This is a genomic window from Oceanobacillus arenosus (assembly GCF_003369575.1).
GTDB classification, from domain to species: domain Bacteria; phylum Bacillota; class Bacilli; order Bacillales; family Amphibacillaceae; genus Oceanobacillus; species Oceanobacillus arenosus.
Window position 1 is genome coordinate 57,672 of sequence record NZ_PIOC01000004.1, and the last position, 44,268, is coordinate 101,939.

51 protein-coding genes are annotated in these 44,268 nt (G+C 37.8%); 24 read left to right on the top strand and 27 right to left on the bottom strand.

Going from position 1 to position 44,268, the window contains the following annotated elements:
• Nucleotides 1–21 precede the first annotated feature (21 nt).
• Nucleotides 22–699 carry an LbetaH domain-containing protein gene (locus tag CWR48_RS03890; RefSeq protein ID WP_245976714.1) on the top strand — a complete coding sequence of 226 codons (678 nt, stop codon included), beginning with the start codon at nt 22–24 and terminating at the stop codon, nt 697–699.
• Between the two features lie 165 nt (nt 700–864).
• Here the strand turns inward: CWR48_RS03890 and CWR48_RS03895 are convergent, their stop codons facing one another.
• The 3 genes from CWR48_RS03895 to CWR48_RS03905 all read right to left on the bottom strand — a co-directional run bounded on the left by CWR48_RS03895 (nt 865) and on the right by CWR48_RS03905 (nt 3,186).
• Nucleotides 865–1,893, bottom strand: coding sequence for an ABC transporter permease (locus tag CWR48_RS03895; protein WP_115771733.1), 1,029 nt, complete (start codon nt 1,891–1,893; stop codon nt 865–867).
• A 1-nt stretch (nt 1,894) separates the two neighbouring features.
• Nucleotides 1,895–2,620, bottom strand: coding sequence for an ABC transporter ATP-binding protein (locus tag CWR48_RS03900; protein WP_115771734.1), 726 nt, complete (start codon nt 2,618–2,620; stop codon nt 1,895–1,897).
• Between the two features lie 221 nt (nt 2,621–2,841).
• Complete coding sequence (locus CWR48_RS03905; RefSeq protein WP_115771735.1) at nt 2,842–3,186, bottom strand: SRPBCC family protein; 345 nt, start codon at nt 3,184–3,186, stop codon at nt 2,842–2,844.
• A gap of 205 nt (nt 3,187–3,391) precedes the next feature.
• Between CWR48_RS03905 and CWR48_RS03910 the strand changes: the two genes are divergently transcribed.
• The gene (locus CWR48_RS03910; RefSeq protein ID WP_115771736.1) at nt 3,392–4,153 is read left to right on the top strand and encodes a MerR family transcriptional regulator; all 762 of its coding nucleotides are present in this window, start codon (nt 3,392–3,394) and stop codon (nt 4,151–4,153) included.
• Between the two features lie 105 nt (nt 4,154–4,258).
• Here the strand turns inward: CWR48_RS03910 and CWR48_RS03915 are convergent, their stop codons facing one another.
• From CWR48_RS03915 to CWR48_RS03930, 4 genes are all read right to left on the bottom strand, one after another.
• Nucleotides 4,259–4,897 (bottom strand): hypothetical protein, encoded by a 639-nt coding sequence (locus CWR48_RS03915; RefSeq protein WP_115771737.1) that lies wholly within the window; start codon nt 4,895–4,897, stop codon nt 4,259–4,261.
• Nucleotides 4,898–4,908: 11 nt separating this feature from the next.
• Nucleotides 4,909–5,307, bottom strand: a complete 399-nt coding sequence (locus CWR48_RS03920) for a permease prefix domain 1-containing protein (RefSeq protein ID WP_115771738.1) — start codon at nt 5,305–5,307, stop codon at nt 4,909–4,911.
• The gene (locus CWR48_RS03925) at nt 5,304–5,633 is read right to left on the bottom strand and encodes a PadR family transcriptional regulator (protein WP_115771739.1); all 330 of its coding nucleotides are present in this window, start codon (nt 5,631–5,633) and stop codon (nt 5,304–5,306) included. Before CWR48_RS03925 ends, CWR48_RS03920 begins: the two co-directional genes overlap by 4 nt.
• 156 nt (nt 5,634–5,789) lie before the next feature.
• Complete coding sequence (locus tag CWR48_RS03930) at nt 5,790–7,271, bottom strand: MDR family MFS transporter (protein ID WP_115771740.1); 1,482 nt, start codon at nt 7,269–7,271, stop codon at nt 5,790–5,792.
• A gap of 253 nt (nt 7,272–7,524) precedes the next feature.
• Here CWR48_RS03930 and CWR48_RS03935 point away from each other — a divergent pair, with 253 nt between their 5' ends.
• A complete protein-coding gene (locus CWR48_RS03935; protein WP_425453870.1) occupies nt 7,525–8,205 on the top strand; it encodes a hypothetical protein in 681 nt (226 codons plus the stop codon).
• A gap of 72 nt (nt 8,206–8,277) precedes the next feature.
• Entirely contained in the window at nt 8,278–8,481 is a 204-nt protein-coding gene (locus tag CWR48_RS03940) for a hypothetical protein (protein ID WP_115771741.1), read from the top strand.
• A 42-nt stretch (nt 8,482–8,523) separates the two neighbouring features.
• Here CWR48_RS03940 and CWR48_RS03945 read toward each other — a convergent pair whose 3' ends face one another.
• Complete coding sequence (locus tag CWR48_RS03945) at nt 8,524–10,080, bottom strand: BCCT family transporter (protein WP_115771742.1); 1,557 nt, start codon at nt 10,078–10,080, stop codon at nt 8,524–8,526.
• A 487-nt stretch (nt 10,081–10,567) separates the two neighbouring features.
• Nucleotides 10,568–11,386 (bottom strand): squalene/phytoene synthase family protein, encoded by an 819-nt coding sequence (locus CWR48_RS03950; RefSeq protein ID WP_115771743.1) that lies wholly within the window; start codon nt 11,384–11,386, stop codon nt 10,568–10,570.
• A 323-nt stretch (nt 11,387–11,709) separates the two neighbouring features.
• Between CWR48_RS03950 and CWR48_RS03955 the strand changes: the two genes are divergently transcribed.
• Complete coding sequence (locus CWR48_RS03955) at nt 11,710–12,873, top strand: MFS transporter (RefSeq protein WP_115771744.1); 1,164 nt, start codon at nt 11,710–11,712, stop codon at nt 12,871–12,873.
• A 47-nt stretch (nt 12,874–12,920) separates the two neighbouring features.
• Here the strand turns inward: CWR48_RS03955 and CWR48_RS03960 are convergent, their stop codons facing one another.
• Entirely contained in the window at nt 12,921–13,127 is a 207-nt protein-coding gene (locus CWR48_RS03960; RefSeq protein ID WP_245976715.1) for a DNA-directed RNA polymerase subunit alpha C-terminal domain-containing protein, read from the bottom strand.
• 188 nt (nt 13,128–13,315) lie between these two features.
• On the opposite strand from CWR48_RS03960, the gene CWR48_RS03965 reads away from it, so the two are divergent.
• The 3 genes from CWR48_RS03965 to CWR48_RS03975 are packed head-to-tail and all read left to right on the top strand — an operon-like array spanning nt 13,316 to nt 15,619.
• Nucleotides 13,316–13,666, top strand: a complete 351-nt coding sequence (locus CWR48_RS03965) for a PadR family transcriptional regulator (RefSeq protein ID WP_115771746.1) — start codon at nt 13,316–13,318, stop codon at nt 13,664–13,666.
• Nucleotides 13,647–14,426 carry a DUF1129 family protein gene (locus CWR48_RS03970; protein WP_170140692.1) on the top strand — a complete coding sequence of 260 codons (780 nt, stop codon included), beginning with the start codon at nt 13,647–13,649 and terminating at the stop codon, nt 14,424–14,426. Before CWR48_RS03965 ends, CWR48_RS03970 begins: the two co-directional genes overlap by 20 nt.
• A 26-nt stretch (nt 14,427–14,452) precedes the next feature.
• The gene (locus tag CWR48_RS03975) at nt 14,453–15,619 is read left to right on the top strand and encodes an alanyl-tRNA editing protein (RefSeq protein ID WP_115771748.1); all 1,167 of its coding nucleotides are present in this window, start codon (nt 14,453–14,455) and stop codon (nt 15,617–15,619) included.
• A gap of 165 nt (nt 15,620–15,784) precedes the next feature.
• On the opposite strand, the gene CWR48_RS03980 is transcribed toward CWR48_RS03975, so the two are convergent.
• From CWR48_RS03980 to CWR48_RS20305, 3 genes are all read right to left on the bottom strand, one after another.
• Nucleotides 15,785–16,069, bottom strand: coding sequence for a hypothetical protein (locus tag CWR48_RS03980; protein ID WP_115771749.1), 285 nt, complete (start codon nt 16,067–16,069; stop codon nt 15,785–15,787).
• 198 nt (nt 16,070–16,267) lie between these two features.
• A complete protein-coding gene (locus CWR48_RS03985; RefSeq protein ID WP_115771750.1) occupies nt 16,268–16,435 on the bottom strand; it encodes a ribbon-helix-helix domain-containing protein in 168 nt (55 codons plus the stop codon).
• A 279-nt stretch (nt 16,436–16,714) separates the two neighbouring features.
• Complete coding sequence (locus CWR48_RS20305) at nt 16,715–16,879, bottom strand: hypothetical protein (RefSeq protein WP_170140687.1); 165 nt, start codon at nt 16,877–16,879, stop codon at nt 16,715–16,717.
• 226 nt (nt 16,880–17,105) lie between these two features.
• Here CWR48_RS20305 and CWR48_RS03990 point away from each other — a divergent pair, with 226 nt between their 5' ends.
• From CWR48_RS03990 to thrB, 3 genes are read left to right on the top strand one after another with little or no spacing between them, the layout of a single operon-like run.
• Nucleotides 17,106–18,407: a homoserine dehydrogenase gene (locus CWR48_RS03990; RefSeq protein ID WP_115771751.1), complete on the top strand. Its 1,302-nt coding sequence runs from the start codon at nt 17,106–17,108 to the stop codon at nt 18,405–18,407.
• Nucleotides 18,404–19,465, top strand: a complete 1,062-nt coding sequence (gene thrC, locus CWR48_RS03995; RefSeq protein WP_115771752.1) for a threonine synthase — start codon at nt 18,404–18,406, stop codon at nt 19,463–19,465. The genes CWR48_RS03990 and thrC overlap by 4 nt, the downstream gene beginning before the upstream one ends.
• Nucleotides 19,462–20,352, top strand: coding sequence for a homoserine kinase (gene thrB, locus CWR48_RS04000; RefSeq protein ID WP_115771753.1), 891 nt, complete (start codon nt 19,462–19,464; stop codon nt 20,350–20,352). Before thrC ends, thrB begins: the two co-directional genes overlap by 4 nt.
• Nucleotides 20,353–20,716: 364 nt before the next feature.
• Here the strand turns inward: thrB and argF are convergent, their stop codons facing one another.
• Nucleotides 20,717–21,676, bottom strand: a complete 960-nt coding sequence (gene argF, locus CWR48_RS04005) for an ornithine carbamoyltransferase (protein WP_115771754.1) — start codon at nt 21,674–21,676, stop codon at nt 20,717–20,719.
• A 202-nt stretch (nt 21,677–21,878) separates the two neighbouring features.
• Between argF and CWR48_RS04010 the strand changes: the two genes are divergently transcribed.
• The 3 genes from CWR48_RS04010 to CWR48_RS04020 all read left to right on the top strand — a co-directional run bounded on the left by CWR48_RS04010 (nt 21,879) and on the right by CWR48_RS04020 (nt 24,967).
• A complete protein-coding gene (locus CWR48_RS04010) occupies nt 21,879–22,220 on the top strand; it encodes a winged helix-turn-helix transcriptional regulator (protein ID WP_115771755.1) in 342 nt (113 codons plus the stop codon).
• A gap of 22 nt (nt 22,221–22,242) precedes the next feature.
• On the top strand, nt 22,243–23,145 hold the full coding sequence (locus CWR48_RS04015; protein WP_245976718.1) for a DsbA family protein: 903 nt from the start codon (nt 22,243–22,245) through the stop codon (nt 23,143–23,145).
• A gap of 487 nt (nt 23,146–23,632) precedes the next feature.
• Nucleotides 23,633–24,967 carry an MATE family efflux transporter gene (locus CWR48_RS04020; RefSeq protein ID WP_115771757.1) on the top strand — a complete coding sequence of 445 codons (1,335 nt, stop codon included), beginning with the start codon at nt 23,633–23,635 and terminating at the stop codon, nt 24,965–24,967.
• 425 nt (nt 24,968–25,392) lie between these two features.
• On the opposite strand, the gene CWR48_RS04025 is transcribed toward CWR48_RS04020, so the two are convergent.
• The 5 genes from CWR48_RS04025 to CWR48_RS04045 form a co-directional block, all read right to left on the bottom strand.
• Complete coding sequence (locus CWR48_RS04025; RefSeq protein ID WP_115771758.1) at nt 25,393–26,589, bottom strand: class I SAM-dependent rRNA methyltransferase; 1,197 nt, start codon at nt 26,587–26,589, stop codon at nt 25,393–25,395.
• A 121-nt stretch (nt 26,590–26,710) separates the two neighbouring features.
• On the bottom strand, nt 26,711–27,103 hold the full coding sequence (locus CWR48_RS04030) for a VOC family protein (protein WP_115771759.1): 393 nt from the start codon (nt 27,101–27,103) through the stop codon (nt 26,711–26,713).
• A 118-nt stretch (nt 27,104–27,221) separates the two neighbouring features.
• Entirely contained in the window at nt 27,222–28,523 is a 1,302-nt protein-coding gene (locus CWR48_RS04035; RefSeq protein ID WP_115771760.1) for an aminotransferase class I/II-fold pyridoxal phosphate-dependent enzyme, read from the bottom strand.
• Between the two features lie 15 nt (nt 28,524–28,538).
• Nucleotides 28,539–29,642, bottom strand: a complete 1,104-nt coding sequence (gene hisC / locus CWR48_RS04040) for a histidinol-phosphate transaminase (protein WP_425453871.1) — start codon at nt 29,640–29,642, stop codon at nt 28,539–28,541.
• Nucleotides 29,643–29,742: 100 nt separating this feature from the next.
• Nucleotides 29,743–30,039 (bottom strand): DUF3219 family protein, encoded by a 297-nt coding sequence (locus CWR48_RS04045; protein WP_245976716.1) that lies wholly within the window; start codon nt 30,037–30,039, stop codon nt 29,743–29,745.
• Between the two features lie 244 nt (nt 30,040–30,283).
• On the opposite strand from CWR48_RS04045, the gene CWR48_RS04050 reads away from it, so the two are divergent.
• The 5 genes from CWR48_RS04050 (at nt 30,284) to CWR48_RS04070 (ending at nt 34,865) form a co-directional block, all read left to right on the top strand.
• On the top strand, nt 30,284–31,549 hold the full coding sequence (locus CWR48_RS04050; protein ID WP_115771762.1) for an ATP-binding protein: 1,266 nt from the start codon (nt 30,284–30,286) through the stop codon (nt 31,547–31,549).
• 161 nt (nt 31,550–31,710) lie between these two features.
• Nucleotides 31,711–32,487 carry a DUF2935 domain-containing protein gene (locus CWR48_RS04055; RefSeq protein WP_342772433.1) on the top strand — a complete coding sequence of 259 codons (777 nt, stop codon included), beginning with the start codon at nt 31,711–31,713 and terminating at the stop codon, nt 32,485–32,487.
• A gap of 59 nt (nt 32,488–32,546) precedes the next feature.
• A complete protein-coding gene (locus CWR48_RS04060; protein ID WP_115771764.1) occupies nt 32,547–32,867 on the top strand; it encodes a hypothetical protein in 321 nt (106 codons plus the stop codon).
• A 341-nt stretch (nt 32,868–33,208) separates the two neighbouring features.
• Entirely contained in the window at nt 33,209–34,231 is a 1,023-nt protein-coding gene (locus CWR48_RS04065) for a polysaccharide deacetylase family protein (protein WP_115771765.1), read from the top strand.
• A gap of 394 nt (nt 34,232–34,625) precedes the next feature.
• Nucleotides 34,626–34,865, top strand: coding sequence for a hypothetical protein (locus CWR48_RS04070; protein ID WP_115771766.1), 240 nt, complete (start codon nt 34,626–34,628; stop codon nt 34,863–34,865).
• A 497-nt stretch (nt 34,866–35,362) separates the two neighbouring features.
• Here CWR48_RS04070 and CWR48_RS04075 read toward each other — a convergent pair whose 3' ends face one another.
• The 5 genes from CWR48_RS04075 to CWR48_RS04095 form a co-directional block, all read right to left on the bottom strand.
• Nucleotides 35,363–36,058, bottom strand: coding sequence for a hypothetical protein (locus CWR48_RS04075; protein ID WP_115771767.1), 696 nt, complete (start codon nt 36,056–36,058; stop codon nt 35,363–35,365).
• Entirely contained in the window at nt 36,055–36,804 is a 750-nt protein-coding gene (locus tag CWR48_RS04080) for a hypothetical protein (protein WP_147294861.1), read from the bottom strand. The genes CWR48_RS04075 and CWR48_RS04080 overlap by 4 nt, the downstream gene beginning before the upstream one ends.
• Nucleotides 36,788–37,678, bottom strand: coding sequence for an ATP-binding cassette domain-containing protein (locus tag CWR48_RS04085; RefSeq protein WP_115771769.1), 891 nt, complete (start codon nt 37,676–37,678; stop codon nt 36,788–36,790). Before CWR48_RS04085 ends, CWR48_RS04080 begins: the two co-directional genes overlap by 17 nt.
• Nucleotides 37,678–38,061 (bottom strand): GntR family transcriptional regulator, encoded by a 384-nt coding sequence (locus tag CWR48_RS04090; RefSeq protein WP_115771770.1) that lies wholly within the window; start codon nt 38,059–38,061, stop codon nt 37,678–37,680. The genes CWR48_RS04085 and CWR48_RS04090 overlap by 1 nt, the downstream gene beginning before the upstream one ends.
• A 118-nt stretch (nt 38,062–38,179) precedes the next feature.
• Entirely contained in the window at nt 38,180–38,686 is a 507-nt protein-coding gene (locus tag CWR48_RS04095) for a GNAT family N-acetyltransferase (RefSeq protein ID WP_115771771.1), read from the bottom strand.
• A 329-nt stretch (nt 38,687–39,015) separates the two neighbouring features.
• Here CWR48_RS04095 and CWR48_RS04100 point away from each other — a divergent pair, with 329 nt between their 5' ends.
• From CWR48_RS04100 to CWR48_RS04110, 3 genes are all read left to right on the top strand, one after another.
• A complete protein-coding gene (locus CWR48_RS04100; RefSeq protein WP_115771786.1) occupies nt 39,016–39,360 on the top strand; it encodes a PadR family transcriptional regulator in 345 nt (114 codons plus the stop codon).
• On the top strand, nt 39,357–39,698 hold the full coding sequence (locus tag CWR48_RS04105) for a DUF1048 domain-containing protein (protein ID WP_115771772.1): 342 nt from the start codon (nt 39,357–39,359) through the stop codon (nt 39,696–39,698). The genes CWR48_RS04100 and CWR48_RS04105 overlap by 4 nt, the downstream gene beginning before the upstream one ends.
• Nucleotides 39,699–39,937: 239 nt before the next feature.
• On the top strand, nt 39,938–40,507 hold the full coding sequence (locus CWR48_RS04110) for a dihydrofolate reductase family protein (protein ID WP_115771773.1): 570 nt from the start codon (nt 39,938–39,940) through the stop codon (nt 40,505–40,507).
• 507 nt (nt 40,508–41,014) lie between these two features.
• Here the strand turns inward: CWR48_RS04110 and CWR48_RS04115 are convergent.
• Genes CWR48_RS04115 through CWR48_RS04125 form a run of 3 tightly spaced genes read right to left on the bottom strand, consistent with a single transcriptional unit; the run spans nt 41,015 to nt 42,567 of the window.
• Nucleotides 41,015–41,191, bottom strand: a complete 177-nt coding sequence (locus tag CWR48_RS04115) for a maltose acetyltransferase domain-containing protein (protein ID WP_115771774.1) — start codon at nt 41,189–41,191, stop codon at nt 41,015–41,017.
• 25 nt (nt 41,192–41,216) lie between these two features.
• Entirely contained in the window at nt 41,217–42,218 is a 1,002-nt protein-coding gene (locus CWR48_RS04120; protein WP_115771775.1) for an HAAS signaling domain-containing protein, read from the bottom strand.
• Nucleotides 42,205–42,567: a PadR family transcriptional regulator gene (locus CWR48_RS04125; RefSeq protein ID WP_115771776.1), complete on the bottom strand. Its 363-nt coding sequence runs from the start codon at nt 42,565–42,567 to the stop codon at nt 42,205–42,207. The genes CWR48_RS04120 and CWR48_RS04125 overlap by 14 nt, the downstream gene beginning before the upstream one ends.
• Nucleotides 42,568–42,723: 156 nt before the next feature.
• Here CWR48_RS04125 and CWR48_RS04130 point away from each other — a divergent pair, with 156 nt between their 5' ends.
• Together CWR48_RS04130 and CWR48_RS04135 are read left to right on the top strand one after the other, a co-directional pair.
• Nucleotides 42,724–43,176: a YaiI/YqxD family protein gene (locus CWR48_RS04130; RefSeq protein WP_115771777.1), complete on the top strand. Its 453-nt coding sequence runs from the start codon at nt 42,724–42,726 to the stop codon at nt 43,174–43,176.
• Nucleotides 43,177–43,233: 57 nt separating this feature from the next.
• Entirely contained in the window at nt 43,234–44,151 is a 918-nt protein-coding gene (locus CWR48_RS04135; RefSeq protein ID WP_115771778.1) for a carbohydrate kinase family protein, read from the top strand.
• Nucleotides 44,152–44,268 lie beyond the last annotated feature (117 nt).

Consider the following 44,268-nt stretch of genomic DNA (forward strand, 5'->3'; position numbering starts at 1 on the left):
AATTGTGAAGGAGGTGATTACTTGTCAGAAAAAAAAGGAATATACTCCTCTTCTCGTAGCCATTCGCACGCTTTTGAACCATTTATTAGCCCCAACCCTATAACCTCATTTAATCCTGTTCAACGTTATCCTAAAATAGACAAAACCGTATTTGTGAGTCAGTTTTCCAGTGTTATAGGTGATGTTACCATAAAAAACAATGTTTATGTAGCACCTAATGTTAGTATACGTGCGGATGAAGGAACTCCTTTTCACATCAGTTCTAATACAAATATCCAGGATGGCGTCATTTTACATGGTTTATTAAATCGAAGAATTTTAGTTGGAAGTAAAAGGTATTCTATATTCATTGGAAATCAAGTGTCCATCGCTCATGGCGCACTTGTACATGGTCCATGTTTTATCGGCGACAAAGTATTTGTTGGTTTTAACGCCATTGTTTATAATGCTATTGTTGGGGAAGGCTCATTTATTTCTTATAATGCAGTCGTAACAAATGGCGTTCGGATTCTACCCAACAGTTTCGTCCCACCTGGAGCTAATATTGATTCTCAAGAGAAAGCTAACGCACTTTCACGAGTACCAGAGGATAGTAAGGAATTTGCACGCGAAGTTCAGCGCGTCAATCAGGAATTCCCCGCATCCTATCAGTTGTTATTTGGGAAAAATCGTTGCTCCTGTGGAATTTCCTATGATTAACATTAAAATAGATGCGTTACTGTAATAATCATTTGAAATTAACCTCAATAAATAGCCTAGTTGAACTAGGCTATTTTAATAGACAAAAACATCATTGTGACATTTTACCAGACTGATACACATTCTTTATATAAGATTATCCCATCTTTTTCGATATAGCATTTCTCATATTTGCCGATATTTTCTAAGTGCAACGATGTTTAATATCATGAACAATACAGAAAAGCCAATTAGGGAGAGGATATTGATATAGATTTCACTCCAGCCATACCCTCTAACCATTACATCTCGTAATGCATCTGCAGCATAATACAGCGGAGTGAACGGTCCAACCCAACTTAACCAATTCGAAATCGTTTCTAAATTAAATAATCCCGAGAAGAAAATCTGCGGAATAACCACAATCGGAATGAATTGAATCATTTGTAACTCATTATTTGCAAAAGAGGAAATCAATATTCCTAGGGTCAACGCAGTCAGAGCAAGTGCCAGTGTGATGATGAGCACATAAATAAACGTTCCTTCCATCATCATATCCAGCACATAAATTGCATACCAAGCAATAATGGTGGATTGAATCATCGTGAAAATCCCAAAACCAAACACATAACCCATCACAATTTCCCATTTCCGTATTGGAGTTGATAGCAATCTTTCAAGTGTACCTGTTGTACGCTCTCTAATAAATGAAACCCCTGCGATTAGAAAGACAAAGAAAAAGACAAAAAATCCAAGTAATACCGGTCCAAAATAATCAAATGACCCCATATCGCTGGAACCATGTAAATAATCCACTTCAAGCGCACTTGTATTTCCATTTTGCTGGAGCTTCACAAATGCCGATTGGATCCATTTTAATGTTGCACCATTTACACTCGGATCACTACCTTCAAGGAAAACAGAAGGCACTTGCCTTTCTAACACAATATATCCATCTATATCTTGGTTTATCAGGTCTTTATTTGCTTCCCCTTCATTGCTGTACTCCGTTATTACTGCATCCTTCAATTCCATTTGTTCCGTGATCATTTCAGGGAGACCAACAAAGCCAATTTTGGGAACATAATCATCCCCGTTAAAAACTAAATGCAGCATTGTCAGTACCAGAATAGGTGCAAAAATGAGCAATGCTAATGTCCGCTTATCTCGAATAATTTGCCGTAGAATCCTGATTGTTAGCGCCATAGCCCTCATCTTAAGCACCTCCATAGATAAGAAAAGCGTCTTCAATTGTCTTGGCATTAGTTTCCTTCTTCAGTTCCTCGGGTGTGCCAACTGCAATCATCATTCCGTCACGCATCAACCCTAAGCGACCACACTTTTCCGCCTCATCCATTACATGTGTGGTGACAATAATCGTTGTTCCCTTATGATTTAATTCATAAAATGCTTCCCATATACTTTTCCTTAGTACCGGATCAATGCCAACAGTCGGTTCATCAAGTATCAACATTTCTGGTTCATGTAGAAGTGCAATCGCAAGCGACAGCCTCCGCTTCATCCCACCAGAATAATTCCTTACAGGCTTATGAAGATGCTCCCTTAAATTCACAATCTGCATCACTTCACTAATTCTCTGTTTCTGCTTTTTCCCTTTCAGCCCATAAAGACTAGCAAAAAACTGTAGATTTTCATTTGCGGTTAAATCCTCGTACAGGGCATCAGCTTGTGCCATATACCCTACTCTCTCCATTAGTTTCAACGATGGCATCTTCTCTTGGAAGAGATAATTTTCTCCAGAGGTTGGCACATCAAGTCCAGCCAATTCTTTTACCAATGTCGATTTCCCAGCACCTGAGGGTCCTAGAAGGCCAAATATTTCACCCTCGTTGATTTCTAAATTAATATTCTTTAATACTTCGTGTTTTCCAAATTGCTTTGACACCTGACGAATCGATATACAGGCATTTTCATTTTCCATCTGTATTCACCCTTTCTAAAGTAGTAAGTAATTACTTTTATTTTTTTATCCTCTAACAAAGGGGCTGAGTAAATGCCCTTGTCGAATATCATCGTGACATTTGTTTATATTAATGTTCAGCCCATTTATCTCGAATTAACTGGCTGTAAGACCCCCACTTAATGGGGCTTCACTTTATCAGTCCAGTCCCATATATCAGCCTTCTTTAACCACATTCAACTTTATGCATAAGGGATTTTTCTTCCTTCAATTAGTGCCTTTAAATTTGCCAAGGACTCATTAAACCCTGCTGAATTAATAGTTACGCTGATTCCATCCTTTTCAGAATGTAAATGAAAAGTAAGCAAAAACTGTTGTTCATCCAAATAAACAGAAAACTCCTTATACGGGGTGACAGCATGAATTGTCATCGACATTGGGTAGGACTCAGATAAATTATTATGAACACTAGGCATTAATGTGAATGTAATCTTCTCCCCTTCTTTAAGGTGGGGTATTTCCCATGGTGAACCTAGTGCATACCATTGTTGAAGTTTCTTCTCATTTGTAATGGCATCCCATATCATTTCAATCCCTCCATTAATAATGGGTTTCACTTTTATCTTCTGATGTCCTCATAATTTACCCTCCATTTTTATTTTATCTATATTTATTCTATACTAACTGCAGCGACTGTAGCTAAAATTATTACGTCAAAAATTATTTTGAAAACAATCCTTGACCTTGACGCAGCGTAAACCTTTATCATTATAATTGTCAGGAGGGGTACAAATGGAATATACGGTTAAAAAGCTAGCACAGCTATCGGGAATAAGTGGGAGAACGCTTCGTTACTATGATCAGATTGGATTATTGAAGCCGTCAAGAATTAATTCATCCGGTTATCGTATTTATGGGCAGAAAGAGGTTGATCTGCTGCAGCAGATTTTATTCTACCGTGAATTAGAAATAGGACTCGAAGAAATCATGAACATTATACAAGACCCGCATTTTAATCAAACCGAAGCATTGAAAGACCATTATAAGAAACTAATGCAGAAGAGAGCCCACCTTGACAATCTTATGGCTACTGTCGAAAAGACGATTGGAAGTTTTGAAGGAGGAATACCGATGCAGGATAAAGAAAAATTCGCAGCATTTAAAGAGAATATGATGGATGAGAATGAGAAAAAATATGGAATAGAAATTCGTGAAAAATACGGCGAAGATACTGTTAATGCAAGTAATGCTAAACTTCGCGGGATGTCTGAAGAGGATTTCGAAGCAATGAATAAATTAAGTGAGGAAATATTTTTATTGCTTGAGCAAGCATTTGCAACTGGGGATCCAGCTTCAGAGATAGCACAGGAGCTTGCAGCAAAGCATAAAGCGTGGTTAATGTTTTCATGGCCGAGTTATTCTAAAGAAGCACATGCTGGACTTGCAGAAATGTATGTTGCTGATGAACGCTTTACAGCTTATTATGACAAACAGGTTGCAGGAGGTACAAAGTTTCTGCGTGATGCAATATTGATTTATTTAGGTATAAAATAATATATCCAGTATGGACCTTCACTTAGTGATTGACAAATTATTGAGATCCAAATGAAATTAGGAATAGCAAGGATGATTAATTCATTTCCTGCTATTCCTATTATTTTATTCTTCTAACCTTCTTCTATAAACAAAATAATACATACTAAGCGGCCACCAGAGTACCGCAAAGATTGGATAGATCGCCCAAATCGTATGCTTTGTTGAGACAGCATTTACAGTGATAAAAAATATACTGACGAATAAACTGGCATGAATAGCATACTTAAAATAGCTTTTTCTCGACACATGATAAATCGTTAACGGCCACCATAATACAGCAAACGCGGGGAATATCACCCATGGATAGCCTGGTTCAAGGAAAATATTTAACATTAAATAATAGATAATAAAAATTGCACTTCCAATGAGTGAAATAGTAAAGTTACCTGCACGTTTCTCTAAAATCATTAAAATTGGCCACCATAGGATCAGAAATACTGCATATAAAGCCCATGGGTATTCTGGTGTCTCCAGATAATTTTCCATAACGAGAAAGATAATAATAATTGCACTGCATAATATAGAGAAGAGCTTGTGCAACTTGTTTTTCATACAGTATAACCCAACTGGCCATAGCAGCAGTCCAATGGAAGGATAAATAAACCAAATATGTTCTGGACTAGTTAATAGATTTACAATGATTAAAAAGGCAATCGTCATGAAACTACCTGCAACCGTAAAGCCAACACCATATTTTCTCATATCATCGCTCCTTAATTTGCTCGCTTCCAAATGAAATACATTGCTAACGGCCACCATAATACAGCAAATGTTGGATACACAAACCAGATGACATCAGGTGTGTAATAAAAGTTCATAAAGACAAATAATGCGATAGTGATTACACTCCCCCAGAGGGAAAATCCTAAATTTAATTTCGTCATATTTTTCTTAACTGGACGCTTTACGCCAAGTTCATTTTTCAAATCTAGAATATCACCGAACTCAACAATCGCTTTGTTAATCGCATCTTCCTCAGCTTTCCCTTGCTCCATGAGGTCCCACACTTTTTCCTCTAAATTTTCCAATACTTCCTCCATGATCGCGGTTTTCTGCTCGCTATCCGAAATTTCCTTAAATAGTTCATCAACATGGACCTTCAATTGTTTCAATCCAATCCCTCCATAAATAGATCAATAATATTCTTTGTTACTTTCCATTCCTCTATAGATTCCTTTAAATATGCTTTTCCAAGTGTTGTTATCCTGTAATACTTTCGTTTTCCACCTCTTGATACACTCCCAAAATAGGATTCAATTAATTCTTTTTTCTCAAGCCGTTGAAATACAGCATATAATGTTGCTTCTTTAATTTGGTAACGATCATCTGTACGTAAACTAATCTCCTTCGATATTTCATAGCCATATCGATCCTTCTCTAGGATGAGACGCAAAATAATCGCATCCAAATGCCCTCTAATAATATCGCTTCTTATCAAATTGACACGTCCTTATTTCATTAATACTCTATCTGTTAGAGTAATTATATTCTACATTACTCTACCTGTCAAAGTAATTTTTCACAAATAAAAACCAAATTCATTTCAACAAATTAATCTGAAATGAATTTGGTATGAATACTCAACTCTATTGCTTTATTCCTTCCCTTGTAAACCTTCCGAATCCGCAGGTTCAGCACGATAAACAAAGAAAGCTAAAATAACAGCTACAATCGATATAATAAACGAAACGAGATAAACAAGTTCAACACCAGAAACCATTGCCACGTTGATATTAGCAATATTTGTCGGGTCATCCGAAAGCTGCAAGATATTTCTTTGTCTTGCATTCATAATGCTAATGAATACCGAGACCCCAATCGCTCCTGCTACTGGCTGTAATGTTGACATGACCGCTGTTCCATGTGGATACAGTCGCTTCGGCAATTGATTCAATCCATTGGTCTCCGCTGGCATCATGATTGCAGAAACGGAAAGCATTAATAGAATATAGCCAACAATAACTACCCATAGTGGGGTTGCTAAGCTCAATCTACTCATCATAAACATTGTACCACTTAGAACAATCGTGGCAGGAATCATCAGTACTTTTGGTCCGTATTTATCAAAAAGCCCACCCATGAAAGGTGACATTATACCATTTAGAATGCTACCAGGTAATAGGACTAATCCTGCAGTGGCGGCAGCTAGTGCTAAAGGTCCTTGCATGTAAATAGGTAAAATAATTTCTGAAGCAAACATCGCCATGATAATAATTAAGAACATTAGCATACCATGGGTAAACATCGGATAGCGAAAGACGCGAAAATCCATAATCGGTTCATCCAATTTCAATTGTCTTATAACAAATAAAACAACACTAATGACACCGATAATAATAATGAAATATACTTTTGGACTAAGGAAACCTGCTTCACTTGCTCCCGCTGAGCTGAAGCCATAGACAATTGCTCCAAAACCAATCGATGAAAATACAAGCGACAATACATCGACCTTTGGCTTCGTCACCTCTGAAACATTCACTAAATATTTTAACGCAAATAGAATCGAGAACAACGCAAAAGGAATTACGATGATAAACAGATAACGCCATCCTAAATATTCTACAATTACACCAGATAATGTTGGCCCAATCGCAGGAGCGAACATAATTACAAGACCAACAAGGCCCATTATCTTCCCTCTTTTTCTTGGTGGGAAAATTAGTAAAAACACGTTAAAGATGATTGGCATAAGTACCCCTGTTCCCGCTGCTTGCATGAAACGACCGACAAGCAATATTGGGAAACTGGGTGCGATGGCACTTATTGTTGTACCAATCGCAAAGATAATCATTGTCGCTAAAAACAACTGCCTCGTTGTAAACCACTGCATTAATAATGCGGATGCAGGGATAACGATTCCCATTACTAACATAAATCCAGTCGCCATCCACTGTACAGTCGTAATCGAAACATTAAATTCTTCCATTAATGTTGTTAGCGCAATATTTAGCAACGTTTCATTTAATATCGCAAAGAATGCACCTATCATTAATGAAATCATAATCGGTGCAACTTTAACATTCGGATCATCAGCCAAGTATTCATATTTCTTAGGGTATTTCGTGCTACTCATAAAGGGAGAACTCCTCTCATGTTTAGAAAACGCATGATAATAATAGCATGGGCCTTATATGACAACAAGCGATTATAGTTAAATGAAATATTTTTTAAAATTTACTTGCAATAGCACGAAACTTCACTTTGAGCGGAGTTTCTATTAATAATGAATCCCCCACCATTTCGCCCATTCTTCAAAAATCAATCCCCATCTAGACCAATTTCCCATATATTGAATGGAACGATCTTGACAAAGGAGGAAATTATTAATGGATTATTATCAACCACCATATAGAGAAGAGGATGAGAGGTTTTATAACCTACCCGGTTTTCAAGGCGGATCTGGTCAAAGCATTCCCGGTCAGCCGAGTGATGGGTCTGGATTTCCCGGTGGAGATTTTCCGGGGCAACCTGGCGGAAGTCCTGGGGTACCAAGCGAAGGATTCTCTGGGCAATCTAGCGGGGATCCTAGATTTCCGGGCGGAGGATTCCCTGGGCAACCTGGCGGGGGGCCTGGATTTCCGGGCGGAGGATTCCCTGGGCAACCTGGCGGGGGGCCTGGATTTCCGGGCGGAGGATTCCCTGGGCAGCCTAGCGGGGGGCCTGGATTTCCGAGCGGAGGATTCCCTGGAGGACCCGGGGGGCAGTTTCCTGGTCAGCCTGATGGACCCGGAGGATTTCCCGGAGGGCAACAATCTGGTGGCGCGCCGACGACACCACCACCAAACTTCACCCCTCAACAATCACAATTTCAAACCTTTGCAGTAGATCCTGGTGCAATTCGCGGATGCTTATTTCGGTTCACCTATATTTGGTTAAGAAGAGATGCTTTCTGGTTCTATCCAACATTTGTTGGTAGAACATCCATTGCTGGTTTCAGATGGAACGGCTTTAGGTGGGTATTCTTTGGAATTGATTTGAATCAAATCCAATCATTTCAATGCTTCTAATGAAATGATGTAAGTCCATACAAACGACCTCCCTCCTTTCCTCATAATTTATTATGAAAGGAGGGATTACTTATGAATCAATTAGCATTACTCTATTTAGCAGCCGTTCTTGCCGGATTTGCGCTAATCGTTGTAACAAACGTCGCTGCAGCTTTCATCACTTCTGCAGCTGTTGTAAACTTTCTAACTGCTGTTGGAGCAGTTGCTGTCATTGTTTTTGCATTGGCAATTCTCTATCTCGCAGTCAAGGCTCTTTTCAATAAGATTGCAAAATAGCTTAAAAGGCTATCACCCGTTAGAATGGATGATAGCCTTATTTTAATCTATTACTTTTTCTGCCTTTTTCCTTGGCTCTCGTTTGCTGACGAGTCCCTGTTCCACCGCCATTACTTTTGCAATCTGTGGTGCATTCCACAATGGTGGCAATATTAAGAATGACACTGGAACTGCTGTGATAATGATTGAATTCTGGATTGAGGTAATGCTATCTTCTCCAATTGTCAGAATTGCTACAGTCGTAGCTCCAAAGATCACTGCCCAGAAAACGCGTACCCAGCGTTTTGGATTATCATTCCCTTCGATTGTAGCCGCAATCGAATATGCCATTGTATCCGTTGTGGTTGCAACGAATATAATCGAAACTAGTAAGAAGCCGAATCCCATTAACGTACCCATTGGTAATTGATCTGTAATCGCCATAACAGCTGCAGGCATCCCAGCCTCATTTAACGCAGTTGAGACAGAGCCTGGGTTTTCCACTTCGAAAAACACACCTGTACCACCAACAATGGAAAACCAGAAGTTCGTCACAATTGGTGCAACGATAGACACCGTAAGTACTAACTCACGAATCGTCCGCCCTCTAGAAATTCTACTAATAAATATAATTAACATTGGAGCATAACCGATAAACCAACCCCAGAAGAATATAGTCCAAGACGAGAGCCAACCTTCATCTCCACGATACATACTCATCTGGAAGAAGTTTTGCAGATGGAATCCTGTGCCACCGATAAATGCATCAATAATAAACATTGTCGGGCCAATAATCATCACAATAACGGCTAATAATATGGTAAATTGCACATTCCAATTACTTAAATGATAAATCCCACGATCCACTCCTGAAGCAGCTGAAATTCCAGCAATAATTACAAGTCCAACGACTACAATAATACTAACTGTCAGTGTGTTTGGAACATCGAATAAATGATTTAAACCATACGATATTTGTAATCCTAAGAAACCTAAAGGTCCTAATGTACCAGCAACCGTTGCAATAATTGAAAAAATATCCGCTAAAGAACCAATCACACTTTTCTGATATACTTTCTCACCGAAAATTGGATATAGTAATCCTCTCGGTTTCAATGGCAAGCCTTTATGATAATGAACGTACATCATAACAATAACGGCTAATGTCCCGAGTATTGCCCATGCTGTAAAGCCCCAGTGCATAAATGACTGTGCAAATGCCGCATTAATATTATTAAACTCACCACCACCGAATAATGGTGGGGTACTCATGAAGTGATACATCGGTTCCGCTGCAGCCCAGAACACACCACCACTAGCAAGCAATGTAACTAATATCATAGAAATCCAGCCAAAATAACTGTACTGTGGTTTATCTTGCTTCCCTAATTTTACCTTTCCGTATTTTGAAACTGCAAGCCCTAGTCCAATAAAGAAGTTCGCTAACAATAATATTTGCCAGTATGCTCCAAAGAAATCTGACGAATAAGCAAATAGGGTGTTAACTGCATTTCCTACCATTTCATTATCATAAAATGAAATTAATACAAAGAGAACCAAGAATCCTCCACTTACAATAAATACTGGCCAATCTAATTTCTTTCTTTTTTCAGAATCCACGTGTTTCCTCCTAATTTATTAGGAACAAGTGTCTAAAATGTAATTGTTGCGTTTTGTCATTAAAGACCGTTGGATGGACTTGATTACCCGATTTTTCACGAAAATAATCAACGACGAAAATCCACCAACTTGCTCAATTTTTTAACATAGTTTTCAATTATAGCGTTACTTGATAAAATAGTCAAAGCCTAATTCCCACTTAGCGAGAGTATATATTCACAAAATCCAGAAGTTCCCAAAACTATAAAGGGGGGATTATTTCGATTGCTTGGGGCAAATATTCTATTACCCATATCATTTTCAATTTATACCACTTTATTCAAAATACAGCCTTTTATCCCGTATTTACTGGCAGTAAAATCCTCCTTATAAAGACAAAAATAAATTTCTTCCTATTAATAATGTTTTTAAAATTAGTTTGTATAGACATTCACAATCTCTCTATTAAACAACCAACACGATTAGTATGACTAATCGTGTTGGTTGTTTAATTATTTAGAATCTTATCCACTGTTTCTTCCACTTCTGTACGAGTCATCTTCTCTTTGCCACTCTTTAATGTTTTTAAGGTTTTCTTTGCTAATGCGAGCGGTATTTTGCAAAATAAAAGAATGTTTTTCGTATCGATTGATTTTATGTATTCATCAGCCAAGTCTAAATTCATTGTAGCGTATTGAAACATATCATTTCTTGTCCAGCCATCAGGTAAAAATTGGACGCCACGTTCAGCATCTTCATCCTGATTACGTAACATATTTACTGCTTGCAATCCTCTACCATAGCCAATTGCCAATTCATAATTTGTCTCCGTGTTGTCATACCATTTCCATATATCAGATAACATAACACCTACTAAACCTGCTACATAATAGGTATATTCATCCAGATCCTCTTTTGTTTTAACTATCCAATTCTTTTCGACCCAGCTTGCCATTCCCTTTGCCATAATACTTGTCGACTCTTGAACCTTATCCTGAATCCCTTCTGGACAAACTGCTAACCAGTCACCGAGTCTTAATGTTACTTCTGGCAATAGCTCCTCATATGGTTTTAATAGCTGTACATATGCATCAACATCGAATGGCTTTTTCAAAAGTTCTGCCGTTGTAAGCAACAGACGTTGCTTAATAGTAGGATCCAATGTTTCATGATCTTCAATTTCATCGATTGCTCGCATACATAAATATGCTGAACCTACAGTGTTTTTCAAAGTAGGATTTAATATACTTATCGGAATGAAGAACGTTCTGCTTGTCTGCTTTAATACGCGCATTGCTTCCTTATGAAGTTTCGTATGGTTACTCACTTAGTTTCCCTCTTTCCAAAGTTCTTAAGGTAACCTAATTATAGCAAATTCGAACATTATTTTCCTCTTTGTAAAGTGGAATCCCATTCATTAAGCATCTTCCCCATTCGATTCGTAGTAAATAACATATTTATACTATATTATTATTTGATTTGAGCTCGGTTTATGTCTGTGCTCGCTCGATATTGCTGGCGAGTCGCTCGATTTCCCCCTGTGCTCGCTCGTATTTGATGGGTCGCTTGATTTTTGCTTGAATTCGAGATTGAATAAGCTTAATATGGTAAAGGTATTATAGGTATCTAAAAGAAGAAAGGCGTCATAATATGGATAAACGCGTATATTTATTAACAATTGTTTCCTTTGTAGTTGGAATGGTGGAATTGATTATTGGTGGGATCCTAGATTTAGTTGCGACTGATTTAGAGATTAGTTTAGGACAAGCTGGATTATTGATCACCATTTTTTCACTTACATTCGCTATATCAGCACCAATTTTGTCATTTTTAACGGCGAAGGTAGAAAGGAAAAAGTTAACATTAATCACTCTATTTGTCTTTTTCCTTGGTAATCTTGTCGCCGTCTTAAGCCCCTCCTACACAATTCTATTCATCTCTAGGATGATTTCAGCAGCAAGTAGCTCCTTGCTCATTGTCTTATGTGTTGTCATGGCTGCCAATATTGTCGAACACAAATATCGGGGACGCGCAATTGGAATTGTCAATATGGGGGTTAGTGGTTCGCTTGTCTTAGGTGTACCAATCGGGCTAATGCTTGGAAATACATTCGGTTGGCGCGCACCTTTTGCATTGATCGCAATCTTAAGCTTGTTTTCGATTACCGGAATATTCCTGTTTATGGGAAAAATAGCTCCGACCGAACAAATTTCGATTCGTAAACAACTCGGTTCGCTTAAGAATGTTGTCGTGCTATTTGCACATTCAACAACATTTATCGTGCTCGCTGGACATACAGTACTTTATGCTTATTTAACACCATTCGTAAAATCAACGATGGGACTTGATGGGACATGGGTAAGTATCATCTATTTTGTATTCGGAATCGCTGCAGTAAGTGGAGGACTTATTGGCGGAACGTTTTCCGACCGATTTGGCTCAAAGCCCACGATTCTCTCTGTTGTCTTACTATTTGGCATCGCGATTTTTGTAATTCCATACACAACATTTTCTATCCCATTATTTATCATAATCATGATTATTTGGGGGATGATGAGTTGGGCGCTTACGCCGCCGATGCAAAGCTATTTAATGCAAGCTGCACCCGAGACATCGAACATCCAAATAAGTTTAAGCAATTCAGCCGTACACCTAGGTATTGCCTTTGGTTCGTTAGTCGGCGGAATTGTAATTGAGCAGGCGTCGGTTGAACAAAATCCAACGGTTGGTGGACTTTTTGTTATCGTAGCATTAATCACTGCACTTATTTCTATCACGACTTATAATAAACGTGTACGAATTATGCTGAAGTAATTGAAGGCACAAGGTTAATCTTGTGCCTTTTCTATTACCTGTAACCTTCAAGATTCGTCAGCAAAGGATAACCCCCTCGCCTCTAGTGCAATCCGAATTTGTTCGATTCCTTTTCGACCCATCCCATGTAATTTCAATATCTCCGACTCACTATGCTTTGCTATTTGCTCCAGTTGTGAAATCGCAGCCCCTTCGAGTGCTCTTAGTGCTGGTTTAGATAACTTTTCCGGCAGGTTACTTTCTTTTTGTATCATTGTTTTCATCTCCCTTTTAACTAATTTGCTAGCTTATTTCAAATGGATTTCTATTGATATTCTTAATGTTTTCGATATCATCATATCAAATTAAGCTCTCTGAAAAAAATATTTTCACTATCTTGTAAAACACTATACTGTATTGTAAGATAGTATTATAAGAAATAATCTTGTTCGGGGTGATTAACTTGTCCACTTCTAGTCAAATGCTGAAAGGATTGCTCGATGGTAGTTTACTGGCATTGATTGCAAAGGGGGAAACCTATGGATACGAAATCATTGAAAAGTTGCAGGAGCATGAATTCGCCGTAGTTAGCGAGGGCAGTATCTATCCAGTATTAATGCGCCTGCAGAAAAACAAGCTTGTGGCAACAGAGCTAAGAAAATCTCCAAACGGACCGAAAAGGAAATATTATACGATCACTGCAGAGGGGGAAACGGAGCTCCGGCTTTTCAAGGAACAATGGCAGCAATTGTCTTTTGGAATGAATTCTATATTGGGTGGAGGAGATGAAGAAAATGCTAAGTCAAAAATCTGAGCAATTTATCATTGAATTACGTATGTATTTAATGTCCAAGGGGAAAAATGATCAGCAAATTAATGACATTATCGAGGAGCTTAGCGATCATTTGCTGGAAACTGAGGCTAAAGGAAAAAGCGTCCAAGATATAACAGGTGGTAGTCCAAGAGAATATATGAAAACGATTGGGAAGGAAATGAAATTTGATTTGCGTCAGTCTGCAGGTTTAGTACCGCTGATAACCTTCCTAATACTTTCATATTTCAGCTTTGGACCAGCTATTAGCGGGACAATTTCACTGTCAAAGACAGGATTATGGATTGGCCTAGGAATGGTGATTGTATCCTTTATCATTTACGGATTCTTTCTTGTTAATGTACTTCCCAGAATATTTCATTCGAAAAGCTTTTATATCGTTGGTGGTGCCCTCCAGCTAGTACTATCAGGTGTCTTTGTTGTCATTCTATTCTTAGAACAGAATCTAGATACAGAACCTTTCTTTGTTGCAACACCAATGCAAAATAATTACATATTAATTGCAGACATCATTATATTTATTGTTGCAGCTATTTATACAAAGACTTGGTTTACGATTTTTATACCATTTTTCCTTGCTTTAGGGCCTTTGGCAACACGCTTCATCCCTGAAAGCATCAATAAAAATCCGATTTATATTGATATCGCGATTACAATTGCATTATTAATTATCATTTCTATTGGGTTATTCGTATTTTTTATTCGAAAGAGAAAGAAAGATAATCAATCAACAATTAATTAAACATAATTGAACTGGAGGAAGCGATCATGACTAGAAAACTTTATTATGAATCGGCATATGAGAAAGTATGGAAAACAACAATCCATGATTCAATCGAAAGAGATGATAAACATTTCGTAACCCTTGAGGAAACTGCCTTCTACCCACATGGCGGCGGGCAGCCTTGTGACCTGGGAAGTATCGATGGAATCAAAGTTCTGGATGTTTTCTTAGAGGATGGTGAAGTTATACATCAAGTAGAAAGATTACCAGAATCAGCTGAAGTAATCTGTAAGCTTGATTGGGCGCGACGATTTGATCATATGCAGCATCATAGTGGCCAACATATATTATCCGCTGTCTTTCGAGATCTTCTACAAGCGCAAACGATTAGCTTCCATCTCGGAACAGAGGATGTAACAATTGACATTGACCAGTCCAAACTATCCGATGAACAGCTCCATATCGTTGAGCAGGAGGTAAATAAACGCATCTATCAAAATCTCGAGATTTCCAGTTATTTTGTTACCAATGAACAACTGGAGAATATTCCAGTCGTAAAAATGCCAAAGGTAAAGGAAAATATCCGCATTGTTGAAATTAAGGGTGTCGAATACAATGCATGTGCTGGCACACATGTGGAGCATTCTGGTCAAATTGGCATTATTAAATTTTTCAAGGCCGAGAGACTAAAAAATGCAACACGTGTTCATTTCAAATGTGGCAATCGGGCGTTGGCTGATTTTAATGCAAGCCTTGATATAATCAATGCTTTTTCAGAGAAATTCAATACCGGTCGAAAGGATATTCTTAATCGCTTTGAAAAGTGGGAGCAAGGACAGAAGCAAATTCAGACTGAACTTACAAGTATTAAAGAGCAGAATGAAGCTTATTTAGCGAAAGAGCTGATTTCAAATGTTGAAGGAAAACTTTTATCACATGTTTTTGCAGATAAATCACTAAAGGATATGCAACGATTAGCTGCTAAGATTGTTTCAGAGCACGCGATTATTGTATTATTTGCTAGTACAGCTGAAAATAAGGTGCTGCTTTATTATAATGGCTCTGAAAACCTCTCATGCGGAAAGTATTTCAAAGAGCATCTCCCAGCCTTTAATGGAAAAGGCGGAGGCAATGACCAATCTGCACAAGCTGGATTTGCCACGGGTTCAGATGCATTAGATTTTTATGAGTTTATTAGGGAACAAGTCTAGCATAATTACAGCAGGTGGTATAATTCCAGCCTGCTGTATTTTTTAAATAGAAGAATGATTAATGAGGATTTTCTGTGCCCCTCCCGCTATGCTTAAGTGGTTCTTAAGCATAGCGGGTTAATGGATGGTCGTGGAATCTACGAAGATATCAATTATAACCCGATCCTATGTTGTCGAGTCAATAACACGGAAGATATTATTTTCTTTCAGGATATCCTTCAGGCGAAACATGATCGTATTATATGCCTCATATTTGTAAACGGTTAAAATATGTTTATCCATTTTAATGCCTAGAAAGAAGCAATCTACTTTTTTCTGTACATAGCGTGTAATTTGCACTTCATAAAATAATTTTCTTTTCCTGATTTTCTTTTCAACATCTTTTGTAATCGTAAAAACAAATTCCAGGACAGTAAATTCAAATTCACCACAGTATGCTGCAATCGTCATCGTTAAAACCCCCTTCTTTTTTATTTTTTGTTAGAAAACTTGGCATTAGCCAAGCCTTTATGGCGAATGCCTTAGTTGCACTTATGCAGCGGAGGAAAATTTATATTTTCCTTCCTGCTAAGAAAATATAAGATTAATATGCTTGATTTCAGGAGTTGTTTAAAAGGAGAAAAAGTGAGGAGACATCCTTGATTCACCTTACTTTTTCCCTTTTTTCTCTTTATAGGATTCAAGCAATAATTTAATCGCATTATCTAGTAATTTACTAATCGGAATCTGTGTTGTCTTGGAAAGTTCTTGCATTTCATTCCACAGCTCCTTATTGACCGCATTCGATATACGCGTTCGATTCTTTAACTTGCTCATACATGCACCTCCAGGATATCTAGTTTAGCATAGACAGCAGGTGCTTGCAACTGAATGCAAGTAACAGCAATTATTTTCCACTTTCATTATTAGAGAGGCACTGCCAATAATGTCCGGCTTGATTGTACATGGCAGTTCAAAACAAATTATTAACAGTAGCGGTAAAATTAGCTTAATATTTATTTTATGCAACTCCTTCGATCGCGATACATATTTTTTTCTTGCAAATAAAAATAAACAATCACCTATCGTTTAGATGATTGTTTCTTTATTAGTAAGTCATCGGTGCCGTTGCCTATCTTTATTTCGGAAAATAATCAGTATGAGTAATCCCACACCTAACCCAATTGCTCCACCTATTTCAATTGAATTAAATAATAATCCCAATCCCATTCCAAGAATCAAACATATACCAAAGATAAAGCCAATAATCGCATCGCTCACCTTGCCACCCCCATCTTTACAAGGACTCTATATTACTTTATTCCTTTGGGCAATTTTGGTTCGTTTATAAAGTGAACTTTCCTTATATATTTCTATGCGGGGATGTTTCAATTTTTCCGACTTGATTGAAATTGTTTGAAAGTTCTCTATTGCTATACGGTAATATTCGTGTTTAAATGTATTAAATATTATAATAATATTAGTAAATAATTTATGAGGTGATTTTGTGGGAAACAATGTATCTATTGGTCTATTAGGATTAGGTGTAGTTGGTTCTGGCGTAATAAAGCTAGTTGAAGAGCATCAAGAGAAACTTATCCACCAATTAGGCTGTGACGTTCAAGTAAAAAGTGTATTGGTTCGCGACTTGGAAAAAACGCGTGGGGTGGCAATTGATCAATCGTTTCTCACCACTAACCCTGATGATGTTTTAAATGATCCAGAAATCGATATTGTTGTAGAAGTTATGGGTGGTATTGATCTCGCTCGGGAATATATTCTGAAGGCATTTGCTGCTAAGAAGCATGTTGTAACAGCTAATAAGGATCTAGTTGCTTTATATGGTCCAGAACTCCAAGAGGTTGCAAGCAGAAATAAATGTGACTTTTATTATGAAGCGAGTGTTGCAGGTGGTATTCCAATATTGAGAGGAATCGTCGATGGACTTGCATCTGACCGAATTCAGCAAGTAATGGGGATTGTTAACGGAACAACGAACTATATTTTAACAAAAATGAATACAGAAGGACTAAGCTATGATACAGCATTAAAGCAAGCACAAGAGCTTGGCTTTGCTGAAGCAGATCCTACTGCAGATGTTGAAGGACTTGATGCAGCAAGAAAAATGGCAATCCTAGGCCGCCTCTCTTTCTCAACAGATGTTGACTTAGAGGATGTTGAAGTAAGTGGTATAACTAACATTGAAATTGAAGATTTAGAGTACGGTAAACAATTGGGATATACAATGAAATTGATTGGCTTCGCTAATTTCGATAACCAACAACTGGAAATCAACGTACAGCCAACCCTCCTTTCTAATAACCATCCATTATCAGATGTGAAGAATGAGTATAATGCCGTGTATGTATATGGAAAAGCAGTCGGTGAAACAATGTTCTACGGACCTGGTGCGGGAAGCCTGCCAACCGCTACTGCTATTATGTCTGACGTTATTGCAGCAATTAAAAACATGCGCTTAGGTGTAAGTGGGAATCAGTTTGTGGAATATCATTTTAAGAAGGTTTTAAAAACACCTGAACAGCGATTTGGACAATACTATGTACGTTTGCATGCAAAAGATGAAGTTGGCGTATTTTCAAGTATTTCAACTCTATTCAATGATCTTAATATTAGCTTTAAACGGATCTTGCAAAATCCGAATAAAAAGGCAGAAACAGCTGAGATTGTTGTTGTAACACACCAAACATCACTCGAAAATTTCCAAAAGGCATTAGAAAACCTGAATGAATTACAAGCGGTACTCGAAGTAAACAGTTATTATAAGGTAGAAGGAGATGTAGCAAAATGAAATGGCAAGGATTATTGAACAATTATAAAGAATATCTTCCCGTTACAGATGAGACACCTGCACTTACACTGAATGAAGGGAATACACCACTCGTATACTTTCCGAATCTTTCCAAGGACTTAGGAATTGAATTATATGGAAAAGTAGAAGGTGCAAACCCAACTGGTTCCTTCAAGGACAGGGGGATGGTTGTCGCTGTAGCCAAAGCCATTGAAGACGGTAGTAAATCCGTAATTTGTGCTTCAACAGGAAATACATCTGCAGCAGCTGCTGCATACGCAGCAAAAGCAGGAATCAGAGCAATTATCGTGATTCCTAAAGGGAAAGTAGCACTCGGAAAACTTGCCCAAGCTGTCATGTATGGCGCAGAAATTATTGAAATTGATGGCAACTTTGATGATGCATTAACAATGGTTCGCAAACTAAGCGAAACAACGCCCGTTACATTAGTAAACTCAGTTAATCCGTATCGTTTAGAAGGTCAAAAAACAGCCGCATTTGAAATCTGTGACTTTTTAGGGGAAGCACCTGACATCCTAGCAATTCCAGTCGGTAATGCAGGGAATATAAGTGCGTACTGGAAAGGATTTAAAGAATATAACGAGCATAAACAAACAGGTTTACCAAAAATGTTCGGGTTTGAAGCGGAAGGATCTGCGGCGATTACTCAAGGCGAACCAATTGCAAATCCAGAAACCATTGCAACTGCCATTCGTATTGGAAACCCGGCAAGCTGGGAACTGGCTGTGAATGCTAAAGAAGAGTCTGGTGGAAGAATTGGCTCTGTTACCGATGATGAAATTATCAATGCATTTAAATTATTACCGAGTAAAGAAGGTATTTTTGCCGAGCCAGGATCTTGTGCATCAATTGCCGGTGTTATCCAACAAGTTGCAAACGGAACTATCAAAAAAGGAAGTAAGGTCGTTGCGGTTCTTACAGGAAATGGATTAAAGGATCCACAAACAGCAATGGATCAAATCAAGGTCGAGCCTGTTACCCTACCGAATGATGAAGTAGCGATTACCGAATATATTCAAAACCTGGTGAAACAATGAGGCGTTTCACTATTCAAGTACCAGCAAGCTCGGCAAATATCGGTCCTGGATTTGATTCATTAGGACTGGCAGTAAACCTCCATCTAAAATTAGAAGTGACGGAAACAGATAAATGGGAATTCGAGCATCGCTCATCCCTATTAGGTCCAGTTACAAATTACGAAGAGCATTTTATCTACAAAATCGCGAAGCAAATAGCAGCACGACACAATAAAGAGCTGCGACCATGCAAGGTAATCGAGACCAGTGATATTCCTTTAGCACGTGGGCTTGGAAGCAGCTCTTCTGCTGTACTGGCTGGGATTGAAATAGCCAATCAAATCTGTCATTTATCACTAACAACCGAAGAAAAACTGCAATATGGAACAGACATTGAAGGACACCCAGACAATATCGCACCAGCACTTTATGGCGGTTTAGTTATCGCTGCCATTACAGGGGATCAGGAAACTCACTGGGTGCGATTGCCCGAAATTAAGTCTGATATCATTGTACATATTCCAAACGTTGAATTAAAAACAGAACAGGCGCGCGGCGTACTTCCTGAAAGCTATTCGAGAGGACAGGCTACTAGTGCAAGTGCTGTTAGCAATGTTCTTATAGCTGCATTATTATCAGGTGATTATTCATTAGCAGGAAAAATGATGGAGAAGGATTTATTTCATGAGCCATATCGTGCAGATCTCATCCCCAATTACCATCACATCAGAAATGCAGCAAAAGAGTATGGTGCATATGGAACGGTTATTAGCGGTGCAGGACCAACAATGATTTCCTTCGTCCCTAAAGGAGAAGGGGAAACCATCGCGAGTCAAATGAGGAAATTGCTTCCCGATTATGAAATAAAAGCATTACAGGTGGATCAAACAGGATTAAAGGTGGATTGATTATAGTTGAAAAGGACCTAGCGGGGGCTAGGTCCTTTTCAATTTCTATTGATTTGATATCCTTTTTATAGCTAGCAGTTTCGTGGAGTCTTGATGGAGTGGATTTTTTTCTCGTGCTTATATGGCTGTTCTCCTGCTGATTTTCCAGCGCTCATGCTGATTTATTTTTTCTCCTGCTGATATCCACCTGCTCATGCTGATTTATTTTTTCTCCTGCTGATATCCACCTGCTCATGCTGATTTATTTTTTCTCCTGCTGATATCCATCTGCTCGTGCTGATTTATTTTTTCTCCTGCTGATATCCACCTGCTCATGCTGATTTATTTTTTCTCCTGCTAATATCGTTAGGCATACTAAAAATCCTTATTCCCCCATCAAAGCAACCATCAACGCCTTCTGTGCATGCAGGCGATTTTCCGCCTGCTGGAAGACAACAGAATGTTCGCCATCAATGACTCCGGCACTCACTTCTTCACCGCGGTGTGCTGGAAGACAATGCATAAATGTTACATCGGGTTTTGCGAGGGATAACAATGCCTCATTTACTTGATACCCTGCAAATGCAAGTTCTCTTTCAGCTTTTTCCTGTTCCTGCCCCATACTTGCCCATACATCGGTATAAATGACATCAGCGTTCTCACATGCAGTCTGAGGATCATCTGTTACCGTAATTTTTGCACCATGCTCTAATGAAATTTGCAGTGCTTGCTCCGTTACTTCTTGAAGCGGCTGATAGCTTTTTGGAGATACAATTGTAAGGTCCATGCCCATCTTCGCCGCGCCAATCATGAGCGAATGTGCCATATTGTTCCCGTCGCCAATATAGACAACCTTCACACCTGCAAGCTTTCCTTTTATTTCCTTAATCGTTTGTAAATCTGCGAGTACTTGACATGGGTGATATAAATCCGTAAGCCCATTAATGACCGGAATACTAGCATATGCCGCTAATTCTTCCACTGTTTCTTGAGCAAATGTTCGAATCATAATACCATCTAAATAGCCGGAAAGCACTTGTGCTGTATCAGCAATTGTCTCGCCTCTCCCCATTTGAATATCCTGTGTACTGAGAAAAATCCCCTGTCCACCTAATTGAAAAATTCCCGTTTCAAAGGATACCCTTGTTCTTGTTGAGGACTTTTCGAATATCATCCCTAATGTTTTTCCCTTTAAAGGTTGAGGAGATTTCCCCTCTTTTTGTAAAGTCTTCAGTTCGTCGGCCAATTCTAATAAATAATTGATTTCGTCTTGACTATAATCCATAAGCTTTAAAAAATCTTTTCCCCTTAATTGCTGCTGTTTAAGCTTCACATTCTCCGTCATCTTCTTCTCTCCTCTAATAATAATAGTTATGAATTATTATGCATTATAAAGAATAAATATTCAATACTATTCTAGAAAAATAGTCAATAATATTTTCCGTCAATATTTAAGTTAATCGTAATTTCGCTATCTTATTTTGTATATTTTTTATACTTGATTTATTTAGTATACCAATATATACTATTATTCAGAGGTGGTACAAATGAAAGTTTGTCCTTATATTGAAGCGTCATTCCAAATTATAGGGAAAAAGTGGAATGGGCAAATCGTCCATTACTTATCACTATGTGAAGATGAAGTGGCACATTTTTCAGATATTAAACGTGATTTAACAGGAATCACTTCCAGAGCGTTATCACTGAAACTTTCTGAGCTTGCGGAGTATGGAATTGTCGATAAAGTGGTGGAAGGCGGCACACCCGTTACAATTACGTATGTACTGACAAAAAAAGGAAGCTCTCTTGCCCAAAGCTTGAAACCTATTCAGGAGTGGGCAAAGCAAAATATGGATGTTGCATTGCCAGACGGAGCGGAGGATAAATAAATTGACAAATAACAATAATAATATGATTTGTGATGTGGAAACAGGAGTATGTGGTGTTCCAGGTAGCGGAGAAATGGAATTAATTGATTTGACTGCACCTAAGAAAACGATTGAGCTTTATTATGTGACAGATCCAATTTGTTCGCATTGCTGGGCGATTGAGCCTCAGTTTAATAGATTCTTAGAGCAGTATGGCAACTATTTTAATGTCCGTACTGTTATGGGCGGACTGCTTGAAAAATGGGGTAATGGCTTTGCTGACGTACAAAATGGAATTGCCGGACCAAGCGATGTCGCTGGGCACTGGAGAGAAGTTGGTGATATGACGCGGATGCCAATCGATGGGTCTTTATGGTATGACAACCCTGTAACATCATCTTTTCCACCATCACGTGTATTTAAGATTGTTCAAAAGCATAACGAAAAGCTTGCTCGTGTTTTTTTACGTCGTGCAAGAGAAGCAGTTTTTGCTTTCAATCGCAACATTTCCTATGAAGGAGTTCTTATTGATCTTGTAAATGGCCTTGGGCTGGATGGAAATGCAATTGCGAAGGAAGCAGAACAGCCAGTTGGGCAACAATTGTTAAATGAAGATTTCCAGCTTGCTGCAAGCTTAGGTGCAAGAGGCTTTCCAACAATCATCATGGTGAACGAGGAAAATAAAGGGGTTAAAATCGTTGGCGGACGTCCATTTGAATATTATGTAGCCGGACTTAAACAAGTGCTTGGTGAGGATCCAGAATCGAAGCAACAACCAGCGCTCGCAGATTACCTTGCAAAGGAAAAGCTTCTATTCTCAAAGGAGATTGAAGTGATGTATGATTTAGAACAAGCGGCAATTAAAGATTATGTTGAGAAGGAACTTTCAGCGAACGATTATGAAGTAAAAGAAGTTCTAGGCGAAACGTATTTTGTTAAAAACTAATAGGAATTTTATTGGGTAAGTAGAAGAACAATTCTCATCTTGAGGATTGTTCTTTTTGTAATGGATGTGTTCTAAATATTTTTGGTATATAAATGAAGGTGATTAGTTGGTATTAATTGTAAATTAGTGCAAATTTAATTCTACGAGAGTCTCCTGTCCGAAGCGTAGATTAACTTTCACATGAGGAAGGTTACAAAACTAACTTATTTTAACTGATGTAGTTAGATTTATATGTAGAAGGTAGTTTTCGCACAATCCTAGCGTAGTGTATTTTCGGAACGAGTGGCCAGAGAGCAATTGTCCTCTTATTTACGTTCATAGTTTATATAAAATGCTAACAGTAAGAAATCACTCACTCTCTTTGAGCACTTATGTTGAATCCAATCAGCTTATAGACTAGTCTTTAATCATATGTATTTTTATGAGCGGATTACATTTTCCCAGTTTAGCTAAATGCTAGACACTCTCCACAAAGGCAGGTTTTTCAATGGAAAAGCAACATGATTTCACACAAGGAAACATTCTAGAGCAGTTAATTGCCTTTTCCGGTCCGATTATGCTGACGAATCTACTACAGACCTCGTACCAATTTGTGGATAGTTTGTGGATTGGAAACTTACTAGGAGCAAATGCATTAGGTGCGGTTTCCTTATCAGGTACGATTATTTTTACTGTTTTATCATTTGTCATTGGACTGAACAATGCAGCATTAACCATTTTATCCCAGCAAAAAGGAAAAGAAAATGAAGATGGATTAAAGCGCTATTTAAACGCATTTGTCATCATGATGACGATTATTGCAACGGCATTAGGATTCGTTGGTTACATTTTTGCTGAACAATTGTTAGAACTTCTTGGAACACCTGAAAGTATGATGGCGGATGCAATCGCCTATTTACGAATAAATTTTCTCGGAATCCTCTTCTTATTTGGCTATAATTTTATTAGTACGGTGCTACGTTCACTTGGGGATAGTAAGACACCATTGCAATTTGTCATGATCGCGGTCATCCTAAATATTGCGCTAGACCCGCTATTTATTTCTGGGTTTCATTGGGGTGTAGATGGTGCTGCATATGCAACCGTTCTCTCACAAGCAGTCGCATTCATATATGGGATGATTTATGTGTTATCTAAAAAGCTCGCACCATTTAGTATGCCAAAGCTTCCTTCATGGAAAGAATTCGGATTGATTCTTAACCTAGGCATTCCATCTGGATTACAAATGGCGGTTATATCGGCTGGTTCTACAGCAATTATGAGTGTTGTCACAACATTCGGTGGTGGCGTTGTTGCAGGCTTTAGTGCGGCGCAAAGGCTTGATAGTTTAGTAATGCTACCAGCACAAGCACTCAGTACAGCAGTAAGTAGTATGGCCGGACAGAATATTGGTGTACGCAACTGGAAACGGATCGGTTTGATTGCTAAATATGGGGTGCTTTATAACTTCCTTGTAATGGTAATCATCGGGATTCTCATTATCTTCTTTGCACCGTTCGGCATGAAGCTATTTATTCAAGAGGAAGAAGCGGTCGCGTTTGGTACAAGATATTTACAAATTATCGCATTATGCTATCCATTTTTAGGGATTAATTTTATCCTAAATGGAATCGTACGCGCTGCTGGTGCAATGTATCAAGTACTCGTGCTGAATCTTATTTCATTCTGGATTCTTCGCTATCCATTGTCGGCGTTATTTGCTGAGTTTTTTGGTGACATCGGGATTGCAGTGGGAATGGGCGCAAGCTTTTTCATAAGTAGTATTATTGCTTTTCTGTACTTTCGATTTGGCAAATGGCGGAGGAAAGAGTTGTTTTCGTGAAGGTATGCTCATTTCCGTATCATTTGTCGTCATTTGTATAGAATGCGAACTAAGTTAGGCGCAAAGTTGATTTTCGCTACGGACAGTCGCTTTCCGCTACAATCAACGGCCTTTAGAGAGGAAATGCTAACTCCTATTTTTAAGAAAATGATAAAAATTAACAACTGCACAACCCCAGCGGAAGAAATACACGGAGACTCCTGCGGGAAGAAGAGCATAGGTGAGACAACGAAGTGCGATAGCGCGAGTTGGCTCACCAGCTCCCCGCGGAAAGCGTAGTGTATTTCTGGAGCGACTGGCCTAAGAGCCCTTAACTCATTAAACTAGTCCGCACTTTATATCAACTACTAATTATCATCCGTCACTTAATAAAAGCCTAATAGAAAAACCCGCTTCGATTCACAAAGGAATTGAAGCGGGTAATTTTAGTTTTCTACTTGAATCACAAGAACCTTTAAATATTTCCCTTGCAAGAAATTCTTATCCACTTGAAAATCTGCTGGTAATGAAAACTGTTCGAGAATATTGTATTTCGTATTCATCTCTTTAAAACCTTTTTCAATGAAGCCTTTAAACTTCTTCATGCCAAATGATGCATTGTTCGTTGACGCAATAATAATCCCATTTTTCTCTGTAATTTCTAATGTATCTTTAATTAAAGCAGGGTAATCCTTTGCCGTACTAAAGGTATGCTTCTTAGATCGTGCAAAGCTTGGCGGATCTAATACAATAAGATCGAACTTCAAATCCTTTCGCTTCGCATATTTAAAGTAATCAAAAACATCCATGACAATGATATCCTGTGCTTCAAAGTCAATTCCATTCAAGCTGAACTGCTCAATCGTTTTACTTTTACTACGTTTTGCAAGATCCACGCTCGTTGTTTTCGTTGCACCACCTAGTGCAGCCGCAACCGAGAATGCTCCTGTATACGAAAATGTATTCAGTACATGCTTCCCACTTGCGTATTTATCTCGGATTGCTTTTCGGACATCGCGCTGATCAAGGAAAATACCAACCATTGCCCCATCATTTAGGTAAACTGCATAGTTTATTCCGTTCTCTGCAACAACAATTGGAAATTGACCACGTTCTCCTTTAACAAAGTCATCATCTTCAAGGTACTGGCCTTTCGTATCAAAGCGTTTCTTCTCATAGATTGCTTTATAATCACCGAGCGCATCTAAAGCATGAATCACTTGATTTCGAAAATCATAGATCCCGGCGCTATACCATTGGATCAAATAATAGCCAGCAAAATAATCAATGGTCAGTCCGCCAATACCATCGCCCTCACCATTGAACACACGGAATGCTGTCGTATTTTCATCCTTATAGAAGGCTTCTCTTTTATTAATTGCAGTTAGAATTTTACTTTTGAAAAACGCATCATCAATTTTCTCCCATTTATCATGAGACAGGACCCAACCAATTCCTTTATTCTGCTCACCATAGTAGCCCTTGGCAATAAATTGACGATTGTTATCGACTAGGTTTACAATCGAACCTTCCTCTGTTAATGCATCTAAATTTGCGATAGCTTCCTTACTAATTAAAGGATAATTATTTCTATATTGTTCAATAAACTTAGCGTTTACTTTTAAATCAATTGTCGGTTTCATAATTTCATCCTATCGTTACTTTTTTTCCATTATCGCATGTTAATAGGAAAAGGGAAAGCAAAGAACGAACTTGGGTGAATAGCTGCTCAAGGATTTTAAAAGGATTAGAGTAATCGTTTCGTTACGGTGCTACAATCTCTACTTTAATCCGATCAGGATCCTCGAAATATAATGCATAATGGTCTTCCCCTCCAGCATATGGATATTTATCTTCGTATAAAATAGTTGCGCCCTTTTCTTTTAATCGAAGGGCTAATTCATCTACATGTTCACGTGATTTACCGTAGAATGCCAAATGATTTAATCCCGTTCGACATCGATGATATGGGACATCCAAGAATTTCTCCACTGTCTGCACAAACACAATATAAGTATCACCAAGCTTCCAACTTTGCCCATGCTCCCATTTTTGAAAAACTTCGTACCCAAGTTCCTCCAAAAAATCCCAGAAGATGATCGTTGCTTGTAAATTAGATACATTAATTTCAACGTGATGTATCAGCCCTTGTTTCATGTAGCCACCTCCTAATTATTGCAAAAGCTCCCCGGACAATTCAAAGGATTAGATCCATTGAAATTGTAAGGGGAGCTCTATCCTACACAATCAAACATTGAAAAAAATCATATTTCCTTTACTCTGTTTTTCCTGTCAAATCTTTCATTCCTTGATAAATACAATCAAACAGTCCTTCAATATCCTCTTCTTCTACACTTGAGAAGGCGATTCGTAAATCTGTTGCGGTAGTAGCAATCGTCCCTACCCCGTATTTATCCAGTAAATGCACCCGTAATTCCTCTGCATTTACTCCATTTAGCTTCAAGCACATGAAGTAGCCTGAGTTGAATGGATAAACAGACCAATAGGCTTTATATTTTTCCTTTGTTAATACAGCTTTTACCTTATTCGCTCTCTTTTCCAAAATATCATGCTTCACTTGTTTTTCCGCTTCAAATTCACTTGATTGCAGTGACTCTAAAATAACTGTTTGCGACAAGTGTGATCCGCTTGAAATCGTTGCGCGAATAAGTCCCATCGTTTTTTGCTCCAATGCATGAGCAATCGCTGGGCTCTCAACACCATAGGTAATAAAGCCAACACGTAGACCCCAAACATAATTTTCCTTTGTTGCTCCGTCAATTTTTACTGGTAATATTCTTGGATGTAATCCGATTAACTGACCAAAGATGGATTCCGTCACTGAATCCTCATAAAACAATCCGTAATAGGCATCATCAAGAAGAACAACTAGATTAATCCCTGCCTCAGCTGCTGCCTCTAATGCTGTTACGATACCAGCTACTTCTGCAGCATGTGGTGTATAGCCTGTTGGATTATTTGGGAAGTTAAGCAATACAATTGCCTTCCCTTTTTCCTTTTGTGCCATTAAACATTCTTTAAAGGCTGCAACATTAAATTTATTTTCTTCATTAAATAATGCAAACGTATCTATTTTGCCACCGCGACGAACTGTAAAGGTTAAATTATAATTTCCCCAAAACTTATCTGGAATAATTAGCGTATCGCCCTCATTTACAAATAAATCGGCCGCAATGCTTAATCCATGTGTAAGTGCATTCGTAACAATCGGCAGTCCGAAGCTTTTTCCTTTTAGCGAAGGATTTTCTTTCATTAATTTGTCCTTCCATGCTTGGCGTAGAGCGGGCTTTCCAGCAGGCGGTGCATATGGATAAATATCCTTTGGTGCATACGCATCTAGATTCTTCTGGATATGCTGGAAATGCATTGGTTCATTTCCTTCCGTTGCAATCCCAACTGTTGCATTATAACGCGTCGCTTTCTTACTAGCTTCCGCGCTTTGGCTCAATATTCCTTTTGGGTAATACATGCTTCGACCAAGATTAGAAAGTAACGCATAGACTTCACTATTTTCTTCGCTGATGTCTGCATTTAACTGTTTTGCAAGATTGTTCACTGGTTCATACCTCCGTCATTCGTTGACTAAAATTGATGTTAAAGATTCGATAAAATATAAATTCTCTTCCACTGTACCTATTGAAACACGAACATGTTCAGGTAATCCCCATGTTTTTCCATAACGGAGGATTACTCCTTTAGCGAGTAGCTCATTATAAATATTCGCTGCATCCGGTCCAAATTTAACGAGGATAAAGTTACTTTCTGTTTTTATATACTCTAAATTTAAATTCTGGAATGCTTGATAAAGCTGCTCACGGCCTGCAGCATTACCTTCCCGTGATTTTCTTACGTGCTCTTCATCCTTAATAGCAGCTGTTGCTCCAGCCTGTGCTAAACTATTCACATTAAACGGTTCTTTCACCTTCAGGATACTCTGGATGATTGATTTTGGTGCAATCCCGAAACCAACGCGCACACCGGCAAGTCCGTAAATTTTCGAAAAAGTTTGTAGTACTAAAATTGGCTGATCTGCTCTTACATATTCGATTCCATCAGTATAATCATCCGCAGTCGCATAATGACTGTATGCACCATCAAACACAACTAATACATTAGTTGGCACAGCTTGAAGTAATTGCTCCAACTCCGCTTTTGATAAATAGGTACCTGTCGGGTTATTCGGTGAACAAAGATATAACAGCTTCGTACGTTCTGTAATAGCATCTACAATCTTCTGCACATTAAACTGAAAACCATCTTCAAATGGGACAGGTACAACAGTTGCACCCATGATATGTGCACCAAAATCATATTCACTAAAGGATGGGGATGGAACGATAATCTCATCACCTTCATCTAGGAAAGCTTCTGAGAGTAGTGTAATTAATTCATCCGCACCGTTTGTCACGATAATTTGCTCTTCTTTAACGTCTAGGCTCGAGGCAATTGCTCCTTTAAGTGCAACCGTATCTGCATCCGGGTAGCGATTAAGCTCCGCTAATCCAGATGATATTGCTTCTACACCCTTTAGAGACGGACCGAATGGATTTTCATTTGATGCTAATTTCACGACCTTATCCAAATTTAATTCCTGTTGTAACTCCCAAATTGGCTTTCCTGGTGTGTATGGTTCAATATTTTTTAAAACAGTACGAGGTTTAATTTGATTTGACAAGTAGACCATCCCTTCAAAGGCAATTTATTAAACTGAAAATATACGTAGTTCCTAATAATCATTTATTATATAACAAATTAGCGAATTAAAGTAACCTTTCTTAAACTTTTTCGATTAACTCTAATTTAAAATCACCGACCGCACTTTCTACAGTTAAATCAGTAATCGAAGTGGAATAATTGGAAATGGTTGCTGGAAATTCTAACCCTTTTTCCTCAACCTTTACGATGAAGTTATTCTTGTAGAGTAGTGTCGTAATTTCATGTGACTGTTCACTTTTCACTTTAAAGTCAAAACTTATTTTATGGAGCTCTTTCCCTTCTTCCTGAATCAGCTCTTGTTGAAAATTCGTTACGCCGATTGCTACATTGTTTATGTTTACTTTCACGTTCATCATGCCTATACACGCACCTTTCTTTAAGCTTTCTACTGATTAAATTCTATCAGTTCACCAACATCATTACTAGCTTATTGATTTTTTCCGACAACGTTCGACAAAAACCGGGAAGTGACAGGCACTATTTAATATACAGGCACCAATAATATTTAAGTCCCCATAGGAATATGATATGATAATGCTGAGATGATTCAGAAATATCTTCAAATTAAACGAGAAGGAATACATTCGAGAGGAAGTTCGCATGAACAACAAACCGACTTTAATTAAATATAGTGATACAGATAGCAATACAATTGCACATTATTACGATTACGCTGTGGCGATCACAAAGATTAAAGAAATTTTATTGAAAAAATTCGGACATGATTTCAAATTATTTTCCTCCGAAGAAGGTATCGAAGAAGTTTTCAATACGATTGAACAAATTCTAGAGAAAAAAGAAACCGATGTGGAAGTAGTTGCAAGTATCTATGATACAGTGGGTACTTTCAATATTAGCTACACGGATGGAGAAGGCTTTTCCGTAACACCTTCACTCGCAAATAATATTTTCTACTTTTCCAATTATGAAGTCGCAATCGTCCGAATACCGATTTATCAAAGCCACTCCGATTATATTCAAGAATTTGTGTTTGCTAGAGACCAGGAATTACTACTCGACTTCTTAAATTATATTCTTGAGAAACAGCGCAATTATATGCTTGACGGTATCAACGTATTGACAGATACAGAGGATGGTATCGAGAGATCGAAAGAACAAATTACAAACCAGATTAAGAGAGAAGACATTTTACTGGAAGAAGATGTGAAAACAGATATCTACCGCTCCATCGATGAATTCTTCCATAAGAGCGGAACCTTCTTTAAAAAATACAATATTCCATATCGGCGTGGAATTCTTTTATACGGTAGTCCTGGTAATGGAAAAACAACACTTGTAAAATCGATTGCCGGGAGTGTTTCCGCACCTGTTGTTTACTGGCAAATTACCGAATACACGACAAGCTATTCCATTAAAGAAGTATTCTCCACGGTAACGAAGATAGCGCCAATGATACTTATCATTGAAGATATTGACTCGATGCCGGATCACGCAAGATCCGTATTCTTAAATACATTGGATGGAGCAACATCAAAAGAGGGTGTCTTTTTAATTGGAACAACGAACTATCCAGAAAAAATTGATCCAGCACTAATTAATCGGGCAGGCCGCTTCGATCGGGCATACGAGATCAAGCAGCCTGATGATACATTACGCAGCGAATATTTGCGCAAAAAGGGGCTGACACAATTTCTCGATGAAGTGATGTTAGATCATTTAACAACACAGACGAAGGGATTGTCGATTGCACAGTTAAACGAACTATATATGTCCGTTGCGCTTCAGTGGCATTATGAACAGCAAATCGATGTAGATAAAATCGTCAAGGACCTGCAAGAAAATCAAAGACGAACGATAAGACAAGACTGGGAAACAGAAGAATATGCAGGAAGAATGGGATTCTAGTCTAAATGGAAAGCTTGGTTAATCAATGATTATCAAGTTTTTTTATATTCATGGTCAAGTGGAGCTTCAATCGGTTCTTAGACAACCTAGACAAAGCATAAACCTATAAATGAGATACACGATTAGCATCATAGAGGAGGCTGGTTAAGGTAAACATTTTTGTGTCCAGATCACTTGATGAGACGAGGTTTTGGTCAAGAATTATGAAAGAGCATTCATTATTTTTAAGTTTAGGATTCAGCTATGGTGATACAAAGCTAATTGAAGAGGCACAGGATTTCATCACTTTATTTGAAAGGATTGAAGAGAAGCTAAGCAAGTTTTCCATGAACTCCGATCCACAGGAGGTCGCTAGGTTCAATGTAGAGGTGTATCAAGCTGCAACTTCGATTTGGGCATATAAACGAAAGGTCCTTGGCTTAACCTTAAATTGCGACATTCGTTCCAATAACTATCCATTATTGCTTGACCATACGAGTCGAGAGGCTGCGTATTTTGCAAACCGCTTAAAGGATTTAAATGAGGGAAAATTACAACCATTACCCGAAACTATTATTAAAGAGAATGTTTTCTTCTTAAGAATCATGGCAGATCACTCGAAATTTATCGGTCATTTGCTTGATCCTTCTGAGCGCAAATTAGTGGAACAGGCAAGGGAGTTTAGTCACGACTTCGATCAGCTCGTCTTTCAAGCATTAGATCTCGATTCAATGAGACCACAATCAGAAACAGTTCCTATTCTAGATCAATTTCTCGATCAAAACCGTGTTTCCGTTAAATCTCTACGTGAATTCAAGAAAACAGCGAGTGAGTTAATTAATGAATGTAAAATAAAAAGCAATATCCATCCCCTTCTTGCCGATCACGTCTTCCGAGAAGCAGATCGATTCCTTCATATTATTGATATGTTTGATGAAAGTCTCATGGCGAATCAATAGGAAAACCGTGGTATTCACAGATAATGTAAGTATCTTTTCTTCAAACAACGGAGTTGAATGTGGTAAGGGGGCTATATATTCAATTAAATGCTATTCTGGAGAGCCAGCTAGTAGCACATTATGATATGAAAGCAGATACAGTGAACGACCAAACAGGAAATGGCAAGCACGCAACATTAACTTGTGTGAATTGGGAAAAGGAACCAGATACTCAATTTCAACGAAACTATATTTTATTAAATGGGAATTCGGACTATTTAAGAGTTCCTATGTCTACCTCTACGGAGTATGTATATCTTGAAATGAAACGGTTAAATGGTGATTTAACTGGGATTATTTTAGATGGTAGACCCCTCTATAACAAATCTGTATGCAACTAATTTGGATAATATTGAATTTGATGGGGTAGTCACAACCTCAAAGTCAGAAAACCTTACAACTATGATTTAATCATCAGACTTTAGTGAAATTTTAATAAAATTAACTAATACGACAAGTGCAAGAGCAGAGTTAACCCTTGGTGCAAGCTACACGAATAATCAATCAGACAGTCATTTGAATGCAGAAGTTCATGGAATAAAATTTTATGATTGAAATGAACTTATTGGAACAATTTAAGTTTAATAATGGAACTAATGACAAAGCATTACACGGAAAAGATCTTGACACCAGAGGTGAAATCTTTGATACATGGGGGCATGCATAGAATGGAGGTAATACTATGGTTTTGAATCCTAAGTTCGAAGACTTTATTGGACAAGGAATGGTGTCATTTTCTTATGACGACGGTGCAATGAACAACTATGATTTAGGAATACCATTACATGAAGAATATAATCTCCCTGCAACCTTTAACATAATTACGTCAATTGTTGATGGAACATTGGAGCAAGGGGCAAAAGCTTTTGCATTAGATTATTTTGGTATGCCTATTACAAGAGCGCAAATAATAGAAATGTCAAATTTAGGTTATGAAATAGCAGCCCATACCCATACTCACCCTATACAACATCGTCAAGGAAGATTCCTTTCTGATTATACAGCAGAAGAAGTACTTTATGAATATACTACTGCAAATGGCTTGCTAAGGAAGTGGGGTATACCACGAATTGAGGGGTTTGCTGTTCCTGGTTCCAAGTGGACTCCCACGATTGCTGATTTGGCTAAACCTCATTATAGGTATGTACGCTCATTAGGAAATCGGTCAGTTATACCATACCCACCAACTGACCCATATAACCTACCTTCTTTTTTTGTAGGTGGTACTACTTCTGTTAAAGTGATAAAAGCAAAAATTGACGAAGCAATATCTCAGAAAAAATGGTTAATAATTATGATGCACGGTTTGACAAAGCAAACGGGAAACGTGCAAGAATACCTCTATTCGACTGAAAGGTTGGAACAGATTTTTCAATACATTGCTTCTAAGCCAGAAGAACAATTATTGGCTGTAAATCAACAGGACGCATTACGTTTCATAACTAACTTGGGTGATTTTGTTGTAGATAAAATATCATTATCGTTAAGTGGTAAAACATTAAAGGCAACTGGGTTTGACGAATATAATAACCCTGTACCAACAACAAGAGGATTTAACCCTAAATGGTCTGTCGTAAATGGTGACGTTACATTAACAACAAACTCAGACGGATCTGCATCTGTGTTAGGTAAGGGGACTATCAGAGTTAAGGACGCAAACAACCGCAAGATTTATTCCAAAAGAAATGTAAATGTTGTGTCATAACCTCCTTCCCTCCGAGTGTTTATGAATGGAGAAATATATCACGTACCTTTAATAAAATTGTAAGAGTTTATTAATTAAAATTAATAAACAAAAAAAGGAAGTATTTTGCACACTGAGTTGGAAAAAGGAAAAGCCAATCGGGACTGCGACTATTAAAGTTAGAGATTCAGGCCCTACAATTGAAGAATTATATGAGGGTAGAATATGGATAGTTCTAAATGAAGAATAAGTAAGACAAGGTATATTCATTGAATTTGTAAAGACACTCAGTTTGAGTGTCTTTTTATTTTGAAAATTAATTACTCGATTACGAAAACTAATATTAAGAGTAGTGTTTTGGAATGGCTAACAAACATAAAGGTTACGTTGAAGTTGAATTGGATAAAAGAGATCTTTGAGGTACACACTGAACGCATTGGCTGAAATTGAAGACCAACTTGGTGTTCCACTTTCTGAAATGGGTAAAATGAACATGAGCATGAAAAACGTCATTGTCCTTGTATGGGCTGGGCTTATCCAAGAAGACAAAGAAATTACTCAAGAAGACGTTGGAGAAATGATCGACTTGGAGAACTTTGAAGAAGTTCAAGGAAAAATTAAAGCATTTGGAACGGTACAAGGAAAAAACGAATAATTGCTTTGGATTGGAAAGAACTGAGGAACTGGCGATTCGGATCAATGAGACTCAAACCAGACGAATTTTGTAGTTTGTCAATGACTGAGTTCATGGATATGCTTGACGCTCTTATTCATGAGGAAACAGACAGGACGACGTTCAGAATCAGAGATTCACTTGGCAAACTTCACACTTAATGAATTCAACTGCAAATTATAAGAAAAAGATACAACCAACAGATTTATATAAACCTATGGATCAACAAAAGGAAGAATTAGAGGAACTTGAAAAACCTTATGAAGAAGTTTGGTAAGTAATTGAATACGGGCGGTTACACTTCCAGCTCTTGCTGGAACCGCTGTGGTCATTGGAGCTTCATTTGATAAGCAAATGAGAAAGGTTCAAGCAGTTTCTGGAGCAACTGGAGAACAGTTTGGTAGATCAAGCTCTTGAACTTGGAGCGTCGTTGAAAAGCGTAATTAAAAGGCAATTTAATCACGCCTTTCTTTTATAAATTATTCATTCACATATTCAATATAAACATCCATCTCAGCGTTAATTTCAATTTCTCTAGGAACCTGCAAGTATAGGAGTTGCCCTCCCCAGTAAAGACTTTCAGGAACATCTAGCCAATCCTCGTTAGGTGAATCTTTAAATTGCATCAGTGGAAATTCCTTGTCAAAAGAAGTAAATTTCAATTGTTTCGTAACAGGTAATTTAACTACAAATCTATCATCGGATAACTGTATGTCCATTGGTCTAATAAACTTTGTTAATTCCATATTAAATCCATAAACTGGTGTCTGATAAAAAGCTGCTTTAATGGTATTGCCATCCGTCCTCTCCACCGCAATATTAACCGTGTTATTTATATCCCCTTGATATCCGATTTGAATGTGATCCAACTCATATTCAAAATCCCATTCTTCTACTAAATATTCATTTATAGATTCCACAGGTCGTTCACCAAGTAGAACCTCATCCAAATGATAATCATATTCGCTTTCTGGCGTTTGTATTGGTTCCTCTTCAGTGACAGGGACGAAGTAAAAAACACCAACGGAAAGCAGTAACACGATGACATATGCACCAAGCATCCAGTATCCCACTTTTGCAACATTTCTCCAATTAACCTTACTTATTATTATAATTCCAACTACAATAATGAGGAGCATTAGCACAATTGGTAGCATGGAAACGATAGTATTCATTTCCTTACCTCCAATCTACTCGAAATCAATATAGCAACTGCAAAGCAAATCACAGCAGAGCCAATAAACTTGAATAAAAATGGGAAGACATTCGTTTCCTGAAAATAATATTCTCCTATTGCCATGAAAGAACCAGGAAATATCCGTTCAAGGGCAATCAATATCCCTGCTAATACGAACGGTAAGAGCACTGGCAGCATTCGATGTAGCTGGGTAATAACGCCGAGCAAATAACCTACAGAACCGATAAGAATTAAATAACAAATCATTGCAACTATTCCTTGAAATACTTCCCCCGGTGGATAATAAAATTCTGTTCCAATTAATAGATCAATATCGATGAAGAAATATACAATCACACGCAACAAATAACCAGATAAAATAGCCGTTATTCCGCCAGCAATACTAGCAACTATGAGAAAGGTGCAATTTGAAATGTTATTACTTAATTGATTGGATACAAAGCTAAAGCTATTTTCCCTTTCAGTCTTTGTTGTCATGATAATTGCGTGAATAAATATCCAGAGAATCGTAAAAGCAATCACGTTCGTAGTCATATATGTTGTGTAATCAAGTGACAATCCATAGATAGTTGTACCACTAAATACACTTCCACCAACGGAGAGAAGCAACGCAATCACCTGTACTAAAACTAAGGAGCTAAATACACCATAATATGCCTTTATTTTGTATTGGAGCTGTTTTGCCACAACAGTGCCTAATCCCATCCTATTTAAAGACATCATCAATCCCTCCCTTTGTTTTCTTAGTCAGAAATACACATAATTCACTGGCAGATACTTTTGATACCTCAATCCCGAGCTGTCTAGCTTTATTTAGTGGTAGATTATCATTCTTCACAACAGAATAAGTCAAATCATCCCTAATCTGGCGAGTATGGATCACCTCTTGATTTGCTGAACACTGCATGACCATTTCTGTTCTTCCAGTTAACCCAACAGCATATTCCTTCAATTCATCTATCGGTAGATGAAAATACTTTCTCCCTTGATCAAGCAGTAGTACATCCTCCAGTAAATCTTCTATCTCCTCGAGATGATGGCTAGAAATAATGATCGTCCTCGGATATGCAAGATAATCTTTTAGGAGTGCACGGTAAAAATCACTTCTTACGGAGGCATCCATTCCAGTTGTTGGTTCATCAAACATCGTCAGCGCACATCGGGAGGCCAGGCCAATAATCATATTAAACGTACTCTTTTTCCCTTTAGACAAATGCATATGGACCTGTTTCGGATGAAAGGAAAAATAGTTAAAAAGACGTCTGGCAAGCTCTGCATCCCAGTTGCCATAAAACCTGCCCGCTTCATGTAAAATATCTGATAATGTTAGTCGATTGGAAAATTGCATCTGATCATCAACATAGATTGCATTGGCAGATATAAGAAGATTATTGAAGGGACGCTCAGAGAATACCCTTACCGTACCATTCGTCTCCTGCCACAGCCCAGCAAGAATCTTTAATAATGTTGTCTTGCCTGCCCCATTTCTTCCAATTAGACCTGTGATCGTATTTTCCTTAATTGTAAATGACAATTCATCTAATGCCTTAAGTCGCCATTGTTGTTTTGTTAGCCCTTCACACTCAATCACATTCACTACGCATCCCCCTCTAGATTCGTCATAATTCCTTTCAACATCTGAACCAACTCTACTTCACTAACATTCAACTGTTTCGCCTCAATCGCTGCCTCCAGAAGCAAGCCTTTAAGCGTTTGATTCTTTCGTTTATCTATAATCAGCCCTAGAGCTTCATTTGTCACAAACTTTCCAAGTCCCCGCTTATTATAGAGAATATTTTCATCTGATAAGAGATTCAATCCTTTTGCAGCTGTTGCCGGATTAATGGTAAACATTTCTGCCAGCTTGTATTGCGAATATACCTTTTCATCCTGTTTTAAGTTACCTTTCAATATTTCCGTCTCAATCCACTCCGAAATTTGTACATAAATCGGCTTAGACCCATCCGTATTAAGAATCAAGCTTGCACCTCCTCCACTCTAAGTCAGTACATTAGTCATGTAATGTAGTATATGATATGTTTTCCGAAAAATCAACTATATATTAAAAAACCTTGCAAATTTACAAGGTTTTTCGTTATCACTCTTTTATTTCAATCCAAAATCTCCTTATTACACGGCCGTCCTTATCGTGGAATGGCTCATCTTCAATCCCGCCATTATTCAAAATTACCTTTGCTGAACCGATATTATCTTCATCGCAAGTGATGAGTACTCGCTTAAGCTCTAGTTCTTTACATTTTTTCAGCGCTTTGGCCAGCATAAGTGTTGCGTAGCCCTTTCTCCGCTCCGATGGTCTAACACCGTACCCGATATGTCCACCAATATTATGTAAATAGTCGTTTAATCGATGGCGAATATTAACCATCGCAACAATACGATTCTCATCATTTATTAGAAAGTAATTTGAATTTGGCACCCAATTTTCTATGCCATGCTGACGAATCTCCAGCTCCGATAAATATTCGTCATACGTATCTTGCGCAACTAAATTAAAACTACTAGGGACCATACGCTCCGAGCCCCATTCCTTAAAATAGGCTTCATGCTCTGACTGCCACTCTTTATCTACCTTTACTAGCCTCATACAAATCCCCCCTTTTCTTTAGAAAGCTAATAAATTAAAAAGCACAATGGATTTAATAATTATAATCAATTACGCTTCAACTGAGAATACCTTTTTGGAGCTCATTGCCTTTTTTTAGTAAGAGTATACAAACTTGTCCCCCCTTGCTAAATGACCTAATAAAAACGCATATGAGTCACGTTATATCGTGCTTTTTGATGAAAGTTTATTATTGACAAACGATGCTATTCTGCGTTACTATATACCGGTAATAAGTAATACTGCATACCAGTAATACAAAATACCTGTGTTGAATATAATAAAGAGAAATATAAATGGGGGGAGCAAATTTGGAAAATATTACGGAAATGCTGAAAGGGGTGCTTGAGGGTTGTGTACTTGAAATCATCAGTCGTGGCGAAACTTACGGCTATGAAATCACGCAACGGTTGCGAGAGCTTGGCTTCACTGAGATCGTTGAAGGCACAGTTTATACGATTACAATAAGGCTTGAGAAAAACAATCTAGTAAACATCGAGAAAAAGCCATCCAATATGGGACCACCAAGAAAATTTTACACACTCAATGCAGCAGGTCAAGAGCAACTTGAAATTTTTTGGAGAAAATGGGAATTCGTTTCAAGTAAAATTAACGAACTCAAAACTATAAAAATCAAAAGGAGAGAAGTGAAATGAACATTTTTGAAAAAATTATCGGAAGTCTGGATGACAAGCGCGAATGGAAGGCGATGGAGGCACGTGCGAAGGCACTTCCAAGTGAGTACCACAACGCTTACAAAGCTATCCAAAAATATATGTGGACTGCTGGTGGTGGCCCCACCGACTGGAAGGACATCAGCCTAATCTATGGTGGTATTCTAGATCTCTTCGAGGAAGGTGCAGCAGAAGGCAAGAAAGTCACTGACCTCACGGGCGAGGACGTGGCTGCATTCTGCGACGACCTAGTGAAGGATGAGCAAACCTGGAAGGACAAATATCGCAAAAAGTTGAACGATACGATTGGTCGTGGCTAGCGGCGAAGTCCTAGTGGATTTTCTCCTAGTACCTACAAAGAAAACAAATTCAATAGATAATCTCGACTGAATAGCAGGTTACAAATGTGAATTGCCAAATTCAATATTCAGTTATATTTTTAACCTAGTAGTAAGTAATACAGATCAACAGTAGCGTTATTTAGAGATTAACACTGTTGATAATGAGATATAATTAATTTTGGCGGAACAATTTCTTAATAAAAAGGGAGAAAAAATTTATGTCTGATAACGTAAGACCAAGAAGTGTAATTTTAGATTTAGCAGTTACTCTAGATGGCTTTATTGAAGGGGAAAACGGAGAAGTTGATTGGTGCATTATGGATGCTGAGATGGAATTTAATAGTTTTTTGAATCATATTGATACTATTTTATATGGAAGGAAAAGTTACGATTTATGGGGTGAATTTGCTCCAGAAAACGATGCTAATGAGACTGAAAAAGAAATGTGGGAAATAGTTCATAGTAAAGAAAAGTATGTGTTTTCTAGAACAAAAAAAAGAACTGATAATAAAGTAACTTTCATAAATGAAAATATTATTGAAGAAGTAAATAAATTAAAGAATCAACCTGGTAAAGACATTTGGCTTTATGGTGGAACAAGTCTTATTACAACTTTTATCAATTTAGGGCTTGTTGATGAATTTAGATTATCTGTTCACCCAGTTATTCTTGGAGAAGGAAAACCTTTATTTATAGACATAAACAAGAGGATAAATCTACAAATGGTTGACACAAAAAAGTTTTCTTCTGGCGTTGTTCAACTAATATATCGTTTGAACAGGAATTAAACATATATTATATTTCAAAGATAATATTAGACTGTTGAATATTATTTGACAATGTGTCGTATGAATTTATTTTGAAAATATATTCATTCGTTAAAAGTGAAAGGAATATGCCATATGAAATCTGGAGGTAATAAGTTTCTAATTGTAAAAGCCAATGAAGTAGATTTAGATGTAAGGATGCAAATGTCTGAAATTTTGCGGAAGGCTTACACAATGGCTTGTCTTTTTTTCCAAAGATAAAAACGTTATTGCAAAGGCTTTTGCCCACATGTTTGTATTAGATCAATTTTATATAGCTATAGTAAATGATAAAGTTGCAGGAGTGGCGGCATGTATGGACGGGAAAACATCATCGGTAAGATTAAATAAATAGAGCTGAGAAAGTACTTAGGCTTCTTCAAGGGAAGCATGGCTAGAATCTTTTTAATACATGAAATAATTGTCTATACAGCAGAAGTCCTGTCGTATGATATTTCAAATGCTTCGTCTGATGAGTTAAGTCAGAAATCAAAGGAGTTGCAGGATTTCCATCAACAACTCCTGGGTTAATAATCGAATGTCCGCCAATCCAAGCATTTTGTATAATCTCGTTATTCTACGCGCATTATTTCGCATCTCCAATAATTCTTTATCAGCTGATCTATATTGCTCGCCAGCTAGCATTTTTTCTTTTGCCGATTTCAAGACATATTCACCGTCTAATACTATTTCATTTTTTTCTCGCTCTTATGAAGCCATCAATCACATCCCAAATTAACCCTACAAGAAGTAAAATTAGTATCCAAAATGTAGATTGCTCCCAGACCTTACTTATAATGTTGTATAATTCACTACCGGTAGTTAAGAAACCCGCTTCTACTAATTCCATCATGAAATTCGGATTCCAAAATTCTGGTCCACTTATCATAAATAAGATTGCTATGAGCGATATCAAATTTACAATTAGCGTATAAGTTGCTAACTTATATGTCCATTTTCCAAATACGAGCTTTAAACATTCCTTTATAATCCCGAACCCAAATATTAGTATAATAAATAATAAATACGTACCATATGTTTGTTCATTTAAAAATGGAATGACCCCAGTAAATTCATCACTGAATCGCCAAACACCAAAATATTCACTTGAAAACGCGAGAATGACGATAAATATAGCATAGAAGATAATCCCAGCAATCGCTTCTCCTCGTTTTATTTGCCGTTTTTCATCTGGTACTGGTGGCAGATCCGTTGGTCTCCATTCTGATTCTAATGAAAATCCCTTAGAATTAAAAGCTCCAGCCATCTCTGGAATCGCAAATCCAAACGTCGTCCAGCCAAATGCTGTTGGAATCCCTGTTACAATGCCAACAATCAAATCAATAAAATGGTCGAGTATTGCAACTGGATTTAGAATTACTTGGATTACGAAATGAATCCCGATAACAGAGGCTGTAATTATTAGAACAATCTTTAATACTAAAATATAGGAATCAAAAATCTCTGGGCCAATTAGATATCTTTTAGTGCCACGATACTGTTCAGCTAATTTCCTCGGACTCCCTAACTCCAGCAAAACCGCTTCAACATCGCTATCGTTAATTTCTGCGCCACCGACTCTTTCATCCAGCATATCTTCAATTAATCCCCGGAGCTCCTCTGCAATATCCTTTTGCTGTGCCTGTGGCAGCTTTTGGGTGACAGCATAAATATACCGATTAATCATTTCCATTTGAATCATCTCCTTTAGCTTCAATCACACCATTCAAGCTCTTTACAATGCTCTTCCATTCAACAACAAGTAAATCAAAGACTTCTTTCCCCGTCTCACTTAGTAAATAATATTTCCGTGGTCTCGCTTCATTCGTGTCCCATTTACTATCAAGTATTCCTTGCTTTTCCAGTCTTCTAAGCAACGGATATAACGTTCCTGGCTCAACATGTACTCCCTTATCACTAAGTAGCGTAACAAGAGAATAACCATATTGCGGCTCTGAAAGCTGACTAAGCACAGCAATCGTGATTGTTCCTCGCCGTAATTCCTGCATCAGTTTTTCTAAATGCTCATTCGCATCACTCATATGATCAACTCCTGGATTTATTATAGTGTATGACGTACACTATTGTAAAGTGCATATTAATATTATTTTATTAATAATTTTTATGTTTTATTCTGTTTACCTATATGTGGTATGATTATCACTAATTATACGAATATCGAAGCAAGGAGGAAAAGGATGCAAATATACGTTGATGCCGATGCTTGTCCAGTAAAGAATACTATTATCGAAGAAGGAGTAAGACTAGGTATTCCAGTCACATTAGTCACTAGCATTTCGCATTATTCTAATTTAGTGCAACCACTTGGTGTTGAAACGGTTTATGTTGATACAGGGGCAGAAGCTGCAGATTATCGAATTATGAAGCTTGCTAGTAAAGGAGATATCATCGTTACACAAGATTACGGACTTGCATCACTCGGACTTGCGAAAGGATGCACCGTCCTCCATCATAAAGGGTTTACCTATACAAACGACAATATTGACCAGCTTTTACAAACTCGATACTTAAGTGCTATGGCAAGAAAAAGCGGTAAACGGACGAAAGGTCCAAAGCCTTTTACAGATGAAGATCGCATGAAGTTTCGTGACTTGTTTTTGGAGACGATATCGGGATTTGAAAAAGCTTAGGAAACTCAGCAATCTACTGTAAAAATTAGAAAACAGCTGCTGAAGGGAATTCGGAACATGGATTGTGGAATTATTTCTTATGGAGAAGCTATGGTAGATTATATTGCAAAAGACACTGCCAATAGCCAGTATGAAACATTTATTGGCGGCACAACGCTTAATGCAGCGGTCGGTGCATGCCGACTTGGTACGCCCGTATATTATCTTTGTAAATTAGGAAGGGATAGCGTAAGTCAGTTCATCAAAACAACATTAGGAGATGAAAAAGTAAATTTAGACTTTAGTGCAGAATCAGATGACAAGAAAATTTGCGGCGTATATGTCCATGTAAATGAAGAAGGAGAACGCTATTTCCATTCTTATGTGAACGATACGCCAGATGAGCAGCTTGTAGCTTCTGAATTAAATGAAATAGCCTTTAGAAATTCATCTATATTTTACTTTGGATCTGTGACATTGTTTCATCCAATTGCATATGAGACAACGCTGAAAGCAATTGAATTGGCCGAAAAACATAAAGTGCTCATTGCTTTTGATGCGAATATTCGAATAAAAAGATGGGAAAGTGAAGAAGCGTGTAGAATGACAATCAAAGAGATTTTGCCAAGAATTGATATTCTAAAATTAACGGTGGAAGAATTATTATTTTTGATGCGGACGCCTATTGTTGAGGAAGGAATTGAAAAGCTAGCTTCCTTTCATATTCCATTTATATGGATAACACTAGGAGGTAACGGCGCATTGTCCATTCATCAGGATAAGGTCATTCATGTAGAAGGAGAAAAGGTAAAGGTAGTTGATACTACTGGAGCAGGTGATGCTTTTATGGCAGGATTACTTCATTGTATTCATACACGAGGATTACCAAAGAGCGAGCAGACGCTCATTGATTATACACAGTATGGAAATAAGCTTGGCGCAATGGCCGTAACAAAGCAAGGGGCGTTGACGGCTTTTCAGAAAAGAAATAATTGATGACATTAAAAAGGAATGCTTAACGAAGGTGGTTACCCCTAAAAGTTAGAGTTTTTATTATGCAGCTGATTGGCTGGATTGAGTTCGGTATTCGACTGGACTCAATCCAGCCAATTT

Excerpts from the sequence above, each read along its gene's own strand:
- CWR48_RS03985 (WP_115771750.1), bottom strand. The coding sequence starts at position 16,435 with ATGAGCAAGTTAAAGAATCGAACGCGTATATCGAATGCGGTCAATAAG.
- CWR48_RS04095 (WP_115771771.1), bottom strand. The coding sequence starts at position 38,686 with ATGAGGCTAGTAAAGGTAGATAAAGAGTGGCAGTCAGAGCATGAAGCC.
- CWR48_RS04065 (WP_115771765.1), top strand. The coding sequence starts at position 33,209 with ATGGTTTTGAATCCTAAGTTCGAAGACTTTATTGGACAAGGAATGGTG.
- CWR48_RS04120 (WP_115771775.1), bottom strand. The coding sequence starts at position 42,218 with ATGGAAATGATTAATCGGTATATTTATGCTGTCACCCAAAAGCTGCCA.
- CWR48_RS04130 (WP_115771777.1), top strand. The coding sequence starts at position 42,724 with ATGCAAATATACGTTGATGCCGATGCTTGTCCAGTAAAGAATACTATT.
- CWR48_RS04110 (WP_115771773.1), top strand. The coding sequence starts at position 39,938 with ATGTCTGATAACGTAAGACCAAGAAGTGTAATTTTAGATTTAGCAGTT.
- CWR48_RS04010 (WP_115771755.1), top strand. The coding sequence starts at position 21,879 with ATGAAAGTTTGTCCTTATATTGAAGCGTCATTCCAAATTATAGGGAAA.
- CWR48_RS04050 (WP_115771762.1), top strand. The coding sequence starts at position 30,284 with ATGAACAACAAACCGACTTTAATTAAATATAGTGATACAGATAGCAAT.
- CWR48_RS03955 (WP_115771744.1), top strand. The coding sequence starts at position 11,710 with ATGGATAAACGCGTATATTTATTAACAATTGTTTCCTTTGTAGTTGGA.
- CWR48_RS03905 (WP_115771735.1), bottom strand. The coding sequence starts at position 3,186 with ATGATATGGGATGCCATTACAAATGAGAAGAAACTTCAACAATGGTAT.
- CWR48_RS04030 (WP_115771759.1), bottom strand. The coding sequence starts at position 27,103 with ATGAAACAAGGGCTGATACATCACGTTGAAATTAATGTATCTAATTTA.
- CWR48_RS04075 (WP_115771767.1), bottom strand. The coding sequence starts at position 36,058 with ATGAATACTATCGTTTCCATGCTACCAATTGTGCTAATGCTCCTCATT.
- CWR48_RS03935 (WP_425453870.1), top strand. The coding sequence starts at position 7,525 with ATGGATTATTATCAACCACCATATAGAGAAGAGGATGAGAGGTTTTAT.
- CWR48_RS03915 (WP_115771737.1), bottom strand. The coding sequence starts at position 4,897 with ATGAGAAAATATGGTGTTGGCTTTACGGTTGCAGGTAGTTTCATGACG.
- CWR48_RS03910 (WP_115771736.1), top strand. The coding sequence starts at position 3,392 with ATGGAATATACGGTTAAAAAGCTAGCACAGCTATCGGGAATAAGTGGG.
- CWR48_RS03980 (WP_115771749.1), bottom strand. The coding sequence starts at position 16,069 with ATGACGATTGCAGCATACTGTGGTGAATTTGAATTTACTGTCCTGGAA.
- thrC (WP_115771752.1), top strand. The coding sequence starts at position 18,404 with ATGAAATGGCAAGGATTATTGAACAATTATAAAGAATATCTTCCCGTT.
- CWR48_RS03960 (WP_245976715.1), bottom strand. The coding sequence starts at position 13,127 with ATGATACAAAAAGAAAGTAACCTGCCGGAAAAGTTATCTAAACCAGCA.
- CWR48_RS04105 (WP_115771772.1), top strand. The coding sequence starts at position 39,357 with ATGAACATTTTTGAAAAAATTATCGGAAGTCTGGATGACAAGCGCGAA.
- CWR48_RS03930 (WP_115771740.1), bottom strand. The coding sequence starts at position 7,271 with ATGAGTAGCACGAAATACCCTAAGAAATATGAATACTTGGCTGATGAT.
- CWR48_RS03970 (WP_170140692.1), top strand. The coding sequence starts at position 13,647 with ATGCTAAGTCAAAAATCTGAGCAATTTATCATTGAATTACGTATGTAT.
- argF (WP_115771754.1), bottom strand. The coding sequence starts at position 21,676 with ATGACGGAGAATGTGAAGCTTAAACAGCAGCAATTAAGGGGAAAAGAT.
- CWR48_RS04045 (WP_245976716.1), bottom strand. The coding sequence starts at position 30,039 with ATGATGAACGTGAAAGTAAACATAAACAATGTAGCAATCGGCGTAACG.
- CWR48_RS03940 (WP_115771741.1), top strand. The coding sequence starts at position 8,278 with ATGAATCAATTAGCATTACTCTATTTAGCAGCCGTTCTTGCCGGATTT.
- CWR48_RS04015 (WP_245976718.1), top strand. The coding sequence starts at position 22,243 with ATGATTTGTGATGTGGAAACAGGAGTATGTGGTGTTCCAGGTAGCGGA.
- CWR48_RS03895 (WP_115771733.1), bottom strand. The coding sequence starts at position 1,893 with ATGAGGGCTATGGCGCTAACAATCAGGATTCTACGGCAAATTATTCGA.
- CWR48_RS04020 (WP_115771757.1), top strand. The coding sequence starts at position 23,633 with ATGGAAAAGCAACATGATTTCACACAAGGAAACATTCTAGAGCAGTTA.
- CWR48_RS04125 (WP_115771776.1), bottom strand. The coding sequence starts at position 42,567 with ATGAGTGATGCGAATGAGCATTTAGAAAAACTGATGCAGGAATTACGG.
- CWR48_RS04025 (WP_115771758.1), bottom strand. The coding sequence starts at position 26,589 with ATGAAACCGACAATTGATTTAAAAGTAAACGCTAAGTTTATTGAACAA.
- CWR48_RS04080 (WP_147294861.1), bottom strand. The coding sequence starts at position 36,804 with ATGATGTCTTTAAATAGGATGGGATTAGGCACTGTTGTGGCAAAACAG.
- thrB (WP_115771753.1), top strand. The coding sequence starts at position 19,462 with ATGAGGCGTTTCACTATTCAAGTACCAGCAAGCTCGGCAAATATCGGT.
- CWR48_RS04135 (WP_115771778.1), top strand. The coding sequence starts at position 43,234 with ATGGATTGTGGAATTATTTCTTATGGAGAAGCTATGGTAGATTATATT.
- CWR48_RS03900 (WP_115771734.1), bottom strand. The coding sequence starts at position 2,620 with ATGGAAAATGAAAATGCCTGTATATCGATTCGTCAGGTGTCAAAGCAA.
- CWR48_RS03975 (WP_115771748.1), top strand. The coding sequence starts at position 14,453 with ATGACTAGAAAACTTTATTATGAATCGGCATATGAGAAAGTATGGAAA.